The sequence below is a fragment of the Desulfuromonas sp. CSMB_57 genome (genome assembly GCF_020194955.2).
GTDB lineage: Bacteria > Desulfobacterota > Desulfuromonadia > Desulfuromonadales > Syntrophotaleaceae > JAFCIY02.
In genome coordinates this window covers 1-57,671 of record NZ_JAFCIY020000024.1, presented here as the reverse complement: position 1 = coordinate 57,671, position 57,671 = coordinate 1, and the positions used below count along the sequence as shown (strand labels likewise).

The following is a 57,671-nucleotide window of genomic DNA, read 5'->3' as shown; positions in this document are numbered from 1 at the left end:
GGCGCGTCGAACCCCTTCGGTTTCAACAGGATCGGAGGTGGCTCGAACTCCGGCCGTATCCACCAACCGCAAGGGAAGGCCGCCGAGGACCAGATTCTCCTCAATGGTATCACGCGTAGTGCCGGGAATATCGGTGACTATGGTGCGTGCCTCACCTAGCAGGGCATTCATCAGCGAGCTTTTGCCCACATTGGGCCGGCCAAAGATAAGGATATTGAGCCCTTCACGAAGAATCCGGCCGGCGTCAAAGGAAGCCAGCAAGGCCTCCATGTCACCAACAATATCCATGGCCTGGGCCGCCAATCGCGGACCGTCAGCCAGCAACAGATCCTCCTCGGGAAAGTCGATCCCCGCTTCAACTTCGGCCAACAGATGCACCAGGCCCTCCCTGAAGTGGGTCAGTCGCCGATACAAACTCCCGTCCATTTGAGCCAGAGCCTGATGGCAGGCGGCCTCGGACCGAGCCCGAATCACATCTATCACCGCTTCAGCGCGGGTCAGATCGATGCGGCCATTGAGAAAGGCCCGCAGGGTGAATTCTCCCGGTTGCGCAAGCCGCGCACCGGCGCCCACCAGCAGATCCAGAATCTGGCGTACCACGAGATTGCCGCCATGGCAGTGGATTTCTGCCACATCCTGTCGGGTGTAGGAACGCGGTCCTTTCATCAACACCGCCATCACCTCGTCAACTGGTTCTCCCGTGGTATTGACGATATGCCCGTAATAGAGCTGATGGGAGGACAGGGCCTTGCGTTTGCCGGCGGGACGAAAAATATGCCCAAGCAAGGATTCAGATTGGCCACCGGACAGCCTGATAATAGCAACGCCGCCTTCTCCAGGCGGCGTAACCGGGGCCACTATCGTGTCATGTTCGGCAAAGGGCAGGCTCATAGGCAGCGCTTGTGAAGAAAAGGGAATGACCCAAAATTATCAGGAGGCAGCAACTGCTTTCTTGCCGCCGCGGTTGATGTACCATTGCTGCAAAATGGTCAGAACATTATTGACCAGCCAGTAAATAACCAACCCCGAAGGAAAATTCAAAAACATAAAGGTAAATACCAGGGGCAAAAACATGAAAATTTTCGCCTGTTGGGGATCCATGGTGCTGGGACTCATTTTTTGCTGCAAAAACATGGTCCCCCCCATGATTATAGGGGTGATGTAATAGGGATCTTTGGCGGATAAATCGGCAATCCAGAACATGAAAGGTTCATGGCGCAGTTCAATAGCCTCGAGCAACACCCGATACAGGGCGAAAAACACCGGAATCTGCACGAACATCGGCAGACACCCACCCATGGGATTGACCCGCTTGCTGCGATAAAGCTCCATAATTTCCCGATTCATGCGTTCCTTGTCATCTTTGAACTTTTCACGCAAGGCCTGCATTTCCGGTTGCAGTTTCTGCATGTCCCGCATGGACTTATAACTTTTATGTGTCAGGGGCCAGAAAATCAGTTTAATCAAAGCGGTCAGCATGATAATCGCAAAACCGTAGTTACGAATCAGGTTGCCGTGAAAAAATTTCAAGACGGCCAACAGAGGCTTCGCCAAAATATTGAAGAAACCGAAATTAACGGCCTTTTCCAAGTCATGTCCAACTTTCCCCAAAACCTCGAGATCCTTCGGCCCAAAAAAAACCTGGTAGGAAAACTCGCGAGATTTCCCGGGGGCCAAAGAAAAACCGGACGACAAAAGTCGATTGGCGATGCGGTTATCGACCATTTCCAGCACGACCTGTTCGCCGTTGCGCTCCAGCGGTATTAAAGAAGCAATAAAATATTTATCCTCAAAAGCGGTCCAGGCGACGCCATTGTCGATCCGAACCGGCCCTTGCTGGAGTTCCTTGTCCTTGAACTTTTTGACCTTGCCTTCAATCAGCATACTGGGTCCGACGAAACTGCGGCCGGCCTGCTCGGCATGTTGTTCATCCCAGGGTTGCTCCAAAGTCAACACAATTTGGCCCTGGCGTTCCTGCTCCGAACTGTTGTGGATCCGGACCTGCAGTCCAAAATCGTACCGGTCCCCGGCAAAGGAGAAAATCTTTTCCACCACGCTGCCATCCGGACCGCGGGCGGAAAAAACCAGTTGCGCCTCGTCGCCGGTGCCCACCCGCAGCACGTCTTCGGCAAGGTTGGTGGTGAAGCGCAATCCCTCGCTGAACTGCCAATCGCCTTGGCCGTGCAGATTCAGGGTGGGTTGTCCCAAATCGGGATCGACCAGCGACACAGGACCAGAACCGGCCTCACGGCTCTCTCTAAAACCTTTCAATTGCAGGGACTTAAGGTTCGCCCCGGCGGTGGAAAACACCGCTTGAAATTTATCCGTTTCAACCACGATATCACGAATGACCGCCGCCGTATCGGGAGCCGGGTCAAACGCGGCAGCCGGAGCGCTCGCTGCGACGGGCGCCGCATCGGATACTTGAGAAATCGCTGTGGCCGGGGTCACCTCGGGAGAGGAGGGGGCGGAAGAAGGAGACTGAAAAAGATTGAATCCGGCCCACACCATGACCATCAGCACAAGAGCCAGAAGAACGTTTTTATTTTCCATGGAAATACTCCGTCAGATTCCGGATCCCTGTAAAAACCTCTTAAACAGGGTCATAACCCCCGGGATGAAAAGGATGGCAGCGCCCAAGACGCCCGAAGATCTTCAGCAGCCCCTTGATGACTCCGTACTTGATGATAGCCTGGCGGGCATATTCTGAACAGGAAGGATGGAAACGGCAGGAAGGGACCATGAGAGGTGAAATAAACCTCTGGTAACCGCGAACCAAACCAATCAAGATTGTATCAATCATGACGTTTGGCCTGACAAGCGGGAAGAAATAAGGCACCCCAGTTCATCACGCACTTGGGCATAGCAAAGCTCGCCGGCACCCTGTTTCGCCACAATCGAAATCACCTGGCCGTCGGCAAAGCTGTTGCGATGGAGACGAAAAAATTCGCGCAACAATCTTTTGATGCGGTTACGCTGAACAGCCCCGCCGACCTTGCGGCTGGCAGTGATACCCAACCTGGCGGGGCCATTCTGCTGTTTTAATACATAAACGATGAAATGCGGCGTGTGCCGCCGCCTACCGCCGTTACGCGCTGCCTGGAAATCTCGTCGATGAGAAATGCGACAAGACCTGGGAAACCTGTTACCCGAACCGTTTCCAGAAGGGTCATCCATTCCGTTTACTTGCTCGGTATGGTTACCACCAGGCGCTTACGCCCTCTGGCGCGACGACGACGGATGACCGCCTGGCCGTTTTTGTTTTGCATGCGGGCACGAAAGCCATGGGTTCTCTTGCGACGGATACGACTCGGTTGATAAGTACGTTTGGACATTTTCCACAACTCCCGGAAGTTGGATTCTCAGCCATTTTCCTAGTGATTTTCAGCGAAACGCATTATTAAACACGTTGCCCAAAACTTGTCAAGCAATAATCTTGTACCCCCGGGGTGGCAAAGCCCTCGGCCGCAGCCGCGAGAAACTAAAAAAACCTTGCAAAGGTCGCCAGCCTCTGCTAGTTTTTAGGCGTTGATTTTTAATGTTTTCAAGTCGCAAAATACCCGTCGAATCAGGCAAATCAGGCTTATCCACATCTGTCGACAAACTTGTGGATAAGCTCCGCGGCCCTTTCCCGCAGAAATTCCACAACAATTTCAACAGCAACTGAATCCATGGATCCTCTCTGGCAAAAAACCTTGGCGCACCTTGAACAAACCCTGACGCCGCAGCATTTCTCCACTTGGATCAAACCGATCCATTTTGCCGGCGTAAGTGACGAATGCGTGCATCTGGAGGTCCCCAACCGCTTCGTCCTGGATTGGGTAAAGAACCATTATTATCGGGCGATCCAGGAATGCATGTCGAACATCGCCGGCATCCCTTATCAATTACGCCTGTCGATCAAGAAAGAAGTGTCAAAAACAGTGGTGCCGCGCAGAAAAGAAGAGGAATTGCAGAAGACCGCACCTCAAGTTACCGCAGCACCTCCTGCCGGGAATCCCGACCCACAGAGAAACAATGTCATAAATTTGAATATTCGGTATACCTTCGAATCATTTGTTCTCGGTTCGTCCAATCAATTTGCCAGTGCCGCAGCCATGGCCGTCGCCAACAACCCGGCAACCACATATAACCCGCTGTTTATCTATGGCGGGGTAGGTTTAGGAAAAACCCACCTGGTCAACGCCATCGGCAATGCGATTCTGAAAAACAACCCTGAAATGAAGGTTTGTTACTATACTTCAGAAAAATTTATGAATGAACTGATAAATTCCTTGCGCTATGCAAAGATGGATGAATTCAGAAACAAGTTCAGATCGATGGATGTTCTTTTAATCGACGATGTTCAATTTATTGCTGGAAAGGAACGCACACAGGAAGAGTTTTTCCATACCTTCAACGCATTGTATGATTCACATAAACAAATTGTTGTGACCTCGGACAAGTTCCCCAAGGAAATACCCGGTCTCGAAGAGCGCCTCCGTTCCAGATTTGAATGGGGCCTGATTGCGGACATTCAAGCGCCGGATATGGAAACCAAACAAGCCATCCTGCGCATGAAAGCGGAGCAAAACGGCATAGATCTTCCCCGAGAAGTGGCAATGTTTCTAGCCAGCGCCGTCAGCAGCAACATTCGGGAACTGGAGGGATATCTGATTCGAATCGGAGCCTTCGCCAGTCTGACCGCAACGCCTATTACCCTGGCCATGGCCCAAGAAGTCCTCAAGGACATCATGGTTGAGAAGCGTCGGGAGTTGACCGTCGAAGAGATCCAGAAACTGGTCGCCACCCATTTTTCGGTCAAGGTTTCCGACCTGAAGTCGGCCAAAAGAATGAAGGCCTTGGTATTGCCCAGACAGATTGCCATGTACCTCTCACGACAACTGACCTCCTGTTCATACCCGGAAATTGGCGAGAGATTCGGAGGCAAGGACCATTCAACCATCATTCATGCCATCAAGAAAATAGAGAAAAACATGGAGGACGACTTTCAATTGCGAACCACAATAACCAGCCTCAAAAAAGACCTCTCAGGCTGATTGGATCCAGCGGATCAAAAAAATACCGAATCATCCCATACGCGCCAATCGCAAAGTTGACAAAAACAGAGCGCCCCTGGGTTTTTATCAACCTGATTTGATCAGGATCGAGCCTAAGGGCAACCTGTGCAGAAACCGGTAATAAATAGCCTGTCTGGAGCACCGAACACGGATATCCACAAATCGACCAATTTTGCCAACAACCATATCTGCCCTTCTAGACCGGATGGAAGTATATAATTTTTAACAAATTTTTTAATATATCCACAAATTCACAGGCATTACTATTACTGCTATAAAAGATCTAAAAACCTAATAGAAAAAGATTCCTGTTAACAGGGGGGGAAAATGCACTTTTCCATTGAGAAGGAAATATTTCTTAAAGGTCTTTCACGAGTTCAGGGAATTGTCGAGAAAAAAAATACCATACCTATTTTATCAAATGTCCTGCTGCATGCGGATGGAAGCCATCTGCAAATAACTGCAACGGACTTAGAAGTCGGCATGCAGGCAACCTATCCGGCTTCGGTAACCAAACCCGGCCGCATAACCGTACCTGCAAAAAAACTGTTCGAAATCATTAAGGAGCTTCCTGAAAGCGAAATTTTTTTTACAGCCAAAGACAATAGTTGGATTGAAATTCGATGTGGTAAATCGATCTTTAATATCGTCGGTCTTTCAGCAGATGAATTTCCGTTTTTCCCAAGTATTGAAGAAGATGATTTTATTGTTATAGAAAGTCATAAGATAAAAGAACTTATTGAAAAGACCGTATTTTCAATGTCGACAGATGAAACAAAATATAATCTGAACGGTATTTTTATAAAAATAATTGAAGAAGATGGCACCAAAAAAATTCGTTTTGTTGCCACAGACGGTCACCGTCTTTCTTTAAAGGATACTCCTTTCGAAGGAATAGCCGCAGAAAATCTGGAAAAGGGTGTCATTTTTCCTAAAAAAGGAGTTATAGAGCTCAGGAAAATGGCCGATGAAGCAGATGGTCCAATACATCTTGGATTTATGGACAATAATGCTGTTTTGAAAAAAAATAATTCCATAATAATTATGAGAATTGTTGACGGAGAATTCCCGGATTACAATAGGGTGATTCCTAAAAACAATAATTTAAATTCTATCATAGATAGAAATAATTTTTTACATGCTTTACGGAGAATGTCTATTTTATCCAGCGAGAAATCTAAAGGCGTTAAAATCGATTTTAAGACCGACTTTTTAGAATTATCATCTTCAAATCCGGATTTAGGCGATGCACGTGAAGATTTATCCGCAGAGTATGATGGGGAAGATGTTTCCATTGGTTTTAATGCTCGCTATCTGATTGATATTCTCTCTTCCTTGGATAGTGAAAAAATCTGTTTTTCGGTGAAGGATCAGTTGTCTCCCGGTTTAATAAAATCAGTTTCAGATAATGAATACCTGGCAGTGATTATGCCCATGAGATTATGACGAAAATTGCAGCCAAAGGCTGTATTTATGTATTTAAAAAGACTAAAATTATTCAACTTTAGAAATATTGCTGGAGCAGATATTGGAGTTTCACCGGGATTCAACATTTTTTTGGGAGACAATGCTCAAGGAAAAACCAATACGCTGGAAGCCATCTATCTGTTGGGGCATTTGAAAAGTTTTCGCAGGGTCGGCAATATGGAGATGATCGGTCCATGCGAATTACGCAGCAGGATACATGGTGAATTTTTTTGTCAGGATATGCTCACCAGGTTGGAATTGACACTGGGGCGGGAAACGAAAACCATACTTCTCGACGGCAAAATACCTGAACACGCCGGAGCTATTTTTTCCCGTTATTCATCGGTTTTGTTTTCCCCCGAAGAAGTGGGCATTGTCAAAGGCAGTCCTGCGGGGCGAAGGGCTATGCTCGACCGGGCCATTTGCCAAACCGATCCGTTGTTTCTCGATCGGGCTCGTGCTTTTCAGCGTTGCCTGAAGCAGCGCAATGCTTTATTGAAAAACATCGCCCAAGTTTCAACAACGGTATTGGATAGTTGGAACGAAGAATTCATAAAAACCGGGGCCAGGATCCGTTTTGATCGCCATCGCTATCTTCAACGCCTGGTGCCCAGGCTGAAGGACGCCTACCGACATATTGCCAACGGTCTCGAAACGGCGGATCTCATCTATCCGATCGAAGGCCATTCTCAGGAATCCTACGAGGATGGACTACGCCGGGACATGCAGCAACTTCGCACCCGTGAAACACAGTACGGCGTATCCTTGGCAGGTCCCCACCGCGATGATCCGATTTTTCTGGTCAACGAGCGGCCGCTGGCGCAATATGGGTCCCAAGGTCAGCAGCGCTCCTTCATGCTGGCCTTCAAAACCGCCCAAGTTCTGGATCTTGAAGCCGCTTGCGGCAGAAGTCCTCTGCTGTTACTGGACGATATGACTAGTGAACTGGACCAGCATCGCCAGGCTTTTTTCTTTCAATTTCTCCAAGACAGAACCAGCCAGGTTTTTGTCACTGCGACGGAAATCGGGTTGCTGCGCCTTGAAGGATTGAAGGAGTTGCGCATCTTCCATGTTGAGAATGGCGTGCTGCGTGATAATTAATGTGATTTTAGAAGGATAACGACATGGGAAGCAGTGAAAAGGAATATGGTGCGGACAGCATCAAAGTTTTGGAAGGTCTATCGGCAGTAAGAAAAAGACCGGCCATGTATATCGGCTCTACGGGCAGCCTGGGTTTGCATCATCTCGTTTATGAAGTGGTGGACAATTCCATCGATGAGGCGCTGGGGGGCTATTGTGACGAAATCAATATCGTCATCCATTTGGATGGTTCCGTGACCGTAGAGGACAATGGCCGCGGCATACCGGTTGATATGCACCCCACTCAGAATGTGTCCGCCGCGGAAGTTGTCATGACGGTCCTGCATGCCGGCGGCAAGTTCGATGGGGCCTCCTACAAGGTGTCCGGCGGCTTGCACGGGGTCGGGGTCTCGGTGGTGAATGCTCTGTCGCACCGACTGGAACTGGAAATACGCCGGAAAGGACATATCTATCGGCAAAGTTATCAGCGCGGCGTACCGGACGCACCGCTGCACGAAGATGGCACCACGGCCAAAAAAGGGACCCGCATCACCTTTTGGCCGGATCCCGAGATATTTGAAACCACGGAATTTTCCTTCGAGATCCTGTCACGCCGCCTACGTGAGTTGGCATTTTTAAATGGCGGCGTCCAGATTCATATTCTGGATGAACGCAGCGAAAAAAGACATGATTTTCATTACGAAGGCGGTATTGTCTCCTTTGTTCAGTACCTGAACCGGGCCAAGACCCCTTTGCATCCGGAACCCATCTTCATCAGCGGTGAGCGGGAAGGTGTCGGTATCGAAATCGCCGTGCAGTACAACGATGGGTACGATGAGCAGTTATTTTCCTTTGCCAACAATATCAATACCCACGAGGGTGGGACCCATCTGATCGGCTTCAAGGCAGCGTTGACACGGACCATGAACAGCTATGCGACCGCCAATAATCTGCTGAAGAACATCAAGACCACCATCTCCGGAGAAGATCTGCGCGAAGGCATGGCGGCGGTGATTTCCGTCAAGGTGCCCGAACCGCAGTTCGAAGGCCAGACCAAAACCAAACTGGGAAATTCGGAAATCAAGGGCTATGTCGAAACCTTAGTCAACGAAAAACTGGCGACTTATCTGGAAGAAAATCCTCAGGTGGCGAAACGCATTCTGGAAAAAGGCATCGATGCGGCCCGCGCCCGGGAGGCGGCCCGCAAGGCCCGCGATCTGACGCGTCGCAAGGGGGCGCTGGATGGCCTTGCCCTGCCCGGCAAATTGGCCGATTGCCAGGAAAAGGATCCGGCCCTGTGCGAAATCTACCTGGTCGAGGGCGACAGCGCCGGTGGTAGCGCCAAGCAGGGACGTGATCGCCGCTTTCAGGCCATCCTGCCTCTGAAGGGCAAGATCCTGAATGTCGAAAAAGCCCGTTTCGACAAGATGCTGACCTCCAACGAGGTGCGGACCCTGATTACCGCCATGGGTACCGGCATCGGCAAGGGCGATTTTGATGTCAGCAAACTGCGCTATCATCGCGTCATCATCATGACCGATGCCGACGTCGACGGATCCCATATCCGAACCCTGTTGTTGACTTTCTTTTTCCGGCAAATGCCTGAGTTGATCGAACGGGGTCACCTCTACATTGCCCAGCCGCCGCTGTACAAAGCCAAGAAGGGCAAGCAGGAACGGTATCTCAAGGATGAAAACGCCCTGACGGAATATCTGCTCAACGAGGGGGTTGATGGCTGTGTCGTGCAACTGGAACACAGCGGCAAGGTTTTGCGGGGTAACCAAATTATTCCGACCCTCAACCGGGTTGTAGAATACAATCAACTGTTTGCGAAGATGGTTCATAAAGGCGTCAATCGGGAGGTCCTGAAGGTATTTGTCCAAGGCAAGGTGCGCAACGGCTTCGAGGACATGCTCGATCTCTCGCCCTTGTTGGAAAGGCTGCAGGCATCGGAACCCCGCGCCACCTATCAACTGTTGAGTGATCCGGACCGTATCCTGTTTACCTTCGGTAATGTGCGGGCGCGCATCGATCGTGCGGTGCTGGAGGTCTTGTCGTCCCACGAGTATCAGTTGCTGTTGCAGGCCTATGGCAAGGTCGAGGAGGTGTTCGGCGGTCAGAGCGCAACCATCAGCGTCGAGGGGCAACCTGACAACATTGCGTCCGATTACCAGGAAATGCTGATGTTCTTCCAGGAGCGGGCCCGCAAGGGGCAGTATGTTCAGCGCTACAAAGGCTTGGGCGAGATGAATCCGGATCAGCTCTGGGAAACCACCATGGATCCGGAAAAACGCGTCCTGCTACAGGTCAAGGTCGATGATGCCGTTGAAGCCAACCAGATCTTTACCATCCTGATGGGAGATCAGGTTGAACCGCGGCGAGAATTCATCGAAAACAACGCTTTGAACGTATCCAACCTGGATATTTAACCCTGCCCTTTGGGCCGCTGGTGGAAAATATAGCGGGACCGCGGACCCGCGGAGGATTTATTCATGCTTTCGGAACAGAACAAAATACCTGTCAACATTGAGGACGAACTACGCAAATCCTATATGGATTACGCCATGAGCGTAATCATCGGCCGCGCCTTGCCGGATGTCCGGGACGGGCTCAAGCCGGTGCATCGCCGGGTTCTGTATGCCATGCACGAACTGGGCAACGATTACAACAAACCCTACAAAAAATCGGCGCGTGTGGTCGGCGATGTCATCGGTAAGTTTCATCCCCATGGCGATACCGCCGTGTACGACACCATCGTCCGTCTGGCCCAGGATTTTTCCATGCGCTATCCATTGGTGGACGGCCAGGGCAATTTCGGTTCGCTGGATGGAGACAGTGCCGCCGCCATGCGTTATACCGAAATCCGAATGGCGCGCCTGGCCCATGAATTGCTGGCGGATCTGGATAAGGAAACGGTGGATTTCGGGCCCAATTATGACGATTCCTTGCAGGAACCCCTGGTTCTGCCCGCCAAGTTTCCAAATTTGCTGGTCAACGGCTCGGAGGGGATTGCCGTCGGCATGGCCACCAAGATCCCGCCGCACAACCTTGGCGAAGTCATCGATGCGCTGGTTGCCATCATCGATGACCCGACCATTCATATCGATGAACTGATGGCTCTCATTCCGGGTCCTGATTTTCCCACTGCAGGCTTTATTCTCGGCCGGGAAGGCATTCGCCAGGCTTATGAAACCGGGCGCGGCATCATCCAGATGCGGGCCCGGGTATTGGTCGAAAAGGATCGCCGGACCGGACGGGAACGCATCGTGGTGACGGAAATTCCCTACCAGGTCAACAAGGCCCGCCTCATCGAAAAAATCGCCGAGTTGGTCAAGGATCGGAAGTTGGAAGGGATCTCCGATCTGCGCGACGAGTCGGACCGCGACGGTATCCGCGTGGTGGTGGAACTGAAAAAGGAAACCATTCCTCAGGTGACCATCAACCAGCTTTACAAGATGACACCGATGCAGAGTTCCTTCGGCATCATCATGCTGGCCATCGTCAATGGTCAACCCCGGGTATTGACCCTGCGTGAGGTATTGGACCGCTTTCTGGATCACCGCAAGGACGTGGTCATCCGGCGCTGTATCTTCGAACTGCGCAAGGCCGAGGAGCGGGCCCATATCCTGGAAGGATTCAAGATCGCCCTGGATAACCTCGACGAGGTCATTGCCATCATCAAAGGGGCCGCCAATCCGCGCGAGGCCAAGGAGGCGCTCATTGCCCGCTTCGGTTTTTCCGAGCGACAGGCCCAGGCAATCCTGGAGTTGCGCCTCCACCGCCTGACCGGCATGGAGCGTGAGAAGATCCTGGCCGAATACCGGGACATCCTGGCCCTCATCGAGCGCCTCAAGGAAATCCTGGCCAGCGAGGTCGAGATTTTCAACATCATCAAGCAGGAGTTGCTGGATATCCGGGAGCGGTTCGCCAATCCGCGGCGCACGGAAATCATCGGTCAGGTCGGCGAATTGTCCCTCGAAGACCTCATCGTGGATGAGGACATGGTGGTGACCGTCTCCCATGCCGGCTATATCAAGCGCAACGCGGTTTCCCTCTACCGGGCCCAACGCCGCGGCGGCAAGGGGGTCACCGGCATGCGGCCGAAGGAGGAGGATTTCGTCGAACAGCTGTTCGTGGCTTCGACCCATGCCTATATCCTGGTGTTTACCGATGCCGGCAAGGTGTATTGGCTCAAGGTCCACGAAATCCCCCAGGGCGGACGGGCTGCGCGCGGCAAGGCGATTGTCAACCTGCTGCAACTGGCCAGCGGCGAAACGGTCACCAGCATCCTGGCAGTGAAGGATTTCAGCGAGGGAAAATTCATTGTTACCGCCACCAAGAACGGCATCGTCAAGAAAACCGATCTCATGGCTTATGCCAATCCTCGGGCCGGCGGCATCATCGCCCTGACCATCGACGAGGGTGATCGGCTGGTATCCACCCGACTCACCGACGGCAGCATGGATCTGCTGCTGGCCAGCCGCAACGGCCAGGCCATCCGCTTCTCCGAGGCCGAAGCGCGGCCCATGGGCCGCACTTCGCGCGGTGTGCGCGGCATGCAGCTGGAGGCCGGAGATGAAGTTATCGGTATGGAAGTGGTTTCCGATACCACGGCTGCGACCTTGGTGACGGTCACCGAAAACGGCTATGGCAAACGAACCTCCTTGGAGGAGTATCGCCAGCAGGGGCGCGGCGGTAAGGGCATCATCACCATCAAGACATCGGATCGTAACGGCAAGGTGGTGGATATCAAGCTCATCAACGATGACTACGATTTGATGTTCATTACCGATGGCGGCAAGGTGTTGCGCACCCGGGTGGCCGACCTGTCCATTATCGGACGCAATACCCAAGGGGTGCGGCTGATGGTGCTGGAAAGCGGGGAACGCATCGTCGCCGTGGCCAAGCTGGCGGAAAAGGATGAGGAAAACGGCGTGGATGATGTGCCGGAGGAGGTCGATGAAGAATTGTCGGCCGAAGAGATCGAGCCGGACGGAGACGACCAGATCTGACCCGTGGTTCTGAACGATCCGAGGTTTTTGCCGCTAGGTTTTTAACCGGCCTTCTTTTATAATGCCCGGCATGACACCGGGCCGGCTGTTGGCAGGGTGACCGTTGCCGGCGGGATCTTGATGGTCCCACGGGAAAAAGGAACCTCGTTCAAAAGCTGTTCCTGTCAATGGTTTGGGTTGGGGCCCCATCGGTTCGCAAAACGGCTGCCAGTCGGTGCGTTATTGTTTTCGGCGGGAGGCTGATTTCCACATCGGGAGGATGCATGAAAATCGGAGTCATTGGGGCGGGGGCCTGGGGAACGACCCTGGCCGACTTGCTGGCCAAAAAGGGTCATGCCGTGACCCTGTGGGCCTATGAGGCGGATCTGGTCGAGCGCATGCGGCAAAACCGCAAGAACGATCTCTACCTGTCCGGTTTCACTCTGGACGACAAGCTTGATTTTACTCATGACGTGGCCGAGGTGACTTCCGGCAAGGAATTGCTGGTGCTGGTGGCTCCGTCGCAGGTCATGCGCCATGTGGTACGCCAGGCCGAACCTCACATCGCACCGGGCACCATTCTGGTTTCGGCCGCCAAGGGAATTGAGAACGACTCTCTGCTGCCCATGTCCGAAGTTCTGCGGGAAATTCTTCCGGCGGAAAAATTCCGTTGCCTGGCCTTCCTGTCAGGCCCGACCTTTGCCAGGGAGGTAGCCGCGGAGATGCCGACGGCCGTAACCGTGGCGGCGGCTGATGAAGCGGTGGCGCGCCAAGTGCAGGAGCTATTTAGCTGCCACTACTTCCGGGTCTATCGCAGCGGCGACGTCATCGGCGTCGAGTTGGGCGGGGCCCTGAAAAACGTCATTGCCGTGGCGGCAGGCATCTGCGATGGGCTGGGTTACGGCTACAATGCCCGGGCGGCCCTGATCAGTCGCGGGCTGGTGGAGATGACCCGTATCGGTGTCGCCATGGGCGCCCAGGAAAAGACCTTTCATGGTTTGTCCGGCATGGGCGATCTGGTGCTGACCTGCACCGGCGACCTGTCCCGCAATCGCACCGTCGGCCTGGAATTGGGGCGCGGTCGTAAGTTGGAGGATGTTCTCTCCGGCATGCGCGTGGTTGCCGAGGGCCTGAAAACCGCCCTGTCGGCCTATCAGTTGGCGGCGAAGCTGGGAGTGGAAACGCCGATTATCAACGAGATGTACCGGATTCTTTACGAAGCAAAACCGCCGCGGTCGGCGGTTCTGGATCTCATGAACCGCCAGTTAAAGGCGGAACAGGACTGACCGGACGCATGCCGGCACCGGAGGCGCCATGTACGCCATCCGTGTAATGACCTACAACCTGCACCGTTGGCAGGGCGTCGATGGCAAGATTGAACCGCACCGCGTGCTGGAGGTGGTGAGTCGTGCCGCACCCGACATCCTGGCGCTTCAGGAGGCCGAATGCGACGCCGGCGACCAGCAGCTGGCTTGCCTGGCGGAGCGGCTGGCCATGTACCGTTACGGGCCCTTTGCGGCCGGAGGCACCGCCTTCCTGTCCTACTATCCCCTCAACGATCTGCAGATTGTGGCCCGCGAGGGGGGAGCCTTTCTTCGTGCCGACGCCCATGTAGCGGGTCGGTTGCTGCACCTGTGCAATGTTCAATGCCGGGGCAGCGCCGTGGAGCGGCGCCGACAGCTCTTGGCCCTGCAGGACCCGCAATTGCTGGGTCGGTTCAGCAGCGGTTGCCCCCTTCTGATCCTGGGGGATTTTGGCGACCGCCGCTGGGGCGGTGCCTCTCTGCCCGTTGGCGGTACCGTGTTGCGCTTGGCCCGGCGCCCCTTCTGGCCGGCCACCTTTCCGGCTTCCTGGCCCCTTTGGGCCCCGGACCGGGCCTATCTGGGCGGACAATTGCAGATCATCGATGTTCGCATCTATCGCGGACGCCAGGCTCGCTGTGCTTCAACCCATCTGCCCCTGCTGTACACCTTGCGGCTGTTCGATCCCCGCAACTATGCCCGCTCGCCTCTCATCGGCCGTCGATCCATGGAAATCGTTCCGGGTTGCCACTGAGGGTCTTTGGGAGGCTCTCGCCGGTTGTCTTCGACTCCCGCCATGGACTGCTATCTCCCGTCGCCAAGGGAGTTGGGCGGTTTGTGGATAACTCTGTGGAAAAAGTGGATAACCCGGTTTTAGGCGGAGGTGAACCGTGCCTGAGAAGGCGACTACGAGGCAGATGATCCGGGTGCTGGAGATTCTTGCAGATACCTATCCCGAGGCTCGCTGTGCCCTGCACTTTGACGGGCCATGGCAATTGCTGGTGGCCACCATCCTGTCGGCGCAATGTACCGATCGCCAGGTGAATCTGGTGACCGGTCCGCTGTTTCAGCGCTTTCCCAACCCGGACGCCATGGCCGGCGCCGACCAAGGGGAGTTGGAAAACCTGATTCGCAGCACCGGATTTTTCCGCAACAAGGCGGCGAATCTGATTGCCTGTGCCGCGGCCCTGCTGCAGCGGCATGCCGGTCAGGTCCCGGAGCGGATGGAGGATCTGGTGGCACTGCCGGGAGTCGGGCGCAAGACCGCCAATGTGGTTCTGGGCAACGCCTTTTCCGTGCCCGGTCTGGCCGTCGATACCCATGTGCGGCGGGTATCGTGGCGTTTGGGGTGGACCAAGCAAACGGATCCGGTGCGTATCGAGCAGGACCTTTGCCCTCGGCTGCCGACCGAGCGCTGGACCATGGCCAGCCATCTGCTGATTCACCATGGCCGCGCGATCTGCCGCGCCTCCCGTCCTGCCTGCCATTCTTGTCCGGTGCTGGCCCTGTGTCCCCGCACGGGCGTCGCCTGACGGATTCCCTCAGTTTTCCTCTTCCAGATCCAGTTGATAGAAATCCATGCTCCGTGGCTGCTCGACCTGGTCGGCAAAACGGGTCGGTGCCGTGCCCGGAGCAAAGGCTTCGATGGTGACATCGGCCCGATCCTCGGGCGCGAGCAGTCCGCTGGCCCGGTCGATGGGCCGAAATTCGATGCTGTCCGGGATATGGAAGGACTGTGGAGCCATATGGCGCACGGCCCTCTGCATGAAATCCAACCACGCCGGCGCCGCGGCCCGGGCACCCGTTTCGCCATATCCCAGGGAGCGTTCCTGATCGTAACCGACCCAGGACAGGGCCACCAATTGCGGGGTAAAGCCAACGAACCAGGCATCCTTGAGGTCGTTGGTGGTGCCGGTCTTGGCCGCCACCGGCCGGGCCAGGGATTTGGCGATTTGACCGGTTCCCTCCTGGACGACGCTTTCCATCAGGTTGGTGATGAGAAAGGCGGTTTCCGGCGAGATGACCCGTTCCGGAGACAGCCGGATCCATTGTTGATCGCGGCCGGGACCACCGGGAAAATCAGCCGGATCGATGGATTCCAGCACCCGGCCGGTGCGATCCACCACCTTGGTGACATAAACGGGATTGACCCGTACCCCGCCATTGGCAAAAGCGCAATAGGCGGTCGCCAACTCCAGCGGCGATACCGCCGAGGACCCCAGGGCCAAGGTGAGGTCGTTGTTCAGGGGCGACTGGATGCCCAGTTTACGCGCATAGCCGATGGCATACCGGACCCCGATATCCTGCAGCATTTTGACCGTTACCACATTGTTGGAGTGGGTCAGAGCCTGGCGCACGGTCAAAGGACCACGGAAGGTGCCGTCATAATTTTTCGGGCTCCATTCCCGGCCGCCCCCCGGAAAACTGACGGGAGTGTCCATGACGATGGTCGCCGGAGTATAGCCCTTGTCCAACGCCGCGGCGTAGATGAGCGGTTTAAAGGCGGAACCCGGCAATCGCCGCGCCTGAATGGCTCGATTGAACTGGCTGTGCCGAAAATCGTAGCCGCCCACCATGGCCTTGACCTGGCCGTTGTTCGGATCCAGGGCTACCAGAGCCGCTTGGGCTTCGGGAACCTGTTCCAGAGCCAAAACCAGATGCTGCCCTTCCACCTTGCTGACCCGCAACAGCAGCACCGAGCCGACCGGCATCTGCAGGCGGCCCCGGCCGCGCTGGGTTTGGGCCGGCTGGCCTCGCGGCACGACGGTCAACTGGCCGAGCCAATCGCGGGAGGACAGGGGAATGCTGCCGGTAAAACGGCCGACCCGCACCAGCAGGCGATTCTGCTCCTGGCCGGTCAGTACCCCTTCGATCAGGCTGCCCGGCGCCGGCGGTTGCTCGATGGTGGCTTCCTGGCGAGCCACAAAGATGTTTTGTTCCCCGGCGCTGAGGGTGCGCAGCGGGCCGCGAAATCCCCAGCGGCGGTCGTGGCGGCGCAGATTGGACTGCACCGCCTCCTGGGCCGCCTGCTGCATTTCGACATTCATGGTGGTGTAGACTTTGAGTCCGCCGTAGGTCAGGGCCTGCGCGCCGTAGCGTTCTTCGATATAGCGGCGCACCTGCTCGGTAAAATAATCGGAGCCGGCCACTTGGCGGGCCGGGCGCGGCTGAATCTTGATGGTCTCCCGATCCGCGGCGGCGGCCATTTCCTCCGTGATAAACCCTTCCTTGACCATCCGGGCCAAGACGTAGCGCTGGCGTTCCTTGGCGGCCGGATAATTGCGGTAGGGCGAATAGCGGCTGGGAGCCTGGGGCAGGCCGCCGAGCATGGCGCACTCCGCCAGGGTCAACTGGTTGACATTTTTGCCGAAATAGTTTTCCGCCGCCGCCTGCACACCGTAGGCGCCGTGCCCGAGGTAGATCTGGTTCAGGTACAGGTAGAGAATATCCTCCTTGGCCAGTTTCTTCTCGATGCGCCAGGCCAGGATGGCCTCTTTGAACTTGCGGGAAAATTTGCGTTCGGGGGTCAGCAGCAGGCTTTTGGCGACCTGCTGGGTAATGGTGCTGCCGCCCTGCCGGATACCGCCGGCCAGGATATTTTTCATGGCGGCGCGCAGAATGGAGAGCAAATCGATGCCGGGATGCCGATAGAAATTGGCGTCTTCCGCAGCGACGAAGGACTGCAGTAGCAGCTCGGGCATGCTGTTGACCGGTACCAGGATGCGCCGCTCCTGGGCGAATTCGGCGAGCACCGTTCCGTCGTCGGCGAACACTTGGGTGACGATGGGTGGATGATAGTCGGCCAGGGTGTCCACCTTGGGCAGGCTGGCGGCCACCCACAGATAACCGGCCAGCAGCAGGGCACAGCCGGTCACCAGCAGACCGGCCAGAGACCAGAGAATAATGGGGATGATTTGTTTGCTGTTCATAGTAGTAAACTCAGGCTCCCTTCCAGAATGGGGCTGTTTATACCACAAAATCCCCCATAGGAACAGAGGGCTTGCCGAGGATATTGACTTTGGCCTGTACCTGTGCTAACCAGATCCATCTGTCTTCAGGAGGTAGTTATGCAACCCAGCCAGCAGGGCACCAGGTGTGCAGCAAGCCCGCGGCGAGCTCGCCGCGCAGCGGCCGTAAGCCGCCCCGGGGCTCATCGTCTTGCCGCCTGAAGACCGGTTCGGGCATCAGCAGTGAGGCCATGGGCTTGTTGCCCGTGGCTTTTTTCTTTTTTGGCCGGCCAGGCCAGTGGCGGATCAACGGGGAAGGGTAGGGAGAAGGGCATGCGCAACGACATCGTACACATCGGCGCCGGAGAATTGACCTACGAAATACGGGCTATCGTCGAGATTGCCGATACCCTGCAGCGGATGGGTATCAAGACCAACATGGAAAATATCGGTGATCCCATTGCCAAGGGAGAAAAAATTCCGCGCTGGATCAAAAAAGTGGTAGCCGATCTGGTCATGGAGGATTGTACCTACGGCTATTGCCCGACCCGCGGGGTGCTGGAAACCCGCGAATTCCTGGCAGAGCAGACCAACCTGCGCGGCAAAGCCCAGATTCGTCCCGACGATATCCTGTTTTTCAACGGTCTCGGCGACGCCATCCAGAAGGTGTACGGTTTCCTGCGCCGGGAATCCCGGGTTATCGGACCGTCGCCGACCTATTCCACCCATTCCTCGGCCGAAGCGGCCCATGCCGGCACCCGCCCTATCTCCTATCGCCTCGACCCGGATAATCACTGGTACCCCGATTTGGATGATCTGCGTCTGTCGGTTAAATACAATCCAGCCATCGCCGGCATCCTGATCATCAATCCCGACAATCCCACCGGAGCGGTCTATCCGGAGCGCATTCTGCGGGAGATGATCGCCATCGCCAAGGAATACGACCTGTTCGTCATCTGCGATGAGGTGTATCATAACCTGGTGTTCAACGGCCAGTCGACCAAACCCCTGAGCGATATCATCGGCGATGTTCCCGGCATGGCACTGCGCGGCATCAGCAAGGAAGTTCCCTGGCCGGGGGCACGCTGCGGCTGGATGGAGGTCTACAACGCCGACAAGGACCCCATGTTCCAGCGCTATGTGCAAAGCATACTGAACGCCAAGATGGTCGAAGTCTGCTCCACCACTTTGCCGCAGAAGGCCATTCCCCGTCTGCTGGCCCATCCGGAATACCGGGCCTACCTGGAGGAACGCAAAGCCCGTTACGAACGGGCCTCGAACATCGCCTACGAGGTTCTCAAGGAGGTGCCGGGCATCAAGGCCAACCGCACCAACGGTGCCTTTTACATGAGTGTGGTGATCAACCGCGAACTGCTTACCCACCGGCAGACCCTGCCCATTGCCAATGAGGACGTGCGCAACCTGGTCGAGGGGTTGGTCAACCAGCCGGGGATTTCCCTGGACAAGCGATTCGTTTATTATCTCCTGGCGTCCACCGGTATTTGCGTGGTGCCCCTGTCGTCCTTCTGCACCCCGGAACAGGGTTTCCGCATCACCCTTCTGGAGCGGGACGAGCAGGAATTCACGCGTATATTCCAGACCATCGCGGCCAACATTACGACCTATCTGAATTCCTGACCGGAACGGCTTGGCGCCTCATGCGGGCAGATGGCAGGGGACAGGAGGGACAAGGATTGACGGTATTGCTTGCCGAGGTCGAAGCGGCCAACCTGCTGCCCATCGATGTCGATTCCCTGTTTCTGGGCGGTTCCTGCCCCTGTGATTTGTTTCGACGCCTGCAGGGCGGGGAATATGTGCTGTTTGCCGCCCAGGGCCATGAATTTGATGGCGACAGCCGAATTCGCCTGAAGCAGTTCGGTACGGAGGTTCTGTATATCCGTCGCGAGGCGGCGACATCCTACAGCCGTTTCCTCAAGGAGTCCCTGACGCGTCTGATTCGCGATCCATCCATCTCCGCCGCCGCCAAGGCCCAGGCGGTGCAGGTGGCCTGCCGCGAGGTTCTGCGCCGTATCTGCGAGGAACCGCGGGCGGCCTTCGTCAGTCAGGCCAGCGAAATCATTGCGCCGACGGTGGAACTCATCGTGGCCAGCGACGAGGCCGCCCGACATCTGGTGCGGCTGACCTCCTTCGACCATGCCACCTATGTCCATTCGACCAATGTCGGCATTTTTGCCCTGGCCCTGGCCCGTCTTTTTTTCGGCGAGGACCCGCAGCACGATCTGCACCGCCTGGGAGCCGGCTTTTTTCTGCACGATCTGGGCAAATGCCTGGTACCCCTCGAAATTCTCAACAAGCCCGGGGCGTTGACGGCGGCGGAACGGCAAATCATGAATCGGCATGTCGAAGACGGTTTCCGGTTGCTGGAGGAAAGTCACATGCTGACCGACGAGGTGCGCACCATCGTGTTGCAACATCATGAGCGGGATAATGGCAGCGGTTATCCCTATGGCATGACCGGCCCGGACATCCATCCCTACGCCCGCATCTGCCGCTTGGCGGATATCTATGAAGCCCTGACGTCGAATCGCCCCTATCATACCCGGCGCAGCACCTTCGAGGCCCTGAAGTTCATGCGGGAAACGGTCGTGGCCGATGTCGACGAGCAGTTGTTCGGTCACTTCGTGCGTCTTTTCATGTAGCCTTGTGTTTGCCATCGGGATGGTTGCCATGCCTGAAGATCGCCCGCGCCTGATTCGCTCCATCGGTTTTTTGTCCGGTCTCGGCATCAGTATGGTTGCCGCCTCTCTCATCGGCCTGGCCATGGGGTACTACCTGGATCGCCGACTCGGCACGGCCCCGTGGATGACGCTCTTGTTTCTCTTTTTCGGCATCGCTGCCGGATTCCGCAACCTTTTTATACTGACCCGCCGCGAGCTGGAGCGCCAGCGTCGTGAGGAGCAGGACCAGGATCCAAATCCCGCCCCATAAACCTTGCCCCGTCGTTTTCTATACAAGCCCATGCGGGATGCTATACTGGAAGAAGAGCCGCAATACTCTTTTTCAAGGGGGCAACTATGCAAAAAGACTCCAGAAAATTTGGTATCAGCGATAAACGAGGGCGGGCCGAAACCAGTTCCGATCCCTATCTGCAGGGCGAAGGGTTGCCGGAACCGGCGGTCTGCGCAGGGTGCCAGGCGATTTACCGCAAAAAACGCTGGTATCGGGACGCGGCTGAATATGAGGTGCTGGCCAGGGATGCCGAAGTCCGCAAGGTGACCTGTCCGGCCTGCCGCAAGATGGAGGATCGTTATCCGGAAGGCTATGTCACCTTGCGTGGAGAGTATCTCTGGCGCCACGAGGAGGAAATCCGTAATCTGCTGCAGAATGAAGAGAGCAAGGCCATGGCCAAGAATCCGTTGGAGCGGATCATGCGCATGGAGCGGGAGGGGGAAGCACTGATCATCGAGACCACGGAGGAAAAACTGGCCGAGCACCTGGGTCGGGCCATGAACAAAGCCCATCAGGGCGAACTGGATATCGCCTGGGACGACAAGCATGCCATCTGCCGGGTCTGTTGGCAGCGCGAGGTATGAGACATGGCCGCTTCGGATCGGCAGCCCGGCGAATGTGACGGGTCTGCGGTCGGTGGGGATCGGCCACCGGACCGAGACGGTTTCCGGTTGCTGGAACATACCGCCGACATGGGCATCGAAGCGACGGCGGCCAGCCGGGAGGCGTTGTTCGTCCAGGCGGCGCGCGGCCTGCTGGCGGTACTGGGGGGCGGTCCGGGCCCGGGCGCGGTGGAACAGGTCGTGCCCATGGAACTGGATTGCGACGATCTGGAAGAGTTGCTGGTTTGGTGGCTGAACGAAGTGCTGCACTTGGTGCAGGGTCGCGGCAGGTGGCCACAGGCTATTTTGCTGGAAAAGGTGGAGGATGGCAGCCTGCGCGGCCGGATTGCGGTGCGCGGCATGACGGATCAACAGGACCGTCCGCAGCGCGAGGTCAAGGCGGTCACCTACCATCAGCTCTGTGTGCGGCGGACCCGGCAGGGATGGCTCGCGCGGGTCTACCTCGACCTGTGACCTCCGGCGGCCGCAGGCATTCGGGAGACAAGAGGCCATGAGCGTTCCGGTTCAGCAGATTGATGCCTGCCGCTGGCGCATCCCTCGGGAAGGCGCCATGCGGACCGAAGGCTTGGTGTACGCCAGTGCCGCCATGATGGAAGTGCTGCGCCGTGAGCAGGCCTTGGAGCAGGTACGCAACGTTGCCATGCTGCCGGGCATCGTCGGGCCGTCCCTGGGCATGCCCGACATCCATTGGGGATACGGATTTCCCATCGGCGGTGTCGCCGCCTTCGATGCGGACCAGGGGGTGGTTTCCCCCGGGGGGGTAGGTTACGATATCAACTGCGGCGTGCGCCTGCTGCGCTCGCAGCTGGAGGTGGCCGACATTCGGCCGCGCCTGACGGAACTGGCCGATACCTTGCTGCGCAACGTCCCGTCGGGGGTCGGTTCCCATCGCCGCGATCTGCGCCTGACCGTGGCCGAAGAGCACAAGGTGCTGCGCGAAGGAGCCGCCTGGGTGGTGCGCCGCGGTTTGGGCCGGGAGGAGGATCTCCGGCATATCGAGCAGGGCGGATGCATTGAAGGCGCCGATCCCGACCTGCTGTCGGAGCGGGCCCTGGAGCGCGGCCGCGATCAGCTCGGCACCCTGGGTTCCGGCAACCATTTCCTGGAAGTCCAGGTCGTCGACACCATCATCGACGGGCCCGCGGCCGAGGTCCTGGGGTTGTTTCCCGGGCAGGTCACGGTCACCATTCATACCGGCAGCCGCGGACTCGGCTACCAGGTATGTGACGACTACCTGCGTGTCATGCTGCGAGCCGCGGCCAAGTACGGTATCAGCCTGCCCGATCGACAGCTGTGCTGTGCGCCCCTGTCCAGTCCGGAGGGCCGCCAGTATCTGGCGGCCATGGCCTGTGCCGCCAACTTCGCCTTTGCCAACCGGCAGCTGATCACGGCCTGGGTGCGCGAATCCTTCGAGCAGGTGCTTGGCCGCAGTGCCGGGGCCCTGCAGCTGTCGGTCATTTACGATGTCTGCCACAATATCGCCAAGTGGGAGCAGCACCAGGTGGCCGGTGCCATGCGGCGCCTGTGCGTGCATCGCAAGGGGGCGACGCGGGCCTTCCCGCCCGGTCATCCGGAAGTGCCGGCCGCCTATCGGGCCATCGGTCAACCGGTGCTCATCCCCGGCGACATGGGGCGCTATTCCTACGTCCTGCTTGGTACCGCGGCGGCCTACGCGGAAACCTTCGGTTCCACCTGTCATGGGGCCGGCCGGGTGCTGTCCCGCCATGCCGCCAAGCACCTGGCCCGCGGCCGCAACATCTTCACGGAACTGGCAGCCCGGGGCATTGTGCTGCGGGCCGCCGGGCGCGATACCGTGGCCGAGGAAATTTCCGAAGCTTACAAGGACGTCGCCGAGGTGGTGGGAGTGGTGCAACAGGCCGGCATCGGCCGGGTGGTGGCACGCCTGCGGCCGCTGGCGGTGGTCAAGGGGTGAGAGGCATGCGGACCGGTGATCCGGCAGGGAACTGATTTACCGGGTGTCGGCTTCGGAGCGGCGAATCACCACCTCGGCCTCTTCCTGCCGGCTCAGATAGACCCGCAACGCGGCGCGCAAGGCGCCCACCGCCAGGTTGGAACAGTGCATCTTGCCGGGCGGCAGGCCGTCCAGAGCTTCCGCCACCTGCTCTTCGGTGAGTTGCAGGGCCGCTTCGATGGTGCGGCCGATGGCCAGTTCGCTGGTCACCGAAGCGGTGGCGATGGCGGCGGCGCAACCGAGGACCTTGTATTTCATATCCCGAATCACGTTTCCTTCCACCCGCAGGAAAATCAACAGACAGTCGCCACAGGCCGGGTCGCCATACTGGACGGCGACGCTGGCCTCCTCCAGGTAGCCGACGTTGCGTGGGTTGCAGAAGTGCTCCATGACTTTCAGGCTGTACACGGCAATCCTCCGGATCGGGTGACGGTCGACGGATTCTAGCTGTCGCCTGCCTGGGCGTCAAGCCTCGGCCAAGGCCATGGTGACCCAGAAGGCGTGCCGCGAAGGGTACGGGATAACTTTCCTTCCGCTCCCGTCTCACTTATAATAGCCTGCCTTGCCGACAGGATCATCCATGGACCAGAGTTTTACAGCCCGGGCTGCCGCTTTTCTGCGTCAGGCCATCGCCGAAGCCGGCGGTCAGGAGGTTTTTTTTCTCGGCCGCACCGATGCCGATCTGCGTGTCGTCGAGGCGCGGGTGCTGGCGCGGGGCAATGAGCAGGCGGTGCCCGCCATTCTGCAGGAGTGCCGTTACGGCGACGTGGTGATTCACAATCATCCCGGCGGCCGGTTACGGCCCTCCGCCGCCGATTTGGATATTGCCGGCCGGCTCGGCGCCCAGGGCGTCGGCTTTCTGATTGTGGATAACCCTGTGGAAAGTGTGTATAGGGTGGTGGAGCCCTTCTCTCCGCGCCGGGCGCAGCACCTTGAACCCCAGGCCATCGCCGCCATTCTCGGCCCCACGGGAGTGGTCGCCCGCACCCTCCCCGGCTACGAGGAGCGTCCCGAGCAGCTGCGCATGGCCCTGGCGGTGGGCGAAGCCCTGAATGGTGATCGGGTGACGGTCATCGAGGCCGGCACCGGCACCGGCAAGAGCCTGGCCTATCTGGTGCCGGCCATTCTCTGGGCCCTGGCCAACGAAGAACGGCTGGTGGTATCGACCAACACCATCAACCTCCAGGAGCAGCTGATCCGCAAGGATCTGCCCTTCCTGCAGCGTGCCACCGGTCTCAAGTTCCGGGCGGTTCTGGTCAAGGGTCGGAACAACTATTTTTGTCACCGGCGCGCCGAGGGAGCGCGGCTGGAGCCGGACCTGTTCGATCCCGAACTCAACGCCGAACTCGCTGCCTTGCTGGAATGGGGCGCACGCAGCCAGGTCGGCTCGCGCGAGGACCTGCCGGTGCCGCCGCGGCGGGAAGTCTGGGAAGAGGTGCAGTGCGAGGTCGACCAGTGTGCCCGGGTGCGCTGTCCCCATTACAGCGCCTGCTTTTTCCACAAGGCCCGGCGCCATGCCGCCCAGGCCGACCTGCTGGTGGTCAACCATGCCCTGTTGCTGTCGGATCTGGCATTGCGCCGGCAGACGGACAACTATACGGCCGCCGCCGTGCTGCCGCCCTTCGATCGGGTGATTCTCGACGAGGCCCATCACCTGGAAGACGTTGCCACCCATTACTTCGCCACCCAGGTCAGCCGCTTTACCTTCGGCCGCCTGCTCGGCAAGCTGCGCCATCCGCGCAAGCCGGACAAAGGCGCCTTGCCGCGGTTGCTGGCCCTGCTGGCCAAGGAGTTGCCCGACAGCGAAGATGTCTTGTACCGGCGCCTCTACGAGCGCCTGGAAACGACCCTGGTCCTTCGCCAGCAGCTGTTCGATCAGGCCCCACAACTGCTGGAAAGCCTGGGCCAGGAGCTGCTCGAACATCTCGGCCGGAAGGCCGGCCGGGAAGACCTGCGGCTGCGGGTGGTGCCGGATTTGCGGGCCGGAGAATTCTGGCAGAGCGCCGTGGAGCGGCTGCGCCGCCTGACCGCCGGCATCGGCGAGCTGGCCGGGGCGCTGCAGGCCCTGCTGCTGGACTGCGAACGTGCGCCTGAGGCGGTGGCTGAAAAATTGGCCTCGCCCCTGACGGATTTGCGCGGCCTTATCGGCCGTTTGGCCGGTATCGGTGCCGATCTGGCGCTCTTCATCCACGAGGATGAAGGTACCTGCGCCTGGTTCGAGGTGGGGGAGGCCCGCATCGGCCGCGGTCGCGGGCTGCTCACCCGGCTCTGTACCGCACCTCTGGAGGTGGCCGGCGAACTCAAAGAGGGACTCTATGATCGCTTTCGCAGCGTGGTACTCACCAGCGCCACCCTGACCGTCGGCGAGTCCTTCGCCTATCTGGCCGGTCGGGTCGGCCTGGATCGCATCGAGCCGGGTCGGATGCACGAACTGCTGCTTCACTCCCCCTTTGATTTCGCTCGGCAGGCGCTGCTGGTGGTGCCGACGGACATCCCGGAGCCGGGGCGCGCCGGCTATCCGGAGATGGTGCGTGATCTGACCGAGCAGGCAGTGCTGGCGGCGGGCGGCCGTTCCTTTGTGCTGTTCACCGCCTACGGTCTGCTGCACCAGGTCCATGGGCAACTGGCCCCGATCCTCGGCGCCCGGGGTTATCCCTGCCTGCGCCAGGGCGAGGAAAATCGCCACGGCCTGTTGAAGAAATTCGCCGCCGATCCGGCCAGCGTGCTGTTTGCCACCGATTCCTTCTGGGAAGGGGTGGATGTGCCCGGCCGTGCCCTGGAGCAGGTGATCATCACCCGCCTGCCCTTCAAGGTGCCGACAGAACCGGTTTTGGCGGCCCGCGCCGAGGCCATCGCCGCCCGCGGCGGCGATCCCTTCATGGCCTACACCGTGCCGCAGGCGGTCATCAAGTTCAAACAGGGCTTCGGCCGCCTGATCCGCCATCGTGCCGATCGCGGCGTGGTGCTGATCCTTGATGCACGGGTGGTGAAAAAAGGCTATGGGCGCATGTTTCTGCGCTCCCTGCCCGAGGTGCCGTTGGTGGCGGCGCCGACGCTCGAGGCTCTGCGGCGGCTGGAGGCCTTTCTCGCCGGCTCGGAGGACGTTTTTCCAGCCGGGTTGCCGGCGGAAGGCTGACGGTCCCACCCACGCTGTTTCTGAGGCTGCGACGCGCAACCGGCCCATGTGGGTCAGATCAGGCCAAGCACGGCTTGGGATGGCGTGGCAGGCACGGTTGTCGCAGAAGTCTGCATGAATAATTCGGGTTTGGCTTGCAGGCAAGCCTGCGGCATGCTAGAAGACGAAGGATCGGGCCGTTGCAGGGAGTGGCTCCGGCACAATCCGCAGAGGAGGATCAAGGCCATGATTATCGTAACCGGTGGCGCCGGTTTTATCGGCGGCAATATTCTTCAGGCCCTCAATGCCAGAGGGCGTACCGACATCCTGGTGGTGGACGATCTGCAGGACGGAACCAAATTCGCCAATTTGGCCGATGCCCGTATTGCGGACTATCTGGACAAGGACGAGTTTCTGCAGCGGGTCCGTTCCGGCGACGAGTTCGGCGGGGTCGAAGCGATTCTGCATCAGGGCGCCTGCTCCACCACCACGGAATGGGACGGCCGTTACATGATGGCCAACAACTACGGCTATTCCAAGGATCTGCTGCATTACTGTCTGACGCGCCGGATTCCCTTCATCTATGCCTCCAGCGCGGCGACCTATGGCGGCGGCCAGGTGTTTCGCGAAGAACCGGAATTCGATCGACCGCTGAACGTCTACGGCTATTCCAAAGCCCTGTTCGATCAGTATGTTCGCCGGTTGATGCCGAAAGCCTGCAGCCAGGTGGCCGGTTTTCGCTACTTCAATGTCTACGGACCGCGTGAGCAGCACAAGGGCAGCATGGCCAGCGTCGCTTTTCACATGCGCAACCAGTTGTTGACCGAAGGGGTGGTCAAGCTCTTCGAAGGCTGTGACGGCTATGGCGACGGCGAGCAACGGCGGGACTTCGTCTATGTGGACGACGTGGTAAAGGTCAACCTGTGGTTCCTCGATCACCCCGAGGTATCGGGCCTGTTCAATGTCGGCACCGGTCGCAGCCAGCCTTTCAACGATGTCGCCCGCGCGGTGCTGGCCGCTCACGACGAGGGCGAACTGCGCTACATTCCCTTCCCCGAACATCTCAAGGGGCGCTACCAGAGCTTTACCGAAGCCGATGTGAGCCGCTTGCGGGCGGCGGGTTACACCGATCCCTTTTTGCCCGTCGAGGAGGGCGTGGCGCGATACATGGCATGGCTGCAGCAACGCTGAGCGGCCGAAGGCCGGCTGCGGACCTGGAGGCGGCAGGGCTTGGAAAGAGATCCGGAAGGCGGACGGCAGATGCCCGATAAATGGAACAACATCTGGCAGCAACGGGCGGACCAGCCCCTCTCTGCCGACGCTTGGCTGCGCCGGGCCCTGCCCCTGCTGCCACCGGGACGGGCGCTTGACGTGGCCTGCGGCCGGGGACGCAATGCGCTGTTCATGGCTGAGCGGGGGTATGACGTCACCGCCGTGGACGATTCTGTCGAAGCCCTGGCGCAGGTGCTGGAGGTCGCGCGCAGCAGACATCTGAACATCGCCCTGCGACAGATGGATCTGGAGCGGACCTGCCGCCTGCCCGGCAGTGGCTATGATGTCGTGATGCAGTTTTTCTACCTGCAGCGCTCCCTGCTGCCGGCCTTGCGGCAGGCGGTCCGTCCCGGCGGTGTCGCCATCCTGCGCACCTTCAGCCTGGCCGGCCCCTTTCCCGGCGGGCCCGGCAATCCCGCCTTCGCCCTGGCCCCCGGGGAGTTGCTGCAAATGTTTGCCGGCTGGCAGGTGCTGCTGCATGAAGAAGGTCTGGAGCAGTCCCATCGGGGCGGCAGCCTGGCCGGGATTGTCGCGCGCCGGCCTCTGGATGATCCGGCATGTGCCTGATTGTCCTGGCTTGGCGGCAGCATCCGGACTTTTCCCTGGTGCTGGCGGCCAACCGTGACGAAAGCTTTCAGCGGCCTGCCGCTGCGGCCGCCTTCTGGCCCCGGGAACCGCACATCCTGGCCGGGCGCGATCTGCAGGCTGGGGGAACCTGGCTCGGGGTGACCCGCTGCGGTCGTTTCGCTGCTTTGAGCAATGTACGGGAGGCGGCCGCGCCTGGCGGTCCGTCGCGGGGCGGGTTGGTGAGCGCTTTTTTGCGCGGCAAGGCCTCGCCGGCGGATTACCTGGCCGGCGTCGCCCGGCATGGCATGCAGTTTGCCGGTTTCAACCTGCTGGCGGGCGATGGGCGCCAGTTGGGCTATTGCTCCAACCGGGATGGTGCACCGCGCCTGCTCGCGCCCGGGATATACGGTCTCAGCAACCATCTGCTCGATACCCCCTGGAGCAAGGTCCAGCGGGCCAAGGACCTGCTCGCCCCGCTGCTGGCCAGGCCCGAACCGCGACCCGAGGACTTTTGGGCCTTGCTGTCCGACCGCTGGCAGCCGCCGAAGGAGCAACTGCCGAAAACCGGCCTCGATGGGGACCGGGAACGGCGATTTTCCTCCATTTTCGTGCCAGGCGGCGACTACGGTACCCGGTGTTCGACGGTGCTGTTGATGGGCCGCGACGGGCGGGTCCGTTTTGTGGAACGGCGCTTCGACGCCAAGGGGGAGTGTGCGGGTGAAGCGCGGTATGTCTTTGCCCTCCAGCCGCGACAGGGAGAATGACCGGTATGAAATTGCCACGCCAGAGATCATCCATTCCCTTTCCGGGCCCGGAGAACCCCTTGGATCCCCTGGCCCGGGACTTGCCGCTGCCGACCGAGTTGCCGCTGCTGCCGGTTCAGGACGCGGTGGTCTTCCCGCACATGATTTTGCCCCTGGTGATTGGCCGCCGGCGCTCGCAGACGGCCGTCGATGAAGCCCTGGAAGGGGATCGGCTGGTTTTTCTCGTCGCCCAGAAGGAAGCGGGGGAGGACGATCCCGAGGTCGGAGATCTCTTCCGGGTCGGAACCGTGGGCATGATCATGCGGCTGGTCAAGCTGCCCGATGGCCGCAGCAAGATTCTGGTGCAGGGTCTGGCCAGGGCCCGCCTGCAACGCTTCCTGGCTACCGATCCCTGTTTCCGGGTGCAGGTGACGCCTGTGGCCCTTGCGGCGCCGGGCTCCGAACCCACCACGGAAGTGCAGGCGTTGATGCGCGCAGTGCGCGAGCAACTGGCTGAAATGCAGGATCTGGGACGGGTGCTGTCCGACGATGCCCTGACGGCCATCGAGAATGTGGCGGAACCCGGAACCCTGGCCGATCTGGCGGCCTGCAACATGGGTCTCGGTGTGCCTCAGGTTCAGGAATTGCTGGAGGTGATCGATCCCCTGGAGCGTTTGCACCAGGTGCAGACGCTGCTCATGCGGGAACTGGACCTGCTCCTGGTACAGCAGCGCATTCAGCATCAGGCCCGGGAGGAGATGGGCAAATCCCAGCGGGAGTACTACCTGCGCGAGCAGTTGCGGGCCATCCAGTCCGAACTGGGGGAGAACGACGCCAAGCTCGACGATCTGCGGGAGTTGCAGGCGCGCCTCGATGAGGCTCGGCTGCCGGACGAAGCCCGGCAGGAGGTGGACAAGCAGTTGCGGCGGCTGGAACAGATGCCCGCCGAAGCGGCGGAATATTCCATGCTGCGGACCTATCTGGACTGGCTGGTGGATTTGCCCTGGAGTCGGACCACCCGCGACAGTCTCGATCTGGCGGAGGCCCGGCGCATCCTCGATGAGGATCATCACGATCTGGAGCGGGTCAAGGAACGGATCCTCGAATTTCTTGCGGTGCGCAAGCTGAAGCAGCAGGCAAAAGGTCCGGTGCTATGCTTCGTCGGGCCGCCGGGGGTCGGCAAGACCAGCCTCGGTCGCTCCATCGCCCGCGCCCTGGGACGCACCTTCGTCCGGATTTCCCTGGGCGGAGTGCGGGACGAAGCCGAGATCCGCGGCCATCGTCGCACCTATGTCGGCGCCCTGCCGGGCCGCATCATCCAGGGCATGAAGCAGGCCGGGACCGCCAATCCGGTTTTCATGCTGGATGAACTGGACAAGGTCGGCGGCGCCGATTTCCGCGGCGATCCCTCCGCCGCCCTGCTGGAACTGCTCGATCCGGAACAGAATCACGCCTTTTCCGATCATTACATCCATTTGCCCTTCGATCTTTCCCGGGTCATGTTCATCGCCACCGCCAATGTCCTCGACCCGATTCCGGCTGCGCTCAAGGATCGCCTGGAGGTGATCCGCCTGGCCGGTTACACCAGCGAGGAAAAGCTGGCCATCGCCCGGCGCTTTTTGCTGCCCCGGCAAAGGCAGGACTGCGGTCTGGCCGAGGAGTGCTTGAGCCTGTCCGACAACGCCCTGGCAGCCATCATCAGCGACTATACGGCAGAAGCCGGCTTGCGCAATCTGGAGCGGGAACTGGGCCGCATCTGCCGCCAGGTCGCCCGTCGGGTCGCCGAGGGCGACAGTCGGCCGGTGCAACTGGGCAAGGCGCAGATTGCCGGCTATCTCGGGCCGCCGCGCCACTATGCCGACGTCCTGCCGGAGGCACCGCAGATCGGGGTGGCGACCGGTTTGGCCTGGACTGAAGCCGGGGGCGAGACCTTGACCATCGAAGTCGGCACCATGCCGGGCAGCGGCCAGCTGCACCTGACCGGCCAACTCGGCGACGTGATGAAGGAGAGCGCTCAGGCCGCCCTGTCCTACGCCCGCTCTCATGCCCTGGAGTTGGGTATCGATCCGGCCTTCTACCAGCAGCGCGATATCCACATCCACGTGCCGGCCGGGGCGATTCCCAAGGATGGACCGAGCGCCGGGGTGACCATGGCCACCGCCCTGATTTCCGCCTTGACCCGACGGCCGGTCGATGGTCGGGTGGCCATGACCGGTGAAATTACCCTGCGCGGCCGGGTGCTGCCGGTCGGCGGCATCAAGGAGAAGCTGTTGGCCGCGGTGCGGATGCGCCTGCGTTGCGTGCTGCTGCCGCGTCGCAACCAGGCCGATCTGGCCGAAATTCCCGCCGCTTTGCGCCGCAAGGTGCACATCGAGCTGGTCGAGAGCATGGATCAGGTGCTGTCGGCGGCACTGGAGCCCGCACCATGAAACTGGCGGAACTGGGGGAATTCGGTTTTATCGAGCGGATTCGGGCCGCGGCCCGCAGCGAAGCATCGGTACGCTGCGGCATCGGTGACGATTGCGCGGCCGTGACGGTGCCTGCAGGTCATCTGTTGCTGACCACCACCGACCTGCTCATCGAAGGGGTGCACTTTCAGCTGGCCTGGAGCGATATGCGGACCCTGGGGCGCAAGAGCGTCACCGTCAATGTCAGCGATGTCGCTGCCATGGGCGGCCAACCGCGGCACCTTTACCTGGGCCTGGGCATTCCCGCCGCCATGGAGGTGGCGGATCTGGAACAGTTCATCGAGGGTTTTCTGGAGGCGGCCCGGGAATACGATACGGTTCTCATCGGCGGCGACACCTGTCGCTCTTCCGGGCCTCTACTCATCAGCGTCACCGCTGAAGGATCCGTGGCCCCCGAGCAGATGGTGCGCCGGGCCGGTGCCCGGGCCGGTGATGTTCTGGTCGTGTCCGGAACCCTGGGCGACAGCGCTCTGGCCCTGCGCCATCTGGCCGCGGGCCGGCCGCAGCAGCCCATGCTGGCGGCCCGACACCACGATCCGACCGCCCGGGTGGCGTTGGGCCGAGCCCTGGCTGAAACCGGCCTGGCGACGGCCATGATCGATGTTTCCGATGGCCTGCTGGCGGACTTGGGGCACATCCTGACGGCCTCGGGGGTCGGGGCCGTGGTCCGGGAAGCCTGCCTGCCGCTGTCGGAACCCTTCCGCCAGGCCTTGGCCGGGGATCCGTCCTTGCTGGATCTGGCCCTGGCCGGCGGCGAGGATTACGAATTGTTGTTCAGCGTTCCGGTAGAGCGGTGCAAGGCCCTGGCGGAACTGTCCGCCCGGGTCGGAGTACCGTTGACCCGCATCGGCACGGTTGAGCCGTCGCACCGGGGGCTTCTGATTCAGGATGCGGCCGGACATTGCCGAAAGGCGTCAGCCTCCGGATTCAACCATTTTCGCCACGGCTCGGGCTGACGAGCGCGCCGGCCGTTCACGGAGGATCCGGCTTGGCCGCCAGTCGGCCACTGCGGGCATCCGGACGACAACCAAGGAGCTGTTCGATGCGCGTTGAAATCACCTACAAGTTCGTCATCGGTTTCATCATCGTGATTGCCGCCACGGTGGCTCTCAACATTCTGCTGCCCCAGTTGCATCTGGTACCGGCCTATCTGGAACAGACCCTGGCCACGGCTTGCGCCATTCTGGTGGGGTTGCTGCTGGGATGGGGCTTTTCCAAGGCCTTTTCAGCCAACATCCTGGTTCTGAAGGAAGCCGCCGGACGCCTCAGTGCCGGCGACTTGTCCCGCACTGTGGAATTGCCCAACAACCGGTTTCAGGACGAAACGGAGGAACTGGCCGAATCCCTCAATCGGGTCGTGGACAATCTGCGGGAGCTGGTCGGTTACATCCGCACCTCCTCCACCAGGGTGGCCGAATCGGCCCACGGGTTGTCGGCGACCTCCGAGGAAATGACCGCTTCCGCCCACGAGGTGGCCGGCGCGGTAGAGCTCATCAGCCACGGCGCGGAAACCCAGGCGGCCATGACCGAGCGCAGCTCCGAGCATATTCGCGAACTGGCTTCGTCCATCGAGCGGGTCGCCGAGACGGCTCGCACCACGGCGGTCTCGGCGGACGAGATGGCCCGCACCGCCCAGGGCGGCGGCCGTACGGTCGCTCAGGCCATGGAACAGCTGGCGCGCATGCTGGATGGCGTCGAACAGCAGAGCCAGCAGATGTTGACCTTTACCGGCCGGGTTCAGAAGATCGGCCGCATCGCCGAGTTTATTACCAACATTTCCCAGAAAACCAACCTGCTGGCCCTCAACGCCTCCATCGAAGCGGCCCGTGCCGGAGAATACGGGAGGGGTTTTACCGTGGTGGCCGAGGAGATCTGCAAGCTGGCGGACAGCGCCGAGCGTTCTACGGCGGAGATTACGGCCCAGATCGAAACCCTGCGCGAGGAAAGCCAGCAGGTGCAGGTTCTGCTCAAGGAACGCGCCCAGGAGATGACTGCCGGCCGCGCCGCCGTGGACCAGACCGGCAATGCCTTCCGGGAAATCATCGAGACGGCTCTGGCCACCCAGGAACGGGCTTTGGCCATCAGCCGCCTGTCTTCGGATCAGACCGCGGCGGCCGGGTCCATGGTCGGAGTCATCGAGGAAATCGCCCGGGTGGTGACGGAAAATGCCGCGGCCAGCCAGCAGGCCTCGGCAGCCACGGTGCAGCAGTCCGGGGCCATGGAGGAACTGGCCCGGTCGGCGCAAGAACTCACTGCCTTGGCGGAGGAACTGATGGATCGGGTCAGCCAGTTTCGTCTCGCCGCGCCCCAGTCCTGACCATGTCCCAGGCTCTGCTGTTGAGTGCCGGCCGGCGCCTGGTAGGGTTTGAACTGGGGCAGCTGGGAGAGATCGTGCAGGATCGCCGGGTGCAGGCCCTGCCTATGGCCCCACCGGGTTTCATCGGTGCCGTCAGTGTTCAGGGAGAAGTGTTGCCGGTCATCGAGCTGGCCACTCTGCTCGGTGAGCAGCCTACGGTCCATGACCGGCGCCTGGTGGTTGTCTCCGCACCGCAGCTCGCGGTAGCCCTGGCTGTCGGGGCCGTACACGGTCTGTGCAGCCTGACTCTCGCGGCGCAACCGCTGGCCGGCACCCTGGCCGGAAATTGGGAGGGGCGGGTCTTCCCCACCACCCGCGGCATAGCGGTGCTCCTCGATGTTGCCCGGTTGCGCCGGTCCCTGGATGAATGCCTGGCCGCCGCCACCTGGCGAGGGCGCGCATGACGGCGGCCTCCTTCACCTTGCCTCCCGGTTATCGGGAGCTGTTTCTCAGCGAAGCCGGCGAGCACCTGAACGCCATGGCCAGGCAGTTGCTGGTGCTGGAAGAAACACCGCAAAACCTGGAGGAGCTTAATGCGCTGTTCCGGGCGGTGCATTCCCTGAAGGGCATGGCGGCCACCATGGGCTACGACAGGATGGCGGCACTGGCCCATCGCCTGGAAGATGTACTGGCCCGGTTTCGGCGGGAGGGCCGACTGCCGGCAGCTGCCATCGAGCAGTTGCGGGCGGGACAGGCTGTGCTGGAGAAGCGGCTCGAGGACATCGCCGCCGGTCGGCCGGAGAGCTCCGGCGAGGCGCTGGACTGCGGGCCGGCGGCGGAGCCTGCAACGCCGGCCGGCCGCAGCCTGGTGCCCGGGGGCGGCCTGTACGAGCTTACTGTGGTTCCTGCCGAATCCGGCTCCGTGGCCCTGTCCCACTGGCTTTGGCTGGTCAACGAACTCATGCGGCTCGGCACCCTGCTGAGCTGCCGGCCGGCGCCCGAGGAATTGGCGGCAGACCGGCTGCCGGCCAGACTGGAGGCGCGTTGGCGCTGCCCGTTGGCCGTCGAGGAGGCGACCGCGCGTTTGGTAAACGTTGCCGGCCCTCTGCACGTCGAATTAGCGTTGACCTCGCCGCCGGCTGTTACCCTCCGTCCCGGCAGGGCGCAGGAGGGCAACCGGGTACGGGTGTCGGCAGCCCTGCTGGATCGTCTGGTTAATCTTACCGGCGAGCTGGTCACCATGCGGCATGGTCTGCGGACGGCCTTGGGCAAGGGATCCCTGGAGGCGCTGACAGAGGAACTGGAGCAGTTCGACGGGTTGCTGGATCAGTTGCGCCAGGAGGTGCTGAGTGCGCGCATGGTGGCCCTGTCGACGGTTACCGAGCGTTTGCCCCACCTGGTCCAGTCCCTGGCCCGGGCCGCCGGCAAGCACATCGTCCTGCGGTTGAGCGGCACCGAAGAGCGACTTGACCGGGCAATTCTCGAGGCCGTCGTGGTCCCCTTGGAACATGCGGTGCGCAATGCCATCGATCACGGCATCGAAAGCAGTGGCACCATCCAGGTGCGTGCCGTACGCCAGAGCGGCCAGTTGTTGCTGGAGGTGGCGGATGACGGCCGCGGCATGGACCGGGAGGCCATCCGCCGCCGGGCGGTGGCCGATGGCTTCCTGACGGCGTCCGACGCGGCGCGTCTGTCGCCCGAGGAAGCCCTGATGCTGGTCTGCCGCCCGGGTTTTTCCACCGCCTCCCGGGTTACGGCCAGTTCCGGGCGGGGCGTTGGAATGGATGCCGTCCGGCAGGGCGTGGAACAACTGGGGGGGCACTTGGAACTGGAGTCCCGGCCCGGCGCGGGAACCTGTGTGCGCATGGTGCTGCCCCGAACCGTTGCCATCGCGCCGGTGTTGCTGGTAAGCTGTGGCGGTGAGCCGGTCGGGTTTCCCGTCACCCGTATCCTCAGCACCCTGGAACCGGATCCCGGGCAGCTGCGGCGGGGCGAGGCCGGCTGGGTGGCTTGCCTGGCGGAAGAGGAATTGCCCTTGATCGGTCTCCATGTTCTGCTCGGCCGGCCGGCAGACTGGCCGAGCCACCCGGCGGTGGTGGTCGTCAACCGGCACGGCCGGCGTCTCGGCCTGGTGGTGGAAGCGCTTCTCGGCCAGCAGGATGTGTTCATCAAACCGCTGCGCTACCCTCTGGATCAGCTGCCGGGACTGTGCGGGGCGACGCAACTCGGCGATGGGCGTATCGCCTTTTTACTCGAACCTCAGACCCTGCTCGATGCAGGGTCCGGTACGGTCGGCTTGCCGACCAGGGAGCGATAATGATGCAAAAAACAATCTGGATAGCCCTGTGCGGCCTGATGCTGTTGGTCTGCCCGGTCTGGGCCAACGGCACCGAAGTGCCCCTGGCCAATGTGGTCCGGGCTCTGGAAGCCCCGTTTCGGGCCAATGGGGCATCGGCGATCCGGGATTTCGAGGGCGATTTCGAACAGGAGGCCTACCTGAGTTCTCTGGACCAGCTGCAGACCGCCTCCGGCCAGGTGGCGGTACGCTTTGGCGGCAAAACCGGCCTGACCCGCTTCCGTTGGGAATATCGGCGTCCGGAGCCGCAGTTGATCATCTCCGACGGCCGTATGGTCTGGGTTCACCTGCCCCAGAACCGGCAGGTGATGGAGTCGGAGCTGCCCCAGAACGGCGCCGCGGCCACCAGCGACAATCCCCTGCTGTTTCTCACCGGGCTGGGCAACCTCGAACGCCATTTTGAGATTGCCTGGGCCCAGCCGCGACGCTCCGCCGAGGGGCACTATCGGCTGCAGCTGAAGCCGCGCCAGCCGTCGGCGCTGCTGGAAAAGCTGTTGCTCGAAGTCGATCGGCAGTCCGTGGAGAGCAAGAACGGGGCGTTGCGCTATCCGGTGCGTGCCGCGACCCTGATGGGCGGCGACGGCAACCGCACCACCATCCGGTTTCGCAATATTCGCCTCAACCGCGGGCCGGCGGACTCCCTGTTCAAGTTCGTGGCGCCGCCCGGCACCGAAATCCTGCGGCCCGGGCGCGAAGACTTCGGTTTCTGATCCGGGCGAGAGGGAAGGGCGGAAGCCCATTTTACATAGTCACAGTACATCGGAGAGAGGATCGATGCCAAGTTTCGACATTGTTTCCAAAGTGGATATGCAGGAGATTGACAATGCCGTCAACCAAGCCTTAAAGGAGATCGAGCAGCGCTACGATTTCAAGGGTACCCATAACGAGATCAACCTGGAAAAGGACGCCATCGTTTTGCTCGGCGCCGACGACTACAAGCTGGATGCGGTGATCGAGGTGCTCAAGGGCAAGCTGGTGCGTCGCAACGTGTCCCCGAAATGCCTCGATTATGGCAAGAAGGAACCGGCTTCAGGGGGTGCGGTGCGGCAGCGGGTCGGCATCGTGCAGGGGATTTCCAAAGACAAGGGCAAGGATATCGTCAAGCTCGTCAAAGACAGCAAACTCAAGGTCCAGGCCCAGATCATGGAGGACCAGGTGCGGGTGACGGGCAAGAAGATCGACGATCTGCAGGAGGTCATCCAATTGCTCAAGGGCCAGGATCTCGGCATCGAACTGCAATTCGTCAACATGCGGTCCTAAGCCGCCGGCAGCAAGTTACCGGCCCGGTGACGGGCGTTTTTTCAGGAGGTCAATTGGGTAAGCGTAAAGTAAGCATGATCAGCCTCGGTTGTGCCAAGAACCTGGTGGATGCCGAGGTGATGCTGGGCTATCTGCCGGTGGATCGCTATGAAATCACCACCGAGGAAAACGAAGCGGAAATCATTGTCGTCAATACCTGTGCGTTCATCAGTGACGCCAAAGAGGAATCGGTTGAAACCATCCTCGAGGCTGCGGAACACAAGAAAACCGGCCAATGCCGGCTGCTGGTGGTCACCGGCTGTCTGCCCCAGCGCTATGTGGACGATCTGGCCGGCGAGTTGCCGGAAGTCGATCTGTTCATCGGCACCGGCGATGTGCCGCGCCTGACCGAGCTCATCGAGGCCCTGGAACGCGGCGAGTCGGTCCGCCAGTCCGTCGGCCTGCCCCAGTATCTGTACGACCACACCACGCCACGGGTCAAATCCTCGCCCTTCTACTCCACCTACGTCAAGATCGCCGAAGGCTGCAGCAACTTCTGCTCCTACTGCGTCATTCCCCAGCTGCGCGGTCCCCTGCGCTCGCGCAGTATCGACTCGGTGGTGGCCGAGGTGCGGCGATTGGTGGACGAAGGGGTCCAGGAGATCAATCTCATCGCCCAGGACATCACCGCCTTCGGCAACGACCGCCACGACGGCGCGCGCCTTGAAGGCCTGCTGCGGGAACTGGTCAAGATCGACGGCCTGCAGTGGCTCAGGCTGCTCTACGCCTATCCCGACGGCGTCACCGAGGATCTGGTGGAACTGGTGGCGAGGGAGGAGAAGATCTGCAGCTATCTCGACATCCCTTTGCAGCATATCGACGACGGCGTCCTGGCGCTCATGAATCGCCGGGTCGACGAGCCCACCATCCGCTCCCTGGTCGGGCGACTGCGTGATAAAATCCCCGATCTGACCTTGCGCACCTCCTTCATCGTCGGCTTTCCCGGCGAGACGGAAGAGCAGTTCGCCCGCCTGCTGGCCTTCGTCGAAGAGGGCCACTTCGATCGGGTCGGCGTGTTCTGTTATTCCCGCGAGGAAGGCACCCCCGCCGCGGTGCTGCCCAACCAGGTACCGGAGCGAGTCAAGCAAAGCCGCTACCGCAAGCTGATGAAGGCTCAGCAGCGGGTCTCCTTCCGCCGCAACCGCGCCCTCATCGGTCAGGTGGTGCCAGTGCTGGTCGAAGGTTACAGCGAAGAAACGGAATTGCTCCTCAGCGGCCGCAGTATTCGGCAGGCGCCCGATGTTGACGGTCAGGTCTACATCACCGCCGGCCAGGCGGATGTCGGCAGCATCGTGCCCCTGCGCATTACCGACTCGTCCGAATATGATCTCATTGGTGAGATTGTTGGTTCCGATGGGGAGGTGCTGGTCGGGGCTGAAGGGTAGGGGGAAACGGCGGCTTTAAAGCCCCCTTTGCGGAACGGTCGCGATCGAGAGGGGATCGCTCCGCAATTCCCCACCAAAATCAAAACGCCCCGGAAACATGCTCCGGGGCGTTTTGCATTGAATCAACTCTTTGTGATTTCCCGTCGTGGGAATCTGTGACGGATTATCCGGACTGAATAATCCATGGGATAGCAAATTTTAGTTGGATAAGAATTCCCCCATTTGGCCCGGCGGATCAGAGACTGTCATAACGTCTTCCTCCTTTTCCATCCAAATGCCTCTTTTGCGTCTGAGGTAGTTAAACTATACCACAAAATTTTTTCCAGGACAGAGGAGATCTTTAGGAAATGCCCTCTTGATTTGCCGGAGCTTTTGCAGTATGTCATCATCCGCAGGGTGGCCGGGTGCGACCTCGCTCGCTACGACGCCCGGCACGGATAGCCTTATTGGGGAGCTACGGGGTATGCAAAGTTCACTTAAAAAAATGGATATTACATGCATTTTTAGACGGCTTTTCATTCTTTCGCTGTTTTTGCTGGGCAGCATGGCGAGGGTTTGTGCCGCCGTGCCGCCGTCCTCCATCAACCTCTGTGTCGAGACTTCATCCTCCGAGCTCGCTACCGTTATCAACCAGGCTCTGCCCAAGGATCTCTATAAAGGGCAGGGTGGGTTGGGCGTCTCCGTGGCAGTGCTTCGGAATGGCCCGGTGGCGGTTTCGGCGTCGGATGACTTTGTGCATCTCACGGTGCCCGTGCAGCTGACCTTCAGCAATGCCCTCTATGAAAGCTACCCGCTCCGGGCCGGGTTGAGGTTCAAGGCCAGGGTGAAGGTCACACCGGACTGGCGCCTCAAGACCGAGCTGTACTATACCGGTTTGTCGGACAGCCTGGTGGACACCCTCAAGCTCGGGCCCTTGTCCCTGAAACCGAAAGGCATGGTAGAGAGCGTCTCGGAGCCGGTGCAAAGACTTATGGCGCCGATCCTGGACGCCAAGATAAACGACGCTGTTCAACTGCGTGCCAAGGTGGCGCCGCTCTGGCGGAATGCCTTCTCCCCGATACAGGTCAGTCAGGAATTCAGCACCTGGCTGAAGCTGACCCCGGAAAAAATCGTCATGAGTCCCCTGTCGACGGCCAACAACGCCATTCGTTTGGCCATGGGTGTAGTGACCGGTGCCGAGATCGTTGTCGGGCCGAAGCCGGCCGCCACGGCGGTGAAGCCGTTGCCGCCGGTGCAGCTGCTGACGGCTTTCGACAAGAGTTTTCACATTCAGCTGGCCACCAACATCTTTCTGGCCGATCTCGTGACCGCCCTCAACCCGGTGTTGTTGGAGCAAACATTTGGTGACGACAAGAAAATTACCATAAAGGATTTCAAGCTTAAGGGGGAGGAGGGACGCTTGGTGGTGGCACTGAGCACGGCCGGGGATTTCAAAGGAGAACTGACGCTGTTTGCGAAGCCGGTGTACAACCCGCAGAACAATACTCTGACGTTTGAAAATGTCGATTTCGATACCAAAAAGACGGGATGGTTGATCAGTGCCGGCAGCTGGTTGTTCAGCAGTCCGATTCGCAGGACCATCAAGACCAAGCTCGATGCCGCTGTCGCCGAGCAATTGGAGCAGGCCCGCCTTAAGGCCTCCTCGGCCTTGTCCGGTCTGCAAATCGTCGAACATGTGAAATTAACCGGTGCCGTGAAATCCTTGTCCCTGGGCGAGGCAAGGGTGTTGAACGATCGGTTGTCAATCCAGGTTGTCGCCCGGGGCGAGTCGAGTATCATCCTGAATTGAATGGAATGGTCGTTTGCTGAGAAACAAAGCCCTGAGATACTGACTACTTGTGTATCGTGTGGTTGGTCGTGTCAAGAATTTCCGGCCCTTTTGGTCGCTGGCTGCGTTCCGTCTTCTCGGATTAACTCTGCTAGGCCTGCGGCGGCGCGCCTTGCCGGCAACCAAAATTTCTCAGAATTTCTTGACACGACTAAACGCATGTAACCCTAGGATACTCCACCGTACCATGCGATCATTTTATCCGGTCTCGGAATCAGGACCCCACTGAATGCGGTTAAGCAGGTCCTGAACGGCTATATCCTTGCATTTTAAAAATGGTATAAATCTAATAATAAAAATTTACCTGTCAGGGAGGAAAGAAAACAACTATAATCACAGTGCCGGCCTTAGTAGCAGACGGGAAAATGAACCGGCAAACCCAAGCTTGCCATTTCAAAGGCTGCGGCATAGGGTGATAACTGCACCGTATTGCAGGTTTCCAATATACTGTTTTTTCCGTTTCGAATTTCGCGGTAAAGTGCCCCTATAATTTGGCTTGGGATAAACCCCAACCCGGGTTGCCATCCTGGAACCTTTGGAAGGCTATTGACCGCTTGCGAACAGGTCCTGGCCTTTTCCATCATTTCACTGAGGATCCGAACGGAATCTTCATTGATTTCCCAGTGCCTCGCCTTTTCCCCGAAAACCTTCATCAAAACGAACTTCAGCTCACGCTTTTCAATGTCTGTCAACATTTCAATGCCCTCCTGATGGTTCTCTTATTGAGCCAATAATGTTTAAAAAATAATTTAAATCAAATCCAATTGTCCTTATTACAGAAAAAGATTCTGGTTCATTTTCATTTACTATTACCGCAAGACTACCAATTTGCGATGGGACATATTGATCGGTGGATGAATGGTAATAAGCGGTTACGTTGCCATTTTTTGCAACATATACAGGAACATTTTTGCGAAAATAGGTTAATTTCGACTTCATAGCCCACTGCCATACCTCTGGGCAATTTTTCAATTCATCTTTTGGGGTTTTAGTAAAAATTGCATGGGCTATGTCCTTTAGTTCCATACAATGATCCGCCGGGAAATTATCAATTGTCTTTTTGGAGATTGTTTCGATTGTAATAGTTGCTTTTTTATTATGATATGAAAAAATTAAAAGATTATTTATGTAATAAATTTTTTCAAAATCTGAGGGTATAAAAAGAGACAAGCCAGTTCTGTCTTGTAAGGGAAATGTTTTTTCCGTTGAGAAGTCAGGCCACTGCGCAACCGGTTGGGCAATGAGAAAAGACCATTCCTGATTGCAGGCAATGGCATGGTTAGCCAATGACCAGGGCAATAAAAAAAACAAGGGGAAAAAAAAGACAATTTTTAAAGATATTAACATTTTTTTTGAAAACATAAATGACGCCCCTTTCATTGCTTTCTTAATCAAAGCCCAAAAGTCCTGCAATTCTTAGAGTGCAGTAGATGCTAGCCTCGGGACCACTAGCGAAAAGCCTTCTGAACGCAACCCCGGCGGGATTTACCCTAAAATGAAAATTTAAAAAATATATTAAAAGATAATGAATATGGACAAATGCTATATTAGGTGGTCCTTGTTTGGGAGTCAACATAAAAATTTAATTTGTAAATGCTTTTTATGCACAGTGTTGGCATTGGCTGTCTTTCTTTGGTTTAAAAGAATTCGGCTCATCCACATGCACAAGAGGTCGATCTGGAAAAAACTTTCGGGATGAGTTTATATGCGAGTTTGGGGCGGATGCTGGAAGGTTGTGAGGATAGCCTACCACGCTGTCTAACCATGGTCCGGGATTTGCCTTTGCCGGCGACGGTGCTACCCTTGTGCAAGGCACTCCATTTCTCTCTTGGGTAAATGGGTGGTACCGCATTCCTGCCAGGGAGGCCGTGATGAAGACCCAAGTGGACGAAATCGCGCCCGATCTTTTCCGCATCTCGACCTATATCGCCAAGTACGATCTCCAGTTCAACCAGTTCCTGGTGCGGGACGACGAACCGCTGCTGTTCCATACCGGAATGCAGGGCATGTTCGAACTGGTGCGCGCGGCGGTGGCAAAAATCATCGATCCCGCAACCCTGCGCTGGATCGGCTTCAGCCACTTCGAGGCCGATGAGTGTGGCTCCCTGAATGCATGGCTGTCCCTGGCCCCGCAGGCGCAGGCCCTTTGCGGTATTATTGGAGCAACCATCAACATCAACGACTTCACCGGGCACCGGGCGCAGGTGTTGGGTGAAGGGGAGGTGCTGGTTACCGGTCGCAACCGTTATCGATTGCTGGAAACACCCCAGGTGCCCCATGGCTGGGATGCAAGTCTGTTATTCGAGGAGACCGGCGCGACCCTTTTCTGCTCCGACTTGTTACTCCAGAACGGCAATGTCGAACCTGTCACGGCGACCGATGTCCTGGCCAGGGCCAGGGAAACCCTGCTGCACTTCGAAGCGGGCCCTTTGGCCCATTCCACCCCCTATACGATCAGAACGGAAGGCACTCTGCGGCGTCTGGCGGACCTCGCGCCCCGGCGGCTTGCCGTCATGCACGGTTCAACCTTCGTCGGTGACGGCGGAGGCGCTCTGCGCAACCTGGCGGTTGTGTTGAAAGAAGTGCTGGCCTGCTGATCCCGCGTTGGTCGGGCTCTGCAAGGTGAGAGAGTGGTGGAAACGGCGGGTGATTTAATTCGATAGACCTGGCGATGAGGAGCGGCTATGAACAGAACATGCAATATGGCGTTGACCGCGCTGTTGACGGTCGGCCTGGTTGTGACCGGCAATGGCTGCGACCGTAACCGGAATGCCTCTTCGGCGGAGCCCGGCGCCGGCAAGAACGGTGCGCCAATGCTGAGCCGCACGGTGCTTATGTCAGGCCTCAGCAACCCCTGGGACATGGCCTTCACCCCCGACGGCGCCATGCTGTTCACCGAAAAGTGCCGGGGACTTTCCGTGCGCCGCGCCGACGGTTCGATCAAACGCCTGTTCGGTGCGCCCGGCGCCGCCGTGGTGGCCGACGATTTTTTCTGCCGCGGCCAGAGTGGCATGCACGGCGTCGCCGTCGATCCGGACTTTGCCCGTAACCGCTTGCTCTACGTCTACATGCCATCCAAAGCCAGCAGCCCGGAGACCAACCGGGTGGTGCGTCTTGCTGTCGCCGGCGACTACTCCACGGTCAGCGATCGGACCGATATCGTCACTGACATTTCGTTCAAGCACCGGGCCAACCGCTGGGGCGGTTCAGGCGCCCACAGTGGCGGACGGCTCCGCTTCAGCCCCTTCGACGGCTACCTCTATGTGACCACGGGGGACAACCACAACGGTCCCCTGCCGCAGGATCTGAGCCGGCTGGGCGGCAAGGTATTGCGCATCGACGGCCACGGTGCGGCGGCGCCGGGCAATCGGACTCAGGCCGGCGGCGATCCGCGGATCTTCACCTACGGCCATCGCAACGTGCAGGGGATCGCCTTTCATCCCGCCACCGGGCAGCCCTTTGCCTGCGAACACGGTCCCGGTCACAACGACGAAGTCACGCCCTTGATTGCCGGCGGCAACGGCGGCTGGGATCCGAAGCCGGAGCCCGGTGTTGCCTGCGCCAGTGACTATTGCGGGTACATCTCCAACAAGCCCGACGGCACCCCGACGCCGATGACCGATCTCGCCAAGTTCCCGGATGCCATGCGTCCATCCTGGAACAACGACGGTCAATCGGAAGGCATGGGGCCCTGCACCTTCCTGAACGGAGCCGGCTGGCAGGAATGGGATGGCCGGTTGGCGGTCGGTTTTTTACGCGGCGCCCGCATCGAACTCCTGCAACTGGACGCCACCGGCATGACGGTCGGCACTACGACCGTCGCCGGCATCCCGTCGGAACGCCTGCGCAGCCTGGTTCAGGGGCCGGACGGAGCGCTGTACGTGGCCACCGACGGCGGGGTCATTTGGCAGCTGGCCCCACAGCCTTAACCCATATCAGGCCCTGCCGCGACGGACCGTTGGATCCGTGCCTTCCTGGGCCTGGGCAGGGCTTTGTTGGCGGATGTGGTTGCAGAGCGCCATCAGGTCGGGCAGGCGCAGGGACAGGAACTGCAGGCCGAAACCGGTCGGCAGGCGCGGATTGACCGGGTTCTCGGCGCTGTTGATCCAGGAGACGCAGGCCTGACAGCGGATGGGATCGACGGTATTCGGCAGGTGAAATTCGACGAACAGCGGCTGGTCGATGGCCAGTTTCGACGCACTGTGGATGAACATGCCGCCCGGGCCGAGATTGGAGATGGGCCCTTCCTGCAGCCGGTTGGGATCGCTGCCGTAGCAGGCCGTCAACCGCACCTCGACGCGCGGGAAGGAGCGGTAGGTCAGGCCGAGGATGCGCCGGGCGCTGGACAGCAGCAGGTGACGGGTCAAGGGCTTGAAAAGGATGTCGGAACAGCGTGCCTTAAGGCAGCGGTTGAGGGCTTCCTGGTTGCCCGACGGCACGATCAGCACGACCGGGATGGCGCGCAGGCGCGGATCACTGTTGACCCGCCGACAGCATTCGTCACCGGGAAGTTCTTCCTGATCGATGTCGATGAAGGCAAGATTGGGTTGTTGACGCTGAATCAGATTCCAGGCCTCCTGGCCGCTGCAGGCCACCAGCAGGGCAAATCCCTCCTTTTCAGCAAAATGTTCATCCGGCGCCAGGATCGGCACCAGGTCACGATGAATCAGTACTTTGGGATAGGCCGCCATGAAAACTCCGGAAAGGGCCGGCCCGACTGCCGGCCTGGCAACCGGACGGCAGTACCGGAACCAGGCCGGCAGGGGCAATGAGCAAGCCCATTAAAACTAATGCTCTAAAACAATGTCGTCAAGAAATATTGACAGGCCGGCCACAGTGGCACCGAAAAATTGTTCCAAGGCCGCTGTGGCGCCCTCAGCCGTGGACATGGTGGGCGACGTCGCCGCCGGTTAGAAACGCGTCCATCGGTTTGCCGTCGACATAATCCTGCCAGAAGGGTGAAATATCCCGCAGGCGCTGGATGATGGGCGGCAGTACGTCGATGACCACATCCACATCCTCCTCCGTGTTGTAAATGCTCAGGCTGAAGCGGATGGAGCCGTGGGCGGCGGTGAAGGGCACCCCCATGGCCCGCAGCACGTGGGACGGCTGCAGGGAGCCGCTGGTACAGGCCGAACCCGATGAGGCGCACACCCCTTCGTCGCTGAGCAGCATGAGGATTGATTCACCCTCGATATATTCAAAGCTCAGGTTGGTGGTGTTGGGCAGCCGGTGCTGCCGGTCGCCGTTGACGATGGTGTTGGGGATGCGCTCCAGCAACGCGGTTTCCAGGCGATCGCGCAGGGCCCGGACCCGGGTGTTTTCCTCCTCGAGATGGGCCAGGCAGAACTCGGCGGCATGACCCAGTCCGATGATGTAGGGCACGTTTTCCGTGCCGCCGCGGCGGCCCGCTTCCTGGTGGCCGCCGACCACAAAGGGCGCGAAGCGCGTGCCTTTGCGGATATAGAGGGCGCCTATCCCCTTGGGGGCGTGGAGCTTGTGGCCCGACAGGGACAGCATGTCGATGGGGCTGCGGCCCATGTCCATGGGGATCTTGCCCACCGCCTGTACGGCATCCGTGTGGAAGGGGATGCCGCGTTCCCTGACGATGGCGGCGATCTCGTCGATGGGGAAAATAACCCCCGTTTCATTGTTGGCTGTCATGATGCTGACCAGTGCCGTGTCTTCCGTCAGAACGTGACGGAGTTCTTCCAGATCCAGTTGGCCCTGGCCATCGACCTTGAGCTCGGTAATGCGGTAACCGCGCGCCTGCAAGTGATGGGCGACATTCAGTACCGCCGGATGTTCGACCCGGGAGATGACCAGGTGTTTTTTCTCCGGATAGGAATAGAGGGTGCCCATAATGGCGGCGTTGTCGCTTTCAGTGCCGCAACTGGTGAAGACGATTTCCGAGGGATGGGCGCCGATGAGGGCCGCGACCTGTTCCCGGGCCGTTTTTAGATGTCGGGCGACCTGCCCGCCGAAAAAGTGCATGCTCGAAGGATTGCCGTACAGATCGGCAAAAAAGGGCAGCATGGCCTCGAGCACTTCCGGTGCCGTGCGGGTGGTGGCATTGTTGTCCAGATAGATGGTTTTCACGGCTTCACCTCCTCGACTTCGAGGTCGGGGCTGACGAATTCACGCAACTTGGCCTCGACGAAGTGCTTGAGGGTAAAACTCGACTGAGGACAGAAGGAGCAGGTGCCGCGCAGCGCCACCAGCACCTTGTCGCCGTCGATGTCGATGAGTTCCAGATCGCCGCCGTCGGAGCGGATGGGCGGCAAAATTTCTCGCTCCAGAGTTTCCTGGATGAGGCGGATTTTCTGCAGGTTGGAGAGCTTCTTGCCGGCCGCTACCCGCTGCTCGGCCGGTTCGGGCGGTTGCTTGCCCCACAGTCCTTCCAGGATGTGGGCGATTTTCGGATGGCAGGCCTGGCAGCCGCCGCCGGCCTTGGTGTAGTCGGTCACTTCCTCGATGGTGGTGAGGCGGTTTTCCCTGGCCACCCGCTCGATTTCCCGATCGGTGACGCCGAAGCATTTGCAGACGATTTCGAAATCTTCCTTCACCACCGCCTCACCCCGGTAGTTGGCTATGGCCGCCTCCAAGGCTTCCTTGCCCATCACCGAACAGTGCATCTTTTCCTCCGGCAGGCCGCCGAGGAATTCCGCCAAATCCTGATTGCTGATTTTCTCCGCTTCTTCCAGGGTTTTCCCCTTGGCCAGTTCCGTCAGGGCCGACGAGGAAGCGATGGCGCTGGCGCAGCCGAAGGTCTTGAATTTGATATCCTGGATGCGCCCCTGTTCGTCCAGTTTAAAGGTCAGGCGCAGGGCGTCGCCGCAGGCCAGCGAGCCGACCTCGCCGACACCGTCGGGATTTTCAACCTCGCCGACGTTGCGCGGGTTCAGAAAGTGGTCCTTGACTTTATCGGTATAATCCCACATCGATTCCTCCTCGGTTGGCTGGTGCCGGCCAAGCCGGCCACGCATTTCTAACAGTTTAAATTTGTTCCGCCTGTTGTCAAAGGCCGGCCGACAGGTTTGGTCTTCGGCCGGGGGCCGGTTCCGGGCATCTCGGACGAAGCTCCTGCCCGAACCCTGCCAGGCACGGTAAGGAAAAAAGACATTTTATGTCGTTGATGAACGCCGTGTTGTGCTGCTATGGTATGGCAACCAGGAACATGGAGCAGCCAGGGCCAGGCGGTTATGGCAGCAGGTTCGGGATTCTGAAGGGTGCCGGTTCCAGCGTTGGTTCGACGACATGGTACATTTATACGGAGAGGGTTTTCAGTTCGACAGCCGCAGAGGGCATTGGCGGCCGGGAAAAACCCGGTCCTCGGTACCCCTTGCACATTTCAATAAGGTTGCCGCAATCCATCAAGCCCCAGGAAAGGAGCAAGCATGAACAAGGAGGATTTCATTCTTTTCAGCGGCGGCGCCAATGGCGCAGAAGCTGAATTCGGTGCCAACGCCGAGTGTTTCGGCATCGAGGAGGTGAATTTTACCTTTGCCGGCCACAGCATTACCCGGCAAAGAGGCGTGCGGGTACTGAACCACGAAGAACTCAAGCAAGGCGATGTCAGCCTGGAGTATGTGTCCCGGCTGATGAATCGTCGTTACACCGACAGCCTGAAGATTCGCAAAATTTTGCAGAGCATCTGGTACCAGATCAACAATGCCCAGGAAATCTTCGTTGTCGGCGAGATTCTGCCCGACCAGACCGTCAAGGGCGGAACCGGCTGGGGGGCTGAATTCGCCAAACTATGCAACAAGACCCTGTATGTGTTCGACCAGAAGCAGGATGGCTGGTTCAAGTGGACCCAGGCGGAATGGCAGGCGTTGGGAGCGAAGCCGCCGATTATCAGCGAAAAACACTTTGCCGGCACCGGCACTCGTTTTCTGCAGGAGAACGGCCGCCAGGCGATTGCGGCACTCTTCAAAAGGTCCTTCGCCTGAAACGGTGACCGGATTTTTCTGGCCGTTCCTTTTGGAACGGCCTTTTTTCTGCCATCAGAACTGGCCCGTTAGGGAAGGAGTTATGGCGCGAATCTTTGCAGATATAGTGAGGAAGGTACGGGACGGCGAGTGCTTGAATCGGGATGAATTAATCAGTCTGCTGGACCTGCCGCCCGATGCTCCGGAAAGTTTTCAGATCATGGCGGAAGCCAACCGGGTTTCCAAGGAACTGACCGGCAACCGGGCCGAAATCCACGCCCAGTTCGCTCTCAATCTGGGCCCCTGTGCCAAGGATTGCCAGTTTTGCTCCTTTGCCGCCTGTCATGGCATTTTTGACCGGGCGACGGAGCTGACCGCCGACCAGGCCGTGACGCAGGCCCGCCGGTTCGAGGCGGAGGGCGCCAATGCCATTTTCGTCATGACTACGGCCGCCTGGCCGCTGGCTGCCATCCTGGAAATTGCGGCGGAACTGCGCCGCCAGTTGCTGCCGACAACGCCCCTGGTCGCCAATGTCGGAGATCAGACGGCAGCCGGTGCCCGACGGCTGCGCGAGGCGGGGTTTGCCGGCGTCTATCACGCCCTGCGATTGCGGGAAGGCATCGACACTCGCTTGTCGCCGGAGGAGCGGCGTCGCAGCATCCGATATTTTCAGGAGGCGGGATTGCAGGTCGGCACCTGTGTCGAGCCCATCGGCCCGGAGCACAGTAATGAGGAACTGGCTGAGATGATTCAATTTACCGCAACTATAGGGCCGGTGTTCAGCGGCGCGGCGCGGCGCATTGCCATTCCCGGCACCTCCCTGGCCCGCCACGGCATGATCAGCGAGATGCGCATGGCCCAGATCGTTGCGGTAACGCGCCTCGGCGTGCCGCGCAGCGTGGCGGGCAATTGCACCCACGAACCCTGCACCCTGGGGGCCGCGGCCGGTGCCAATCTGTTCTGGGCCGAGGCCGGTGCCAATCCCCGGGATACCCGGGAGCGTACCGAAGAGGGTCGCGGTACGAACGTGGCCGAGTGTTGCCGGCTGTTCGGCGAGGCAGGTTGGCAGTGTCTGGAAGGGCCTTCTCAGTTTTACCGGACTTGAGGGGCGCTCCTGTGAGTCGGACCGCCTATCGGCACGGCATGGCTCAGAGATTCTGCAGCCCGTACTTTTTGATTTTCCGGTGCAGGGTGTTACGGGCGATGCCGAGGGCGCGAGCCGTTTCCGTGATGTTCCAGCGGTATTGGTGCAGGGTACGCTGAATCGAGGCGGCCTCCGAGTCTCGCAGGGCCTCCGTGCCCATGGAGGTAATGCCCCGCTTGCGCATCACGCTCTGCAGGTTGCTTTCCAGGCCCCGCAGGGAGTGCAGCAATTGGGTGATGTCGCCGTCGGAAAGCTTTTCAAGGAATTCCGGGTTGGCGTAATGTTCCCAGAAAGAGTCCAGGGAACAGGGGCGTGATTCCGTCACCAGTGACGGCGGCGGATCGTTGCGCACCTCGAGGCGTTGCGGGCGCGGCTTGGCGGCGGCCAGCTTGCCGGAGAAATGTTCCGGCAAAATAACGTTGCCCTCGCACAGGGCCACCGCCTGGCGCAGGGTGTTGGACAGCTCGCGGATATTGCCCGGCCAATCATAGTCGCAGAGCAGATCGATGATGTCCTTGGACATATTGATGGCTGGGTTGAACTGTTTGACAAAGTACCGCGCCAGCATCGGAATGTCTTCGCGACGTTCGCGCAGGGGCGGGATTTCCAGTTTGACCACGTTCAGGCGGTAGAACAAGTCTTCACGAAATTCGCGGCGCAGCATGGCCTGTTCGAGATCGACGTTGGAGGCGGAAACCACCCGAACATCGCAGTGGATCTGTTTTTCGCCGCCCAGACGCATGAACTCGCCCGTTTCCAGCACCCGCAGCAGTTTTACCTGGATGGCCAGGCTGGCTTCGCCGACCTCGTCCAGAAACAGCGTTCCCTTGTCAGCCAGTTCGAAAATGCCGCGGCGCAGATTGCCGGCGCCGGTGAAGGAGCCGCGCTCGTGGCCGAACAGCTCCGATTCCAGCAGGTTGTCCGATAGTGCACCGCAGTTGATGGGGATGAACATCTGGTCCCGGCGCTGCGAGGCCGCGTGGACGAAACGGGCCAGGACCTCCTTGCCGGTGCCTGTTTCACCATGGATCAGGACACTGATGTCCTTGGCGGCAATCTTGTAGGCCAAGGATGTCAGGCGTTTCATTTCCGGCGAGGCCCCGACCTGGAAACCGATGGATTTGGCCAGGCTGCTCCACTCCTGCTCGTCGTCGTGCTTCTCCTCACAACTCAGGGCGGTGGCCTTCTCCACCAGGCTTTCAATGAGCTTGATGTCGTCGAAGGGTTTTTCCAGGTATTCGTAAGCGCCCAACTGCATGGCCCGGACCGCCGTTTTGATGGTGCTGAATCCGGTCATGATAATGACTTCGCAGGCCGGCTGGCGGGCCTTGATGTGTTTCAGCAGGGTCAGTCCGTCCGTATCGGGCAGCTTCAAATCGACCATGGCGACATTGAAGCTGCTGCACTCCAGGGCCCGCAGGGTCTCCGCCTCATTGCCCGCGGTCACCGTCCGGTAGCCTTTGCGGGTCAGCAGGCGCCGGAAAAAGGTGCAGACGGATTCCTCGTCATCGATGATCAGAACACTTACCTTGCTCAAGACAACACCACCTTTTTGGGACAGAATCTGAAAACAGGCCGTCGTGGCACTGGAACGGAAGGCCCTGGAGACCGCCGATCAGTCGCGCTCGGCGCATCGTTTTAACCCGTTTCCAATGTATCAGGAAAATGACGGCGGCGCCAGGATCGAAACCGGGGCGAGATTTTTGGGCGGCTCCAGCGGCAGGAGCAGGGCAAAGGTGCTGCCCTCGCCATGCACGCTTTCCACCTCGATGGATCCGCCATGGGCCTCGACGATGCCGAGGCTGACGGACAGGCCCAATCCGGTGCCCTTGGTTTCTTCCTTGCTGGTAAAAAACGGGGTGAAGACCCGTTGCAGATTTTTTGCAGGGATGCCGACGCCATTGTCCCGCACGGCGACCACCAGCCAAACTTTGTCGTCCACCTCTTTCAAAAAGGAACGGACCTCGATGAGCTTGTCGCGCTCGATGCCGGCCAGGGCGTCCCGGGCGTTGATCAAGAGGTTGGTCAGGACCTGCTGCAACTGGCGGCCATTGGCCATGATGAACGGCAGATCGGGGCTCAGATGCTTGCTGATGGTGATCTGGTTGCGGTCGATCTGATAATGAATCAGGTGCAGCACCCGCTCGATCTCCTGATTGATATCCGTTTCCGCCTGGGGCAGATGGTCCTGGCGCGAGAAGGTCAGCAGATTCTGGATGATGCGCTTGCAGCGCAAACCGCACTGGACGATGTCTTCCAAAGGTTCGCGCAGCTCAGCGTCTTCATGGAGTTCGCGGTGAATCAGTTGGGCGGTACCGATAATCACAGTCATGGGACTGTTGAGCTCATGGGCCACTCCTGCCGCCATTTCGCCGATGGCCGCCAAGCGTGCCGAATGCATGAGTTTGGCTTCCATGTTGGTCTTCTGGGTGACATCCTTGATGATGTGCGTAATGGCGGTCAGGCGCTGATTCTCGTCCATGACCGGATAATAGGCGATATCGAGTACCTGGCCGGAATCGGTTTCCAGGCGCTTATAGATGGGCCGCGGGTCGGTTTTCAGCGTCGCCATGGGGCATTCTTCACAGGGCGCGCTGCGACCGTAAAGCCGCGCATAACACTTGTTGGCGTGGTACTCCCTGCTTTGCAGGTCCTCGCCGGGAGCAAACATTTCGGGAATGCGGCGGCCGTTGTCAAGGAGGATGTTGTAGTCCGGATCCAGCAGCAAAATGGGGTCGGTGACCGCCTTGAAGGTGGCCTCCCAGCCTTGCTGGGCGCGGGAGACCTCTTTGTAGAGCCGTGAATTCTGCATGCTGATGGTTAAATGATCGGCCAGGTGCTGCAAAAAGCCCACTTCGGCCTTCTGGTAGGCTGCCGGCCGGCTACTGCCCACCAGCAACAGCCCACTGACGGTGGCACGGATGAACAGGGGAGCTACGGCCAGGGACTGGAGGCCCGGATTCAGCTGCGGATTGTGCTGGAAAAAGGCATCCGTTTCGCGCAGTTGCGACAAGACCCCGGCCTGGCCGCTGCGGATGGTGTCCCAGAGGCGGGATTCGGACGGGACGCTGGGCAGGGTACCGGCCGGTTTCGGCATGGCAGCGCGCAGCAGCAGCTTCTGATCCCGGAGCATGGCCAGGCCCAGGAAGTCGCAGGGCAGGGCCTGGTGCAATTGCCGGTAGGCCCGTTCGATCATGTCTGCGGTGGACATGTCCAGATGGATGTCGCGAGACAGCTGGTGCAGGATTTCCAGACGGATGTTTTGTTTGAGAATCTCGGCGTTACGTTGCTTCAGCTCTACATAGTAGTTGAGCTTGGAGGAATTTACGCCGGTCAGATCTTCGATGAGGGTCTTTTTGTCAAGCATGGTTGTCCCAATTCGGGCTGCCTTGCCGCCGGAGCCATCCCCGTTCTAAAAGGCTTTTTCGAAAATCCGCTGGATGTCGACGAGATCGGCATGCCGGGGATTGGTGACCAGGCAGGCGTCGTTCAGGGCGTTCCGGCTCAGGGTGCGGAGACTTTCCGCCTGCAGGCCTACGGCGGAGAGGTTTCTGCCCAAGCGTATGTCACAGGCCAGTTGCCGCACCGCGTTGATCGCCCGTTCCGCCAGAGTTTCGGGCGGCCCGGCCGCCAGCACCTCCGGCCCCATGGCGCGGGCGATTTCCTCGTATTTTGCACGGCAGGCGGGAAGGTTGAATTCCATGACATGGGGCAACAGCATGGCATTGGTCTCGCCGTGATGGGTATCCAGCAGGCCATCCACCTGGTGGGTCATGGCATGGCCGGCACCGAGAATGGCATTGGAAAAGGCGATGCCGGCATTCAGGCTGGCCATGGCCATGTGGGTGTTGGCTTCCAGGTCCTGGCGATGGAAGACGCAACGGTGCAGGTAGCCGAAAATCAGGCGGATGGCGTTGAGGGCGTGGATGTCGGTAAGGGGCGTGGCGGCCAGAGAGACGTAGGATTCGATGGCATGGGACAGGGCGTCCATGCCGGTGGCGGCCGCCAAACGGGGCGACTTGGTGGTCAGCAGCTCCGGATCGATGATGGCGATGTCCGGGATCAGTGACTTGGAGATGATGGACATCTTCAGGCGTCGCTGATGATCGACGATGATGGCGAACTGGCTGACTTCCGAGCCGGTACCGGCAGTGGTGGGGGCGATGACCATGGGCGGCAGCGGCAGGTGGATTTTATTGATGCCTTCGAAATCCCGCAGGGTGCCGCCATTGGTGGCCAGCATGGCGATGGCTTTGGCGGTGTCGGCGGGACTGCCGCCGCCCACCACCACCAGGGCATCACAGCCCGAGCGGAGGTAGTGCGAGACCCCCTCGGCGACCTCGAAATCCTTGGGATTGGAGGTAATGTCCGAAAAAATCTCGAAATCCAGGCCGGCCGCCCGCAGGTAATGAAGCGCCTGGTCGACCCAGCCGGCTTCCATGACGCCCCGATCCGTCACCACGAACACCTTGGACGCACCGCTGCGCGCGGCACTTTCGCCGATCTGGCTCAAGGCGCCCTGACCGAAAATGATTTCGGGGGTGACGAACTTCCTGATGTTCACCGAGGTTTCCTTGCAGAAATCGTTCATGAGCCCCCTCGCCGAAAAATCCCGCGAACGGGGCCGACCACAGCCTCCATCTGACCCGGACAATAATGTTTACAATATAATAAAAGCATCATGGGAGTCAAAGCAAGTTTTCTTCAGCCTTCCAGCATGGTTGCCTGGTGGCTCAAAAAGTGGATCCTGACCGTCTCCCCGGCTGCGAAGCGATCTTTGTCTTCAGGCAGCAGGGCCAGTGCGTCGGCCCGGACCATGGTCTTGAGGATGCCGGTATTCTGATCCCCGGCACAACTTGCGAAATAGCGGCCGTCGCGCAGTTCGACGCTGACCCGCTGAAAATTGAGGACGCCCAGGCGTTTTTTGTCGAGATTGGTGGTCAGGGTCGCCTCGAACAGCGGCTTGATGATTCTCGTATGGCCCATCATTTTTAGCAGCGCCGGGCGTACCAATTCCTCGAAGGTGATCATGGTGGAAACCGGATTGCCCGGCAGGCTGAAAATGGGTTTGCCGTCCCGTACGGCAAAGGAGGTCGGCCGTCCCGGCTTGATATCGACCTTGCAGAAAAGGTTGCGTGCCCCCAGTTCTTCAAGCACCGGTCGGACGAAATCCCGGTCCCCGGTGGAGACTCCGGCCGAGGTGATGAGGGCGTCGGCCTTGAGCCCTTCGGTAAGCTTTTCCAGATGATCTTCCCGTGTATCCAGGGCGATGCCTAGGATATCGGGGATGCCGCCGATTTCCTTGATGGCGGCATGCAGAGCCAAAGTGTTGCTGTTGATGATTTTATCTTCACTAAAGACTTCACCAAGCTCCGCCAACTCGTCCCCGGTCGCCAGAATGGCGATGCGGGCCCGCCTGAAGACCGGAACAAAAACCTTGCCATAGGAGGCCAGCATGCCGATCTCTGCGGGCCGCAGCAGGGATCCGCGCGGCAGAATGCATTCGCCGCAGCGCACATCCTCACCCATGAAGCGGACGTGGGCATTTTGGGCAACCGGGTTGATAATGCGCACCCCGTCGGCCGACGCTTCCGTCTCCTCCACCGGCACCACGGCGTCGGCACCCGGAGGCAGGGGGGCGCCGGTCATAATCTTGATGGCGCAGCCGGGCGCAACTTCCTCGACGGACCGGGCACCGGCCGGCAGGAAGCCGGTCACCCTCAGCACGCTCGGCTGCCGGCAATCCTGGCTGCGCACGGCATAGCCGTCCATGGCCGAATTGGTCCAGCGCGGCATGTCCCACGGAGCCAGGATATCCTCAGCCAATACACGATTGTCGGCTTCGGTGAGGATGACTTTTTCAATACCCAGTGGGGCAATGTGTTCGAGGATCAGCTGGCGTGCTTCTTCAAAACGCGGCATCTCGGATTATACCTCCTGCCGCCTGACCATCGTGCCTTGGCCGACGCGGCTGTGCGCACGGCAAACGACCGTCAGGTCGGCGATTGACGGGGGTCGCACGCGCCAAGGGGAGCGCGTGACCCGTTTGGAAAAATATAGAACGACGTATTAAAAGAAAAAAATCGTCCTCGCCCTGCAAAAAAGAAATTCCGTGCTATGCTCAATCCCGTAGCCGAAATGAGAGGCGGTGATGGCCCTCGGTTGTGGGCTGCGGCTGCCTTGGAAAGCAGGGAACCCTTCCTGCCCGCGCAAGCGGAGTTGGCCAAGGAGCAAAGCGGGGAGTGAGGGGGCGTGAATCGGCCTGCCTGGTCTCCGGCAAACTTGGAAAATTCCCTTTGCGGGTCGGTCATTGAAAACCGAATCTGTTTCGAAACCCTGTTCGAAACCGAGGTGGAGACTTCGGCATGGACCTCCTTGGGCTGAAACCAACCCGAGACCAGGGCCTGGACGGCGCTCCCGGAAGATCTGTCGAACTGGGGAAACCTACTATAATATCAATGTTTTTTCAACAAAAAAGGAGCGGCTCCATCCCCTTGACTGGAACGCAGTTTGATGTTGGTCGGCTGTGTCAAAGTGTAACAGGGGCTGCTGCTACAAAATGTAACAATACGCACCTTAATGGATTGCAGGGTCTTGTCTCGGAGTGTTGGTACGGTGGTTTTGGCGAATGGAATGAGTGTGCCGAGGATGTTGTCTACGGAAAAAATTAACTCTGTTCTGTTTTTATAAAGAGGGCTTTTCGGCGAAGGCTGTGGCAGTTATCGGGGTTTGAGGGCGGTTTTTTGAGGAAATTGGCCATGTTTTCTTTGGCGAAGAATGGGTCCAAAGGGAACTGGCATTCAAATTGCTATCTTTACGGACTACCTTGCCAGGGCTTTGATAAACAGTGTTTTGCAACGCTGTGCGCCATACGGTAAAGCGCTGGATTCATCAAAGGGTAACCATCGGAAGGGAGGTGACCGCAGGAACAGGATATTGAGTTTATGAAGTGAGTCACAGATGTCGTAGTACCTATTGGTGGGTGAGTACAAAACTCAAACAGTTCTTATGAGGAGGATTTATCATGCCCGTTGTCAATCTCGCAGATACCACTTTCGGCTTTTTCATTCCCAGCGTTACCCTGATCGGTCCGGGTTGCTCCAAAGAAGTCGGCGCCAAAGCCAAAGAACTGGGCGCTAAAAAAGCCATGATCGTTACCGACGCCGGCCTGGCAAAGCTGGGCGTGGCCGACAAGATCGGCGGGTACCTGAAGGAAGCCGGCGTGGATGTCGTTATCTATGACGGCGCCGAGCCCAACCCGACTGACAAAAACGTCCATGACGGCGTGAAGGTTTTCAAAGATAACGGCTGTGACTTCCTCATCTCCCTGGGCGGCGGCTCCTCCCATGACTGCGGCAAGGGTATCGGCCTGGTTTGCGCCGGCGGCGGCAACATCCGCGACTATGAAGGCATCAACAAGAGCAGCGTACCTCTGACCCCGTTGATCTCCATCAACACCACCGCGGGTACCGCTTCCGAAATGACCCGTTTCTGCATCATCACCAACACCGATACCCACGTGAAGATGGCTATCGTTGACTGGCGCTGCACTCCGCAGGTGGCTATTGACGACCCCGTGCTGATGATCGGCAAGCCGCCCGCACTGACCGCTGCTACCGGTATGGACGCCCTGACCCACGCCGTGGAAGCCTATGTGTCCACCATCGCCACCCCGATCACCGACGCCTGCGCTGAAAAAGCCATCCGTCTGATCGCTCAGTGGCTGCGTCCGGCTGTTGCGCTGGGCTCCAACATCGCTGCTCGCGATGCCATGTGCTTCGCCCAGTATCTGGCCGGTATGGCGTTCAACAACGCCTCCCTCGGTTATGTTCACTCCATGGCTCACCAGCTGGGCG

The 57,671-nt window shown here is 59.3% G+C and carries 48 protein-coding genes (1 of these 48 running past the window's edge); 32 read left to right on the top strand and 16 right to left on the bottom strand.

The features are described from left to right. The 5 genes in view from mnmE to rpmH are tightly spaced (at most 40 nt apart) and all read right to left on the bottom strand, a layout consistent with a single transcriptional unit that may run on beyond the window. On the bottom strand, nucleotides 1-891 hold the 5' portion of the coding sequence (mnmE, locus tag JQN68_RS08055; protein ID WP_225072546.1) for a tRNA uridine-5-carboxymethylaminomethyl(34) synthesis GTPase MnmE. It extends 486 nt beyond the left edge of the window; 891 of the gene's 1,377 nt are visible here — the first part of the coding sequence; the start codon lies at nucleotides 889-891; the stop codon falls past the left edge of the window. 39 nt (nucleotides 892-930) lie between these two features. Beyond that, nucleotides 931-2,553: a membrane protein insertase YidC gene (yidC, locus tag JQN68_RS08050; protein ID WP_225072545.1), complete on the bottom strand. Its 1,623-nt coding sequence runs from the start codon at nucleotides 2,551-2,553 to the stop codon at nucleotides 931-933. A gap of 40 nt (nucleotides 2,554-2,593) precedes the next feature. Continuing rightward, nucleotides 2,594-2,803 carry a membrane protein insertion efficiency factor YidD gene (gene yidD / locus JQN68_RS08045; protein ID WP_225072544.1) on the bottom strand — a complete coding sequence of 70 codons (210 nt, stop codon included), beginning with the start codon at nucleotides 2,801-2,803 and terminating at the stop codon, nucleotides 2,594-2,596. Further along, nucleotides 2,800-3,177, bottom strand: coding sequence for a ribonuclease P protein component (gene rnpA, locus JQN68_RS08040; RefSeq protein ID WP_225072543.1), 378 nt, complete (start codon nucleotides 3,175-3,177; stop codon nucleotides 2,800-2,802). Before rnpA ends, yidD begins: the two co-directional genes overlap by 4 nt. Before the next feature lie 5 nt (nucleotides 3,178-3,182). Continuing rightward, nucleotides 3,183-3,335: a 50S ribosomal protein L34 gene (rpmH, locus tag JQN68_RS08035; RefSeq protein WP_225072542.1), complete on the bottom strand. Its 153-nt coding sequence runs from the start codon at nucleotides 3,333-3,335 to the stop codon at nucleotides 3,183-3,185. 336 nt (nucleotides 3,336-3,671) lie between these two features. Here rpmH and dnaA point away from each other — a divergent pair, with 336 nt between their 5' ends. The 8 genes from dnaA to nth all read left to right on the top strand — a co-directional run bounded on the left by dnaA (nucleotide 3,672) and on the right by nth (nucleotide 15,431). Continuing rightward, a complete protein-coding gene (gene dnaA / locus JQN68_RS08030) occupies nucleotides 3,672-5,039 on the top strand; it encodes a chromosomal replication initiator protein DnaA (RefSeq protein ID WP_225072541.1) in 1,368 nt (455 codons plus the stop codon). A 348-nt stretch (nucleotides 5,040-5,387) separates the two neighbouring features. Further along, the gene (gene dnaN, locus JQN68_RS08025; RefSeq protein WP_225072540.1) at nucleotides 5,388-6,506 is read left to right on the top strand and encodes a DNA polymerase III subunit beta; all 1,119 of its coding nucleotides are present in this window, start codon (nucleotides 5,388-5,390) and stop codon (nucleotides 6,504-6,506) included. A 27-nt stretch (nucleotides 6,507-6,533) separates the two neighbouring features. Further along, the gene (gene recF, locus JQN68_RS08020; RefSeq protein ID WP_225072539.1) at nucleotides 6,534-7,628 is read left to right on the top strand and encodes a DNA replication/repair protein RecF; all 1,095 of its coding nucleotides are present in this window, start codon (nucleotides 6,534-6,536) and stop codon (nucleotides 7,626-7,628) included. A gap of 23 nt (nucleotides 7,629-7,651) precedes the next feature. Continuing rightward, nucleotides 7,652-10,036, top strand: a complete 2,385-nt coding sequence (gene gyrB, locus JQN68_RS08015; protein ID WP_225072538.1) for a DNA topoisomerase (ATP-hydrolyzing) subunit B — start codon at nucleotides 7,652-7,654, stop codon at nucleotides 10,034-10,036. Between the two features lie 63 nt (nucleotides 10,037-10,099). Next, nucleotides 10,100-12,619, top strand: a complete 2,520-nt coding sequence (gene gyrA, locus JQN68_RS08010; RefSeq protein ID WP_225072537.1) for a DNA gyrase subunit A — start codon at nucleotides 10,100-10,102, stop codon at nucleotides 12,617-12,619. 263 nt (nucleotides 12,620-12,882) lie between these two features. Next, entirely contained in the window at nucleotides 12,883-13,884 is a 1,002-nt protein-coding gene (locus JQN68_RS08005) for an NAD(P)H-dependent glycerol-3-phosphate dehydrogenase (protein WP_225072536.1), read from the top strand. Between the two features lie 28 nt (nucleotides 13,885-13,912). Then, nucleotides 13,913-14,653, top strand: a complete 741-nt coding sequence (locus JQN68_RS08000) for an endonuclease/exonuclease/phosphatase family protein (RefSeq protein ID WP_225072535.1) — start codon at nucleotides 13,913-13,915, stop codon at nucleotides 14,651-14,653. 136 nt (nucleotides 14,654-14,789) lie between these two features. Further along, a complete protein-coding gene (nth, locus tag JQN68_RS07995) occupies nucleotides 14,790-15,431 on the top strand; it encodes an endonuclease III (RefSeq protein WP_225072534.1) in 642 nt (213 codons plus the stop codon). A gap of 9 nt (nucleotides 15,432-15,440) precedes the next feature. On the opposite strand, the gene JQN68_RS07990 is transcribed toward nth, so the two are convergent. Next, nucleotides 15,441-17,828, bottom strand: a complete 2,388-nt coding sequence (locus JQN68_RS07990) for a penicillin-binding protein 1A (protein WP_225072533.1) — start codon at nucleotides 17,826-17,828, stop codon at nucleotides 15,441-15,443. A gap of 351 nt (nucleotides 17,829-18,179) precedes the next feature. Between JQN68_RS07990 and JQN68_RS07985 the strand changes: the two genes are divergently transcribed. The 6 genes from JQN68_RS07985 (at nucleotide 18,180) to JQN68_RS07960 (ending at nucleotide 23,372) form a co-directional block, all read left to right on the top strand. Then, on the top strand, nucleotides 18,180-19,484 hold the full coding sequence (locus JQN68_RS07985) for a pyridoxal phosphate-dependent aminotransferase (RefSeq protein ID WP_225072532.1): 1,305 nt from the start codon (nucleotides 18,180-18,182) through the stop codon (nucleotides 19,482-19,484). Between the two features lie 56 nt (nucleotides 19,485-19,540). Then, nucleotides 19,541-20,506: an HD-GYP domain-containing protein gene (locus JQN68_RS07980; RefSeq protein ID WP_225072531.1), complete on the top strand. Its 966-nt coding sequence runs from the start codon at nucleotides 19,541-19,543 to the stop codon at nucleotides 20,504-20,506. 28 nt (nucleotides 20,507-20,534) lie between these two features. Continuing rightward, nucleotides 20,535-20,795: an AtpZ/AtpI family protein gene (locus tag JQN68_RS07975; RefSeq protein ID WP_225072530.1), complete on the top strand. Its 261-nt coding sequence runs from the start codon at nucleotides 20,535-20,537 to the stop codon at nucleotides 20,793-20,795. Between the two features lie 86 nt (nucleotides 20,796-20,881). Then, nucleotides 20,882-21,400, top strand: coding sequence for a BCAM0308 family protein (locus JQN68_RS07970; RefSeq protein WP_225072529.1), 519 nt, complete (start codon nucleotides 20,882-20,884; stop codon nucleotides 21,398-21,400). Between the two features lie 3 nt (nucleotides 21,401-21,403). Beyond that, nucleotides 21,404-21,892: an archease gene (locus tag JQN68_RS07965; RefSeq protein WP_225072528.1), complete on the top strand. Its 489-nt coding sequence runs from the start codon at nucleotides 21,404-21,406 to the stop codon at nucleotides 21,890-21,892. A gap of 37 nt (nucleotides 21,893-21,929) precedes the next feature. Further along, nucleotides 21,930-23,372, top strand: a complete 1,443-nt coding sequence (locus JQN68_RS07960) for an RtcB family protein (RefSeq protein ID WP_225072527.1) — start codon at nucleotides 21,930-21,932, stop codon at nucleotides 23,370-23,372. A 36-nt stretch (nucleotides 23,373-23,408) separates the two neighbouring features. Here JQN68_RS07960 and JQN68_RS07955 read toward each other — a convergent pair whose 3' ends face one another. Beyond that, nucleotides 23,409-23,819: an iron-sulfur cluster assembly scaffold protein gene (locus JQN68_RS07955; RefSeq protein ID WP_225072526.1), complete on the bottom strand. Its 411-nt coding sequence runs from the start codon at nucleotides 23,817-23,819 to the stop codon at nucleotides 23,409-23,411. A 172-nt stretch (nucleotides 23,820-23,991) separates the two neighbouring features. On the opposite strand from JQN68_RS07955, the gene JQN68_RS07950 reads away from it, so the two are divergent. The 13 genes from JQN68_RS07950 (at nucleotide 23,992) to JQN68_RS07890 (ending at nucleotide 40,701) form a co-directional block, all read left to right on the top strand. Then, the gene (locus tag JQN68_RS07950; RefSeq protein ID WP_225072525.1) at nucleotides 23,992-26,547 is read left to right on the top strand and encodes a helicase C-terminal domain-containing protein; all 2,556 of its coding nucleotides are present in this window, start codon (nucleotides 23,992-23,994) and stop codon (nucleotides 26,545-26,547) included. A gap of 225 nt (nucleotides 26,548-26,772) precedes the next feature. Beyond that, on the top strand, nucleotides 26,773-27,717 hold the full coding sequence (gene rfaD, locus JQN68_RS07945; RefSeq protein ID WP_225072524.1) for an ADP-glyceromanno-heptose 6-epimerase: 945 nt from the start codon (nucleotides 26,773-26,775) through the stop codon (nucleotides 27,715-27,717). Between the two features lie 69 nt (nucleotides 27,718-27,786). Continuing rightward, nucleotides 27,787-28,365, top strand: coding sequence for a methyltransferase domain-containing protein (locus tag JQN68_RS07940; protein ID WP_249621106.1), 579 nt, complete (start codon nucleotides 27,787-27,789; stop codon nucleotides 28,363-28,365). Beyond that, complete coding sequence (locus tag JQN68_RS07935; protein WP_249621105.1) at nucleotides 28,356-29,129, top strand: NRDE family protein; 774 nt, start codon at nucleotides 28,356-28,358, stop codon at nucleotides 29,127-29,129. The genes JQN68_RS07940 and JQN68_RS07935 overlap by 10 nt, the downstream gene beginning before the upstream one ends. 5 nt (nucleotides 29,130-29,134) lie before the next feature. Then, nucleotides 29,135-31,537, top strand: coding sequence for an endopeptidase La (gene lon / locus JQN68_RS07930; protein WP_225072521.1), 2,403 nt, complete (start codon nucleotides 29,135-29,137; stop codon nucleotides 31,535-31,537). Then, the gene (thiL, locus tag JQN68_RS07925) at nucleotides 31,534-32,532 is read left to right on the top strand and encodes a thiamine-phosphate kinase (protein ID WP_225072520.1); all 999 of its coding nucleotides are present in this window, start codon (nucleotides 31,534-31,536) and stop codon (nucleotides 32,530-32,532) included. The genes lon and thiL overlap by 4 nt, the downstream gene beginning before the upstream one ends. A gap of 86 nt (nucleotides 32,533-32,618) precedes the next feature. Next, entirely contained in the window at nucleotides 32,619-33,893 is a 1,275-nt protein-coding gene (locus tag JQN68_RS07920) for a methyl-accepting chemotaxis protein (protein WP_225072519.1), read from the top strand. A 2-nt stretch (nucleotides 33,894-33,895) separates the two neighbouring features. Beyond that, nucleotides 33,896-34,336: a chemotaxis protein CheW gene (locus tag JQN68_RS07915; RefSeq protein ID WP_225072518.1), complete on the top strand. Its 441-nt coding sequence runs from the start codon at nucleotides 33,896-33,898 to the stop codon at nucleotides 34,334-34,336. Next, on the top strand, nucleotides 34,300-36,189 hold the full coding sequence (locus tag JQN68_RS07910) for a chemotaxis protein CheA (RefSeq protein ID WP_249621104.1): 1,890 nt from the start codon (nucleotides 34,300-34,302) through the stop codon (nucleotides 36,187-36,189). The genes JQN68_RS07915 and JQN68_RS07910 overlap by 37 nt, the downstream gene beginning before the upstream one ends. Continuing rightward, nucleotides 36,189-36,938: a LolA family protein gene (locus JQN68_RS07905; RefSeq protein WP_225072516.1), complete on the top strand. Its 750-nt coding sequence runs from the start codon at nucleotides 36,189-36,191 to the stop codon at nucleotides 36,936-36,938. Before JQN68_RS07910 ends, JQN68_RS07905 begins: the two co-directional genes overlap by 1 nt. Nucleotides 36,939-37,002: 64 nt before the next feature. Then, nucleotides 37,003-37,488, top strand: a complete 486-nt coding sequence (locus JQN68_RS07900) for a YajQ family cyclic di-GMP-binding protein (protein WP_225072515.1) — start codon at nucleotides 37,003-37,005, stop codon at nucleotides 37,486-37,488. Between the two features lie 74 nt (nucleotides 37,489-37,562). Beyond that, complete coding sequence (gene rimO / locus JQN68_RS07895; protein WP_249621107.1) at nucleotides 37,563-38,912, top strand: 30S ribosomal protein S12 methylthiotransferase RimO; 1,350 nt, start codon at nucleotides 37,563-37,565, stop codon at nucleotides 38,910-38,912. Between the two features lie 544 nt (nucleotides 38,913-39,456). Next, the gene (locus tag JQN68_RS07890; protein ID WP_225072514.1) at nucleotides 39,457-40,701 is read left to right on the top strand and encodes a DUF4403 family protein; all 1,245 of its coding nucleotides are present in this window, start codon (nucleotides 39,457-39,459) and stop codon (nucleotides 40,699-40,701) included. Between the two features lie 386 nt (nucleotides 40,702-41,087). Here JQN68_RS07890 and JQN68_RS07885 read toward each other — a convergent pair whose 3' ends face one another. Both JQN68_RS07885 and JQN68_RS07880 read right to left on the bottom strand, forming a co-directional pair. Continuing rightward, on the bottom strand, nucleotides 41,088-41,435 hold the full coding sequence (locus tag JQN68_RS07885) for a hypothetical protein (protein ID WP_225072513.1): 348 nt from the start codon (nucleotides 41,433-41,435) through the stop codon (nucleotides 41,088-41,090). 1 nt (nucleotide 41,436) lies between these two features. Next, on the bottom strand, nucleotides 41,437-42,135 hold the full coding sequence (locus tag JQN68_RS07880) for a hypothetical protein (protein ID WP_225072512.1): 699 nt from the start codon (nucleotides 42,133-42,135) through the stop codon (nucleotides 41,437-41,439). A 476-nt stretch (nucleotides 42,136-42,611) separates the two neighbouring features. Here JQN68_RS07880 and JQN68_RS07875 point away from each other — a divergent pair, with 476 nt between their 5' ends. Then, nucleotides 42,612-43,337 carry an oxygen-binding di-iron domain-containing protein gene (locus JQN68_RS07875; RefSeq protein WP_225072511.1) on the top strand — a complete coding sequence of 242 codons (726 nt, stop codon included), beginning with the start codon at nucleotides 42,612-42,614 and terminating at the stop codon, nucleotides 43,335-43,337. 87 nt (nucleotides 43,338-43,424) lie between these two features. Beyond that, entirely contained in the window at nucleotides 43,425-44,669 is a 1,245-nt protein-coding gene (locus tag JQN68_RS07870) for a PQQ-dependent sugar dehydrogenase (RefSeq protein ID WP_225072510.1), read from the top strand. Between the two features lie 6 nt (nucleotides 44,670-44,675). Here the strand turns inward: JQN68_RS07870 and JQN68_RS07865 are convergent, their stop codons facing one another. From JQN68_RS07865 to nifU, 3 genes are all read right to left on the bottom strand, one after another. Next, nucleotides 44,676-45,431, bottom strand: coding sequence for a response regulator (locus tag JQN68_RS07865; protein ID WP_225072509.1), 756 nt, complete (start codon nucleotides 45,429-45,431; stop codon nucleotides 44,676-44,678). Between the two features lie 184 nt (nucleotides 45,432-45,615). Next, nucleotides 45,616-46,839: a cysteine desulfurase NifS gene (gene nifS, locus JQN68_RS07860; RefSeq protein WP_225072508.1), complete on the bottom strand. Its 1,224-nt coding sequence runs from the start codon at nucleotides 46,837-46,839 to the stop codon at nucleotides 45,616-45,618. After that, nucleotides 46,836-47,681, bottom strand: a complete 846-nt coding sequence (nifU, locus tag JQN68_RS07855; protein WP_225072507.1) for a Fe-S cluster assembly protein NifU — start codon at nucleotides 47,679-47,681, stop codon at nucleotides 46,836-46,838. Before nifU ends, nifS begins: the two co-directional genes overlap by 4 nt. Nucleotides 47,682-48,137: 456 nt before the next feature. Between nifU and JQN68_RS07850 the strand changes: the two genes are divergently transcribed. Further along, nucleotides 48,138-48,692, top strand: coding sequence for a hypothetical protein (locus tag JQN68_RS07850; RefSeq protein WP_225072506.1), 555 nt, complete (start codon nucleotides 48,138-48,140; stop codon nucleotides 48,690-48,692). An 82-nt stretch (nucleotides 48,693-48,774) separates the two neighbouring features. Beyond that, entirely contained in the window at nucleotides 48,775-49,776 is a 1,002-nt protein-coding gene (locus JQN68_RS07845; RefSeq protein WP_225072505.1) for a radical SAM protein, read from the top strand. Between the two features lie 43 nt (nucleotides 49,777-49,819). On the opposite strand, the gene JQN68_RS07840 is transcribed toward JQN68_RS07845, so the two are convergent. From JQN68_RS07840 to JQN68_RS07825, 4 genes are all read right to left on the bottom strand, one after another. Then, the gene (locus JQN68_RS07840; RefSeq protein ID WP_225072504.1) at nucleotides 49,820-51,352 is read right to left on the bottom strand and encodes a sigma-54-dependent transcriptional regulator; all 1,533 of its coding nucleotides are present in this window, start codon (nucleotides 51,350-51,352) and stop codon (nucleotides 49,820-49,822) included. 120 nt (nucleotides 51,353-51,472) lie between these two features. Then, nucleotides 51,473-53,182, bottom strand: coding sequence for a GAF domain-containing sensor histidine kinase (locus JQN68_RS07835; protein ID WP_225072503.1), 1,710 nt, complete (start codon nucleotides 53,180-53,182; stop codon nucleotides 51,473-51,475). A gap of 45 nt (nucleotides 53,183-53,227) precedes the next feature. Beyond that, a complete protein-coding gene (locus JQN68_RS07830; RefSeq protein WP_225072561.1) occupies nucleotides 53,228-54,379 on the bottom strand; it encodes an iron-containing alcohol dehydrogenase in 1,152 nt (383 codons plus the stop codon). A gap of 140 nt (nucleotides 54,380-54,519) precedes the next feature. Beyond that, entirely contained in the window at nucleotides 54,520-55,737 is a 1,218-nt protein-coding gene (locus JQN68_RS07825; RefSeq protein ID WP_225072502.1) for a molybdopterin molybdotransferase MoeA, read from the bottom strand. Nucleotides 55,738-56,839: 1,102 nt separating this feature from the next. Here JQN68_RS07825 and JQN68_RS07820 point away from each other — a divergent pair. Next, the coding region (locus JQN68_RS07820) for an iron-containing alcohol dehydrogenase (protein WP_249621103.1) at nucleotides 56,840-57,671 on the top strand (832 nt) is incomplete at its 3' end.

Excerpts from the sequence above, each read along its gene's own strand:
- yidC (WP_225072545.1), bottom strand. The coding sequence starts at position 2,553 with ATGGAAAATAAAAACGTTCTTCTGGCTCTTGTGCTGATGGTCATGGTG.
- yidD (WP_225072544.1), bottom strand. The coding sequence starts at position 2,803 with ATGATTGATACAATCTTGATTGGTTTGGTTCGCGGTTACCAGAGGTTT.
- rnpA (WP_225072543.1), bottom strand. The coding sequence starts at position 3,177 with ATGGATGACCCTTCTGGAAACGGTTCGGGTAACAGGTTTCCCAGGTCT.
- rpmH (WP_225072542.1), bottom strand. The coding sequence starts at position 3,335 with ATGTCCAAACGTACTTATCAACCGAGTCGTATCCGTCGCAAGAGAACC.
- dnaA (WP_225072541.1), top strand. The coding sequence starts at position 3,672 with ATGGATCCTCTCTGGCAAAAAACCTTGGCGCACCTTGAACAAACCCTG.
- dnaN (WP_225072540.1), top strand. The coding sequence starts at position 5,388 with ATGCACTTTTCCATTGAGAAGGAAATATTTCTTAAAGGTCTTTCACGA.
- recF (WP_225072539.1), top strand. The coding sequence starts at position 6,534 with ATGTATTTAAAAAGACTAAAATTATTCAACTTTAGAAATATTGCTGGA.
- gyrB (WP_225072538.1), top strand. The coding sequence starts at position 7,652 with ATGGGAAGCAGTGAAAAGGAATATGGTGCGGACAGCATCAAAGTTTTG.
- gyrA (WP_225072537.1), top strand. The coding sequence starts at position 10,100 with ATGCTTTCGGAACAGAACAAAATACCTGTCAACATTGAGGACGAACTA.
- JQN68_RS08005 (WP_225072536.1), top strand. The coding sequence starts at position 12,883 with ATGAAAATCGGAGTCATTGGGGCGGGGGCCTGGGGAACGACCCTGGCC.
- JQN68_RS08000 (WP_225072535.1), top strand. The coding sequence starts at position 13,913 with ATGTACGCCATCCGTGTAATGACCTACAACCTGCACCGTTGGCAGGGC.
- JQN68_RS07990 (WP_225072533.1), bottom strand. The coding sequence starts at position 17,828 with ATGAACAGCAAACAAATCATCCCCATTATTCTCTGGTCTCTGGCCGGT.
- JQN68_RS07985 (WP_225072532.1), top strand. The coding sequence starts at position 18,180 with ATGCGCAACGACATCGTACACATCGGCGCCGGAGAATTGACCTACGAA.
- JQN68_RS07975 (WP_225072530.1), top strand. The coding sequence starts at position 20,535 with ATGCCTGAAGATCGCCCGCGCCTGATTCGCTCCATCGGTTTTTTGTCC.
- JQN68_RS07970 (WP_225072529.1), top strand. The coding sequence starts at position 20,882 with ATGCAAAAAGACTCCAGAAAATTTGGTATCAGCGATAAACGAGGGCGG.
- JQN68_RS07965 (WP_225072528.1), top strand. The coding sequence starts at position 21,404 with ATGGCCGCTTCGGATCGGCAGCCCGGCGAATGTGACGGGTCTGCGGTC.
- JQN68_RS07960 (WP_225072527.1), top strand. The coding sequence starts at position 21,930 with ATGAGCGTTCCGGTTCAGCAGATTGATGCCTGCCGCTGGCGCATCCCT.
- JQN68_RS07950 (WP_225072525.1), top strand. The coding sequence starts at position 23,992 with ATGGACCAGAGTTTTACAGCCCGGGCTGCCGCTTTTCTGCGTCAGGCC.
- rfaD (WP_225072524.1), top strand. The coding sequence starts at position 26,773 with ATGATTATCGTAACCGGTGGCGCCGGTTTTATCGGCGGCAATATTCTT.
- JQN68_RS07940 (WP_249621106.1), top strand. The coding sequence starts at position 27,787 with ATGCCCGATAAATGGAACAACATCTGGCAGCAACGGGCGGACCAGCCC.
- JQN68_RS07935 (WP_249621105.1), top strand. The coding sequence starts at position 28,356 with ATGTGCCTGATTGTCCTGGCTTGGCGGCAGCATCCGGACTTTTCCCTG.
- lon (WP_225072521.1), top strand. The coding sequence starts at position 29,135 with ATGAAATTGCCACGCCAGAGATCATCCATTCCCTTTCCGGGCCCGGAG.
- thiL (WP_225072520.1), top strand. The coding sequence starts at position 31,534 with ATGAAACTGGCGGAACTGGGGGAATTCGGTTTTATCGAGCGGATTCGG.
- JQN68_RS07920 (WP_225072519.1), top strand. The coding sequence starts at position 32,619 with ATGCGCGTTGAAATCACCTACAAGTTCGTCATCGGTTTCATCATCGTG.
- JQN68_RS07915 (WP_225072518.1), top strand. The coding sequence starts at position 33,896 with ATGTCCCAGGCTCTGCTGTTGAGTGCCGGCCGGCGCCTGGTAGGGTTT.
- JQN68_RS07910 (WP_249621104.1), top strand. The coding sequence starts at position 34,300 with ATGCCTGGCCGCCGCCACCTGGCGAGGGCGCGCATGACGGCGGCCTCC.
- JQN68_RS07905 (WP_225072516.1), top strand. The coding sequence starts at position 36,189 with ATGATGCAAAAAACAATCTGGATAGCCCTGTGCGGCCTGATGCTGTTG.
- JQN68_RS07900 (WP_225072515.1), top strand. The coding sequence starts at position 37,003 with ATGCCAAGTTTCGACATTGTTTCCAAAGTGGATATGCAGGAGATTGAC.
- rimO (WP_249621107.1), top strand. The coding sequence starts at position 37,563 with ATGATCAGCCTCGGTTGTGCCAAGAACCTGGTGGATGCCGAGGTGATG.
- JQN68_RS07890 (WP_225072514.1), top strand. The coding sequence starts at position 39,457 with ATGGCGAGGGTTTGTGCCGCCGTGCCGCCGTCCTCCATCAACCTCTGT.
- JQN68_RS07885 (WP_225072513.1), bottom strand. The coding sequence starts at position 41,435 with ATGTTGACAGACATTGAAAAGCGTGAGCTGAAGTTCGTTTTGATGAAG.
- JQN68_RS07875 (WP_225072511.1), top strand. The coding sequence starts at position 42,612 with ATGAAGACCCAAGTGGACGAAATCGCGCCCGATCTTTTCCGCATCTCG.
- JQN68_RS07870 (WP_225072510.1), top strand. The coding sequence starts at position 43,425 with ATGAACAGAACATGCAATATGGCGTTGACCGCGCTGTTGACGGTCGGC.
- JQN68_RS07865 (WP_225072509.1), bottom strand. The coding sequence starts at position 45,431 with ATGGCGGCCTATCCCAAAGTACTGATTCATCGTGACCTGGTGCCGATC.
- nifU (WP_225072507.1), bottom strand. The coding sequence starts at position 47,681 with ATGTGGGATTATACCGATAAAGTCAAGGACCACTTTCTGAACCCGCGC.
- JQN68_RS07850 (WP_225072506.1), top strand. The coding sequence starts at position 48,138 with ATGAACAAGGAGGATTTCATTCTTTTCAGCGGCGGCGCCAATGGCGCA.
- JQN68_RS07845 (WP_225072505.1), top strand. The coding sequence starts at position 48,775 with ATGGCGCGAATCTTTGCAGATATAGTGAGGAAGGTACGGGACGGCGAG.
- JQN68_RS07835 (WP_225072503.1), bottom strand. The coding sequence starts at position 53,182 with ATGCTTGACAAAAAGACCCTCATCGAAGATCTGACCGGCGTAAATTCC.
- JQN68_RS07825 (WP_225072502.1), bottom strand. The coding sequence starts at position 55,737 with ATGCCGCGTTTTGAAGAAGCACGCCAGCTGATCCTCGAACACATTGCC.